Origin of the sequence: Flavisphingomonas formosensis (assembly GCF_009755815.1) — a bacterium.
GTDB classification, from domain to species: Bacteria; Pseudomonadota; Alphaproteobacteria; order Sphingomonadales; family Sphingomonadaceae; genus Flavisphingomonas; species Flavisphingomonas formosensis.
This window is the reverse complement of sequence record NZ_WRPK01000002.1, coordinates 1-54,163: the sequence shown is the minus strand read 5'-3', so window position 1 is coordinate 54,163 and position 54,163 is coordinate 1. Positions and strand designations below refer to the sequence as shown.

The 54,163-nt window shown below is 66.1% G+C and carries 57 protein-coding genes and 2 riboswitches (1 of these 59 cut by a window edge); of the genes, 28 read left to right on the top strand and 29 right to left on the bottom strand.

The window, feature by feature from the left end:
• On the bottom strand, positions 1 to 459 hold the 5' portion of the coding sequence (locus GQY20_RS06400) for a helix-turn-helix domain-containing protein (RefSeq protein WP_157216249.1). Its footprint begins 105 nt before the window's first position; 459 of the gene's 564 nt are visible here — the first part of the coding sequence; it begins with the start codon at positions 457 to 459; its stop codon lies beyond the left edge, outside the window.
• Positions 460 to 867: 408 nt separating this feature from the next.
• On the opposite strand from GQY20_RS06400, the gene GQY20_RS06395 reads away from it, so the two are divergent.
• Positions 868 to 2,493: a glycosyltransferase family 39 protein gene (locus GQY20_RS06395; protein WP_157216248.1), complete on the top strand. Its 1,626-nt coding sequence runs from the start codon at positions 868 to 870 to the stop codon at positions 2,491 to 2,493.
• A gap of 334 nt (positions 2,494 to 2,827) precedes the next feature.
• Positions 2,828 to 3,916, top strand: coding sequence for a potassium channel family protein (locus GQY20_RS06390; RefSeq protein WP_232475918.1), 1,089 nt, complete (start codon positions 2,828 to 2,830; stop codon positions 3,914 to 3,916).
• A gap of 9 nt (positions 3,917 to 3,925) precedes the next feature.
• Here GQY20_RS06390 and GQY20_RS31965 read toward each other — a convergent pair whose 3' ends face one another.
• Positions 3,926 to 4,150, bottom strand: coding sequence for a hypothetical protein (locus tag GQY20_RS31965; protein WP_198350856.1), 225 nt, complete (start codon positions 4,148 to 4,150; stop codon positions 3,926 to 3,928).
• A 328-nt stretch (positions 4,151 to 4,478) separates the two neighbouring features.
• Here GQY20_RS31965 and GQY20_RS06385 point away from each other — a divergent pair, with 328 nt between their 5' ends.
• Positions 4,479 to 5,597, top strand: a complete 1,119-nt coding sequence (locus GQY20_RS06385) for an OmpA family protein (protein WP_157216246.1) — start codon at positions 4,479 to 4,481, stop codon at positions 5,595 to 5,597.
• 303 nt (positions 5,598 to 5,900) lie between these two features.
• Here GQY20_RS06385 and GQY20_RS06380 read toward each other — a convergent pair whose 3' ends face one another.
• Entirely contained in the window at positions 5,901 to 7,184 is a 1,284-nt protein-coding gene (locus GQY20_RS06380; protein ID WP_157216245.1) for a nucleotide sugar dehydrogenase, read from the bottom strand.
• Between the two features lie 167 nt (positions 7,185 to 7,351).
• Between GQY20_RS06380 and GQY20_RS06375 the strand changes: the two genes are divergently transcribed.
• Positions 7,352 to 7,876, top strand: a complete 525-nt coding sequence (locus GQY20_RS06375; RefSeq protein ID WP_157216244.1) for a superoxide dismutase family protein — start codon at positions 7,352 to 7,354, stop codon at positions 7,874 to 7,876.
• Positions 7,873 to 8,355, top strand: a complete 483-nt coding sequence (locus GQY20_RS06370; RefSeq protein WP_157216243.1) for a low molecular weight protein-tyrosine-phosphatase — start codon at positions 7,873 to 7,875, stop codon at positions 8,353 to 8,355. The genes GQY20_RS06375 and GQY20_RS06370 overlap by 4 nt, the downstream gene beginning before the upstream one ends.
• A 10-nt stretch (positions 8,356 to 8,365) precedes the next feature.
• On the opposite strand, the gene thpR is transcribed toward GQY20_RS06370, so the two are convergent.
• A complete protein-coding gene (gene thpR, locus GQY20_RS06365; RefSeq protein WP_157216242.1) occupies positions 8,366 to 8,899 on the bottom strand; it encodes an RNA 2',3'-cyclic phosphodiesterase in 534 nt (177 codons plus the stop codon).
• A 123-nt stretch (positions 8,900 to 9,022) separates the two neighbouring features.
• Here thpR and GQY20_RS06360 point away from each other — a divergent pair, with 123 nt between their 5' ends.
• Positions 9,023 to 9,757, top strand: coding sequence for a Bax inhibitor-1/YccA family protein (locus GQY20_RS06360; protein WP_157216241.1), 735 nt, complete (start codon positions 9,023 to 9,025; stop codon positions 9,755 to 9,757).
• 270 nt (positions 9,758 to 10,027) lie between these two features.
• Here GQY20_RS06360 and GQY20_RS06355 read toward each other — a convergent pair whose 3' ends face one another.
• The 4 genes from GQY20_RS06355 to lipB all read right to left on the bottom strand — a co-directional run bounded on the left by GQY20_RS06355 (position 10,028) and on the right by lipB (position 12,218).
• Positions 10,028 to 10,708, bottom strand: a complete 681-nt coding sequence (locus GQY20_RS06355) for a hypothetical protein (protein WP_157216240.1) — start codon at positions 10,706 to 10,708, stop codon at positions 10,028 to 10,030.
• A 157-nt stretch (positions 10,709 to 10,865) separates the two neighbouring features.
• Positions 10,866 to 11,093 (bottom strand): hypothetical protein, encoded by a 228-nt coding sequence (locus tag GQY20_RS06350; RefSeq protein WP_157216239.1) that lies wholly within the window; start codon positions 11,091 to 11,093, stop codon positions 10,866 to 10,868.
• Between the two features lie 85 nt (positions 11,094 to 11,178).
• Entirely contained in the window at positions 11,179 to 11,337 is a 159-nt protein-coding gene (locus tag GQY20_RS06345; protein WP_157216238.1) for a hypothetical protein, read from the bottom strand.
• A gap of 194 nt (positions 11,338 to 11,531) precedes the next feature.
• Complete coding sequence (gene lipB, locus GQY20_RS06340; protein WP_408641056.1) at positions 11,532 to 12,218, bottom strand: lipoyl(octanoyl) transferase LipB; 687 nt, start codon at positions 12,216 to 12,218, stop codon at positions 11,532 to 11,534.
• A gap of 99 nt (positions 12,219 to 12,317) precedes the next feature.
• Between lipB and GQY20_RS06335 the strand changes: the two genes are divergently transcribed.
• Positions 12,318 to 13,088, top strand: coding sequence for a glycerophosphoryl diester phosphodiesterase membrane domain-containing protein (locus GQY20_RS06335; protein WP_157216237.1), 771 nt, complete (start codon positions 12,318 to 12,320; stop codon positions 13,086 to 13,088).
• On the opposite strand, the gene GQY20_RS06330 is transcribed toward GQY20_RS06335, so the two are convergent.
• From GQY20_RS06330 to GQY20_RS06320, 3 genes are read right to left on the bottom strand one after another with little or no spacing between them, the layout of a single operon-like run.
• Positions 13,058 to 13,651 carry a GNAT family N-acetyltransferase gene (locus GQY20_RS06330; protein WP_157216236.1) on the bottom strand — a complete coding sequence of 198 codons (594 nt, stop codon included), beginning with the start codon at positions 13,649 to 13,651 and terminating at the stop codon, positions 13,058 to 13,060. The two genes, GQY20_RS06335 and GQY20_RS06330, sit on opposite strands and share 31 nt — an antisense overlap.
• Complete coding sequence (hemF, locus tag GQY20_RS06325; RefSeq protein WP_157216235.1) at positions 13,642 to 14,484, bottom strand: oxygen-dependent coproporphyrinogen oxidase; 843 nt, start codon at positions 14,482 to 14,484, stop codon at positions 13,642 to 13,644. The genes GQY20_RS06330 and hemF overlap by 10 nt, the downstream gene beginning before the upstream one ends.
• A complete protein-coding gene (locus tag GQY20_RS06320; protein ID WP_157216234.1) occupies positions 14,481 to 14,930 on the bottom strand; it encodes a tRNA (cytidine(34)-2'-O)-methyltransferase in 450 nt (149 codons plus the stop codon). The genes hemF and GQY20_RS06320 overlap by 4 nt, the downstream gene beginning before the upstream one ends.
• Before the next feature lie 182 nt (positions 14,931 to 15,112).
• Here GQY20_RS06320 and petA point away from each other — a divergent pair, with 182 nt between their 5' ends.
• The 5 genes from petA to GQY20_RS06295 are packed head-to-tail and all read left to right on the top strand — an operon-like array spanning position 15,113 to position 19,238.
• Complete coding sequence (gene petA / locus GQY20_RS06315) at positions 15,113 to 15,673, top strand: ubiquinol-cytochrome c reductase iron-sulfur subunit (protein ID WP_157216233.1); 561 nt, start codon at positions 15,113 to 15,115, stop codon at positions 15,671 to 15,673.
• Positions 15,674 to 15,684: 11 nt separating this feature from the next.
• The gene (locus tag GQY20_RS06310) at positions 15,685 to 16,962 is read left to right on the top strand and encodes a cytochrome b (protein ID WP_157216232.1); all 1,278 of its coding nucleotides are present in this window, start codon (positions 15,685 to 15,687) and stop codon (positions 16,960 to 16,962) included.
• A gap of 20 nt (positions 16,963 to 16,982) precedes the next feature.
• On the top strand, positions 16,983 to 17,822 hold the full coding sequence (locus GQY20_RS06305; protein ID WP_157216231.1) for a cytochrome c1: 840 nt from the start codon (positions 16,983 to 16,985) through the stop codon (positions 17,820 to 17,822).
• Between the two features lie 19 nt (positions 17,823 to 17,841).
• Positions 17,842 to 18,702: an S-methyl-5'-thioadenosine phosphorylase gene (gene mtnP / locus GQY20_RS06300; protein WP_157216230.1), complete on the top strand. Its 861-nt coding sequence runs from the start codon at positions 17,842 to 17,844 to the stop codon at positions 18,700 to 18,702.
• A complete protein-coding gene (locus tag GQY20_RS06295) occupies positions 18,699 to 19,238 on the top strand; it encodes an adenine phosphoribosyltransferase (protein ID WP_157216229.1) in 540 nt (179 codons plus the stop codon). Before mtnP ends, GQY20_RS06295 begins: the two co-directional genes overlap by 4 nt.
• Positions 19,239 to 19,569: 331 nt before the next feature.
• Here the strand turns inward: GQY20_RS06295 and GQY20_RS06290 are convergent, their stop codons facing one another.
• Positions 19,570 to 20,028, bottom strand: a complete 459-nt coding sequence (locus GQY20_RS06290) for a MaoC family dehydratase (RefSeq protein ID WP_232475917.1) — start codon at positions 20,026 to 20,028, stop codon at positions 19,570 to 19,572.
• 102 nt (positions 20,029 to 20,130) lie between these two features.
• Positions 20,131 to 21,231: a redox-regulated ATPase YchF gene (gene ychF / locus GQY20_RS06285; protein ID WP_157216227.1), complete on the bottom strand. Its 1,101-nt coding sequence runs from the start codon at positions 21,229 to 21,231 to the stop codon at positions 20,131 to 20,133.
• 143 nt (positions 21,232 to 21,374) lie between these two features.
• Between ychF and GQY20_RS06280 the strand changes: the two genes are divergently transcribed.
• Positions 21,375 to 21,575, top strand: coding sequence for a hypothetical protein (locus GQY20_RS06280; protein WP_157216226.1), 201 nt, complete (start codon positions 21,375 to 21,377; stop codon positions 21,573 to 21,575).
• A 31-nt stretch (positions 21,576 to 21,606) separates the two neighbouring features.
• On the opposite strand, the gene pth is transcribed toward GQY20_RS06280, so the two are convergent.
• The 3 genes from pth to GQY20_RS06265 form a co-directional block, all read right to left on the bottom strand.
• Positions 21,607 to 22,176: an aminoacyl-tRNA hydrolase gene (pth, locus tag GQY20_RS06275; RefSeq protein ID WP_157216225.1), complete on the bottom strand. Its 570-nt coding sequence runs from the start codon at positions 22,174 to 22,176 to the stop codon at positions 21,607 to 21,609.
• Between the two features lie 36 nt (positions 22,177 to 22,212).
• The gene (locus tag GQY20_RS06270) at positions 22,213 to 22,845 is read right to left on the bottom strand and encodes a 50S ribosomal protein L25/general stress protein Ctc (protein ID WP_157216224.1); all 633 of its coding nucleotides are present in this window, start codon (positions 22,843 to 22,845) and stop codon (positions 22,213 to 22,215) included.
• 123 nt (positions 22,846 to 22,968) lie between these two features.
• The gene (locus GQY20_RS06265; RefSeq protein ID WP_157216223.1) at positions 22,969 to 23,853 is read right to left on the bottom strand and encodes a TraB/GumN family protein; all 885 of its coding nucleotides are present in this window, start codon (positions 23,851 to 23,853) and stop codon (positions 22,969 to 22,971) included.
• A 158-nt stretch (positions 23,854 to 24,011) separates the two neighbouring features.
• Between GQY20_RS06265 and GQY20_RS06260 the strand changes: the two genes are divergently transcribed.
• From GQY20_RS06260 to ppdK, 3 genes are all read left to right on the top strand, one after another.
• Entirely contained in the window at positions 24,012 to 24,905 is an 894-nt protein-coding gene (locus GQY20_RS06260) for a glycine--tRNA ligase subunit alpha (RefSeq protein ID WP_157216222.1), read from the top strand.
• Positions 24,902 to 26,935: a glycine--tRNA ligase subunit beta gene (glyS, locus tag GQY20_RS06255; RefSeq protein WP_157216221.1), complete on the top strand. Its 2,034-nt coding sequence runs from the start codon at positions 24,902 to 24,904 to the stop codon at positions 26,933 to 26,935. Before GQY20_RS06260 ends, glyS begins: the two co-directional genes overlap by 4 nt.
• 141 nt (positions 26,936 to 27,076) lie before the next feature.
• On the top strand, positions 27,077 to 29,758 hold the full coding sequence (ppdK, locus tag GQY20_RS06250; protein WP_157216220.1) for a pyruvate, phosphate dikinase: 2,682 nt from the start codon (positions 27,077 to 27,079) through the stop codon (positions 29,756 to 29,758).
• A 396-nt stretch (positions 29,759 to 30,154) separates the two neighbouring features.
• Here the strand turns inward: ppdK and GQY20_RS06245 are convergent, their stop codons facing one another.
• From GQY20_RS06245 to GQY20_RS06210, 8 genes are all read right to left on the bottom strand, one after another.
• Positions 30,155 to 30,670, bottom strand: coding sequence for a hypothetical protein (locus tag GQY20_RS06245; RefSeq protein WP_157216219.1), 516 nt, complete (start codon positions 30,668 to 30,670; stop codon positions 30,155 to 30,157).
• A gap of 142 nt (positions 30,671 to 30,812) precedes the next feature.
• A complete protein-coding gene (locus GQY20_RS06240) occupies positions 30,813 to 31,814 on the bottom strand; it encodes a type II secretion system F family protein (protein WP_157216218.1) in 1,002 nt (333 codons plus the stop codon).
• A 21-nt stretch (positions 31,815 to 31,835) separates the two neighbouring features.
• Positions 31,836 to 32,813: a type II secretion system F family protein gene (locus GQY20_RS06235; RefSeq protein WP_157216217.1), complete on the bottom strand. Its 978-nt coding sequence runs from the start codon at positions 32,811 to 32,813 to the stop codon at positions 31,836 to 31,838.
• Between the two features lie 51 nt (positions 32,814 to 32,864).
• The gene (locus tag GQY20_RS06230) at positions 32,865 to 34,133 is read right to left on the bottom strand and encodes a pilus assembly protein CpaE (RefSeq protein ID WP_157216216.1); all 1,269 of its coding nucleotides are present in this window, start codon (positions 34,131 to 34,133) and stop codon (positions 32,865 to 32,867) included.
• Positions 34,130 to 34,771 (bottom strand): CpaD family pilus assembly protein, encoded by a 642-nt coding sequence (locus GQY20_RS06225; protein WP_157216215.1) that lies wholly within the window; start codon positions 34,769 to 34,771, stop codon positions 34,130 to 34,132. Before GQY20_RS06225 ends, GQY20_RS06230 begins: the two co-directional genes overlap by 4 nt.
• 23 nt (positions 34,772 to 34,794) lie before the next feature.
• On the bottom strand, positions 34,795 to 36,381 hold the full coding sequence (locus tag GQY20_RS06220; protein ID WP_157216214.1) for a type II and III secretion system protein family protein: 1,587 nt from the start codon (positions 36,379 to 36,381) through the stop codon (positions 34,795 to 34,797).
• A gap of 1 nt (position 36,382) precedes the next feature.
• Positions 36,383 to 37,369 (bottom strand): Flp pilus assembly protein CpaB, encoded by a 987-nt coding sequence (cpaB, locus tag GQY20_RS06215; RefSeq protein WP_157216213.1) that lies wholly within the window; start codon positions 37,367 to 37,369, stop codon positions 36,383 to 36,385.
• A 47-nt stretch (positions 37,370 to 37,416) separates the two neighbouring features.
• Complete coding sequence (locus GQY20_RS06210) at positions 37,417 to 37,887, bottom strand: A24 family peptidase (protein WP_157216212.1); 471 nt, start codon at positions 37,885 to 37,887, stop codon at positions 37,417 to 37,419.
• 59 nt (positions 37,888 to 37,946) lie between these two features.
• Between GQY20_RS06210 and GQY20_RS06205 the strand changes: the two genes are divergently transcribed.
• Positions 37,947 to 39,041, top strand: a complete 1,095-nt coding sequence (locus GQY20_RS06205) for an NAD(P)/FAD-dependent oxidoreductase (protein WP_157216211.1) — start codon at positions 37,947 to 37,949, stop codon at positions 39,039 to 39,041.
• Positions 39,042 to 39,137: 96 nt separating this feature from the next.
• On the opposite strand, the gene GQY20_RS06200 is transcribed toward GQY20_RS06205, so the two are convergent.
• From GQY20_RS06200 to ispH, 5 genes are all read right to left on the bottom strand, one after another.
• Positions 39,138 to 39,614, bottom strand: a complete 477-nt coding sequence (locus tag GQY20_RS06200; RefSeq protein WP_232475971.1) for a LysE family translocator — start codon at positions 39,612 to 39,614, stop codon at positions 39,138 to 39,140.
• Entirely contained in the window at positions 39,611 to 39,766 is a 156-nt protein-coding gene (locus tag GQY20_RS32470) for a hypothetical protein (RefSeq protein ID WP_232475916.1), read from the bottom strand. The genes GQY20_RS06200 and GQY20_RS32470 overlap by 4 nt, the downstream gene beginning before the upstream one ends.
• Positions 39,767 to 39,776: 10 nt before the next feature.
• Entirely contained in the window at positions 39,777 to 40,232 is a 456-nt protein-coding gene (rnhA, locus tag GQY20_RS06195) for a ribonuclease HI (protein ID WP_157216210.1), read from the bottom strand.
• A complete protein-coding gene (gene thrB, locus GQY20_RS06190; protein WP_157216209.1) occupies positions 40,229 to 41,176 on the bottom strand; it encodes a homoserine kinase in 948 nt (315 codons plus the stop codon). The genes rnhA and thrB overlap by 4 nt, the downstream gene beginning before the upstream one ends.
• A 118-nt stretch (positions 41,177 to 41,294) precedes the next feature.
• Complete coding sequence (ispH, locus tag GQY20_RS06185) at positions 41,295 to 42,254, bottom strand: 4-hydroxy-3-methylbut-2-enyl diphosphate reductase (protein WP_157216208.1); 960 nt, start codon at positions 42,252 to 42,254, stop codon at positions 41,295 to 41,297.
• 105 nt (positions 42,255 to 42,359) lie between these two features.
• Between ispH and GQY20_RS06180 the strand changes: the two genes are divergently transcribed.
• The 11 genes from GQY20_RS06180 to GQY20_RS32795 form a co-directional block, all read left to right on the top strand.
• Complete coding sequence (locus tag GQY20_RS06180) at positions 42,360 to 43,001, top strand: hypothetical protein (RefSeq protein WP_157216207.1); 642 nt, start codon at positions 42,360 to 42,362, stop codon at positions 42,999 to 43,001.
• A gap of 148 nt (positions 43,002 to 43,149) precedes the next feature.
• Positions 43,150 to 43,245: riboswitch (glycine riboswitch) on the top strand.
• A riboswitch (glycine riboswitch) is annotated at positions 43,246 to 43,353 on the top strand.
• A gap of 63 nt (positions 43,354 to 43,416) precedes the next feature.
• A complete protein-coding gene (gcvT, locus tag GQY20_RS06175; protein WP_157216206.1) occupies positions 43,417 to 44,544 on the top strand; it encodes a glycine cleavage system aminomethyltransferase GcvT in 1,128 nt (375 codons plus the stop codon).
• A 3-nt stretch (positions 44,545 to 44,547) separates the two neighbouring features.
• Complete coding sequence (gene gcvH / locus GQY20_RS06170) at positions 44,548 to 44,919, top strand: glycine cleavage system protein GcvH (RefSeq protein WP_157216205.1); 372 nt, start codon at positions 44,548 to 44,550, stop codon at positions 44,917 to 44,919.
• 158 nt (positions 44,920 to 45,077) lie between these two features.
• Complete coding sequence (gcvPA, locus tag GQY20_RS06165; protein ID WP_157216204.1) at positions 45,078 to 46,445, top strand: aminomethyl-transferring glycine dehydrogenase subunit GcvPA; 1,368 nt, start codon at positions 45,078 to 45,080, stop codon at positions 46,443 to 46,445.
• Positions 46,442 to 48,010, top strand: coding sequence for an aminomethyl-transferring glycine dehydrogenase subunit GcvPB (gene gcvPB, locus GQY20_RS06160; RefSeq protein WP_157216203.1), 1,569 nt, complete (start codon positions 46,442 to 46,444; stop codon positions 48,008 to 48,010). The genes gcvPA and gcvPB overlap by 4 nt, the downstream gene beginning before the upstream one ends.
• A 282-nt stretch (positions 48,011 to 48,292) precedes the next feature.
• Positions 48,293 to 49,096 (top strand): helix-turn-helix transcriptional regulator, encoded by an 804-nt coding sequence (locus tag GQY20_RS06155; protein WP_157216202.1) that lies wholly within the window; start codon positions 48,293 to 48,295, stop codon positions 49,094 to 49,096.
• Positions 49,097 to 49,284: 188 nt separating this feature from the next.
• Positions 49,285 to 50,988, top strand: coding sequence for an FAD-dependent oxidoreductase (locus GQY20_RS06150; RefSeq protein ID WP_157216201.1), 1,704 nt, complete (start codon positions 49,285 to 49,287; stop codon positions 50,986 to 50,988).
• Positions 50,988 to 52,478, top strand: coding sequence for an FAD-dependent oxidoreductase (locus GQY20_RS06145; protein ID WP_198350855.1), 1,491 nt, complete (start codon positions 50,988 to 50,990; stop codon positions 52,476 to 52,478). Before GQY20_RS06150 ends, GQY20_RS06145 begins: the two co-directional genes overlap by 1 nt.
• A gap of 133 nt (positions 52,479 to 52,611) precedes the next feature.
• Positions 52,612 to 53,163: a nuclear transport factor 2 family protein gene (locus GQY20_RS06140; protein ID WP_157216199.1), complete on the top strand. Its 552-nt coding sequence runs from the start codon at positions 52,612 to 52,614 to the stop codon at positions 53,161 to 53,163.
• Positions 53,160 to 53,900 carry a glutathione S-transferase family protein gene (locus tag GQY20_RS06135; protein ID WP_157216198.1) on the top strand — a complete coding sequence of 247 codons (741 nt, stop codon included), beginning with the start codon at positions 53,160 to 53,162 and terminating at the stop codon, positions 53,898 to 53,900. The genes GQY20_RS06140 and GQY20_RS06135 overlap by 4 nt, the downstream gene beginning before the upstream one ends.
• 127 nt (positions 53,901 to 54,027) lie before the next feature.
• On the top strand, positions 54,028 to 54,163 hold a 136-nt coding region (locus tag GQY20_RS32795; protein WP_157216197.1), incomplete at its 3' end, for a 1-deoxy-D-xylulose-5-phosphate synthase N-terminal domain-containing protein.

The window sequence follows — 54,163 nt, the reverse complement described above, 5'->3', positions numbered from 1 at the left end:
CTCCCGTCCGATCAACCGCCCGAACAGGAATCGGCCGCTCGGCCTGGGCAGCAGCACGTCGCGATTGAGCGCTGTGGCGAACAGGCCCGGTACGATGCGCTCGCACCAGATCTCGTCTCCCGCCCGATAATCGCCGATGCCGGCTTCCACCGATACGGCGACGAGGCCGGGCGAGGCCGATGGCGGGACCACCACGCCTTCGCGCCGAGGCGAATGCGCCCCGTCATGGCCGAGTATTGCGGCGACGGGCAAATCCGCCCGGTCCGGCAGGCGCACCAGATCGGAAGCGTCCACGCCGAGGGCATCGGCAATCCGGTTGAGCCAGCTCACCGAAACCGTGCGCGTGCCGGTTTCGAGTCTCCCGATCGTCTGCGGCGTAGTGGGCGGTACGCAGCGATCGGCAACTTCCTGGAGCGTCAGGCCTTTGGCCCGACGCACTTCCCTTATGCAGGTGATCATCGAGTCCCCACAGGAGATGACAGAGGCGCGCCGAATTGCCCAGGTCCGGCATGCCGCGGTGCAGCACTATCTTCGGTAACTTTTAGTTAACCGATTCGGTTCCCGCGCCTTTCCTACAAGCGCTTGCCGCATGCAAGTCACGAATCTGACATGCGTCTAATCGGGACAGGTGGCGCGGCTTCGCCGGGCAAAAGAATCCCGTGATTTCGTTACCTTATCGGAACAAACGGCCTGTCGTGCCGCGTTGCACAAATATGGCCGCGCCGACCGTCCCAATAGGCGATCCCTTCTCTTTCGCTTTGCTGCCCAAACCCTCGAATTGGTGTTGGCAAGTGTTGCGATGCAATGCATCGCTCATCATGAATCGACTCGTAACCCTTTTTACCGAAACATTATTCCTGGCTGGTGATGGCGAAGAAGCTGCTGCTTGATCCGAAGATCGCCTGGTTTCTGCTCGCGCTCGCCGCTGCATTCGGCATGTGGCTTCGCGCCGACGGGATAGCGAGCCGGCCACTCTGGCTGGACGAAGCCTATTCGGCCTATATCGCCGATCGCGATTTCGCTTTTATCTGGCAGATCGTTCCGAAATTCGAAACGCACCCTCCATTATATTATTCACTGCTTCGTCTTTGGACGCTTGCGTTCGGCGATGCCCTTCTTGCCCGGCGCGTGCTCGGCCTCATTGCCGGCCTTGCCACCTTGCCGGTCGCGGCCCTTTCGATCCGCGAGATCGGCCGCGCGCTGGGCTGGGGCGCGCCGCGGATCCGCGGCGCGATGCTGGCCGCGGTCGCGCTGGTGGCGCTCTCGTCGCTGATGATCGAGATGACGCGGCTGGTGCGGCCCTATTCCGTGCTGATCCTCGTCTACGCCTCGGCCTTGCTCGTGCTGATCCGCATCGGAAGGATCGCGCAGGCCGAACAGCGGCTCGAGACGGGCAGTTTCGCGGTCTACACGCTGCTGCTCGTGCTGACCCTGTGGCTGCACAATCTCGGCGCGCTGTTCGCGGCTGCGCTCGGGATCGGTTCGCTGACGCTGCTGATCGGGCGGGGCCTCCGCCGGCGCGACTGGCTGATATTCTTCGCCGGAACCGTGCTGGCCGTGCTGCTCTACACGCCTGTGCTGCTGATGATCGTCGACCAGATGGCCACCTGGTCGGCAGCGACCTGGCTGCATTTCGATACATCGACGCTGCTGTGGGACGTTTCGCGCCTGCTCGGCGCGCCGGGCAAGGCCGGGTTGTTGCTGACCGTCCTGGTGGCGACGGGTGCGGTCTTCATGCTGGGCCAGCAGCGCGAGGGAGGGCGCATGGCCCTGCTGCTGCTGGTCGCCGCACTGCTGCCGATCGGCGTGTCGATCATCCTTTCGTGGCTGAAATCGCCGGTCTTCTTCCCGCGCACGCTGAGCTCCGCCTCCGTTCCGGCGCAGCTGCTGCTCGCGCTCGGTATCGCGGGTGCACGGGACTGGTGGCGCTGGCCGGCGGTGGCGGCGCTGATCGCGATGCTGATGCTGCTCGTCCGGCTCGACCTGGAGGACCATCGCCGTCGGCCGGCCCAGGACTGGTATGGCGCGGCCGACTGGCTGTCGTCGCAAGTGCGGCCCGGCGACGCCGTCTGGGTCTATCCCAACGATGCGGCGATGCCGCTCCATTATGCCGCGCACGATCGGGGCGAGGAGGGGTTGATCGGGCTGATTCGTGCGATACCCGGCCCCGTTCCGGTGCTGAAGCCGGGACCGGGGGCGGTCTATCCGACGGGCAACCGCGCGGTCGTCACCCTTTCGCCGGCGCGGTTGCGGGAGATTGCCGACGCGCCTCGATCCCGAGCGATTCCGCGCATATGGGTGATACGGATGGCGCCCGACATCTTCGACCAGGGCGATTGGCTTGTCCGCGCCCTGTCGCGAGGCCGCACGCCGATCGCCGGCTGCCTGCACTATCCGATCGATATACGGGGCTTCGCGCGCGTGCCGGCGCCTGTTTCCGCGGCGGCCGACCGGGCTCCGGCGGCCTGTGCAGCGGCGTCCCCGGCCCGATAGGAATTCGCCTTTCCCTCTCGCCAGCGGGCTGCGGCATGCACATGCTTTTATCGGGAGCTCGTTCTTCTTCGTCATCCCGGCTCTTCCACTTCGCCCAGGACGAACTGCGCCTTCGGCGAAAGCCGGGATCGCTCTCCACCGTCACCCGGCTGCCCGTCGTGAGTCATGCAGCTTCCGCTGGCATGACGCGGGAAAGGCCCGCCCCGAACTGTGTGGGAATTCGGCAGAGCTGAGCCGCCGCCGTCGGTTTTCGGATCGTCCGGCCATCGGCGGCTGGACAGAGATGCAGCGGCCACGCACAGTCGCTCCGGGCTTCGCAGGGGAAGGGCGGCAATTGGCGGGATTGTCGGCGGAAAGGGTGCTGCAATCGCCGGTGCGCAACCTGGCGAGCATCATCCTCTTCGTCAGCATCGTCATGGCCATCGCGACCACGGCCTATATGGCGGCGGGCTGGCCCTTCCTCGATGCTCTCTACATGGTGATGCTCACCATCTACACGGTCGGCTATGGCGAGGTGCGGCCGATCGACACGCCGTACCTCCACGTCGTCACGATCGGCACGATGGTGCTCGGCTGCACCGGCATGATCCTGTTGACCGGTGCGCTGGTGCAGGTCTTCACTGCGGTGCAGCTCAAGGAAATGTTCGGGCAGGGGCGAATGAAGAGCAAGGTCGATCATCTCGACGGGCATGTCATCGTCTGCGGCTTCGGACGGATCGGCGCGATGCTGGCCAAGGATCTGGCGACCGCTCGGGTAAAGTTCGTCGTGCTCGAGCGCGGGGCGGCGCGCCTCGCCGAAGCGGAGGCGCTCGGCTATCTCTGCCTGTCGGGCGACGCGACCGACGAGACGGTGCTGCTGTCGGCGGGTGTCGCGCGCGCCAGGACGCTGGCGACGGTGCTGCCCGACGATGCCGCCAACGTCTTCATCACGCTGAGCGCGCGCAGCCTCAATCCGGCGATCGAGATCATTGCGCGCGGCGAGGCGCCGACCACCGAAAGCAAGCTGATCCACGCCGGCGCCAACAAGGTGGTGCTGCCCACGCATATCGGCGCCGAGCGGATCGCGGAGATGATCATCCATCCGCAGGCGATGCGGCTGGTGCGCGAATCCGATCAGATGCAGGCGCTGGAGCGCAGCCTCGGCTCGATCGGACTGGACGTCGGCGTGGTCGCCGTGCCGCCCAATGGCGGCCTGACCGGCGCGACCGTCGGCGAGGCGGAGCGGCGGGGGGCGGGGCGCTTCCTGATCGTGCGGATCGAGCGTGCCGGGGGCGAGGAGGCTGTCGACCAGCCGGCACCGGGCATCCGGATCGAGGCGGGCGACAGTGTCGTCATCGTGCTGCGCGGGAGCAAGGCAGAGGCAAGCGCGCTGTTCGCGCCGCCGCAGGACGGCGTCCGGGCGGGTCGAACGGTCGTGCGATGATCGGACCCATCATGCGGCCGACACCACGGCGAACGCGTGGTGTGTTGCAGTTGAGAGACAAGCCTGTGTCAAAGCGTTGCGCGCAAGCCTGAATGCGTTTTTCCCTGCGCGCCGCACCATCATGGCGCTGCGATGCGGAATATGGCCCAATCCTTGGCGCAAAAGCGGTCCGCCGACGCGCGGAATCCGAGGCAGATCGCGCCTGACGGCGGCCTGGACGCGAACGGCGTTCATCTCATTTTCATCCAAATCGGATCATCGCGGCGCGGCATCGGCAGTTTGTGGCGCCCGACTCTGCCGTCGGCGGCAAGCTGGGCCGAAGCGATCGACAATGGGGGCAATCCCCTCAACCCGAAGGAGTTTTCAAACTTTTTCTGCGATGCACGAAACCGAAATGTGTTCCGGGCGTTCTGCGCGTGCTCGAGGGTTTCTGGGGTGGCGTTTCGCTCAAACAATGAGACATTTCGGCAACAGTTCAGGAATATAAGCGCTTGCGCGGATATTCCGCTTTAGTTAGTGGTTGGACAGTCCCTGTACGGGACAGCGATGAAAGGGGATTGATATGCGGAAGCTCGCCTTAACATTGGCGCTTGCGACCACCGCCCTGGCCACGCCGGCGTTCGCGCGGGACGGTGCCTGGTATGTTGGCGTCGAAGGCGGCGCCATGCTTGTCGAGAACATCAACTACAGCATCCGTGACTCCGGCGGCGCGTCCGTCAAGGTCAAGTCGCACGCTGGTTGGGATGTCGACGGCATCATCGGTTATGACTTCGGTGTGTTCCGCCTCGAGGGTGAAGTCGGCTACAAGCAGGCCGATACCAAGCGGGCGACGCTCTCCGGCGTTGACCTTCCGGGTTATCCGGACGGTGTCTACCGGGGTATGAACGGCAAGACCTCGGCTCTCAGCTTCATGATGAACGGCTTGCTCGACTTTGGTCCTAACGATGGCCTCAGCGGCTATATCGGCGGCGGTGTTGGCGTCGCTCGCGTCAAGGCCGACAAGTACGATCTTTATGGCGGCGGCCCGGAGATCAACGACTCTGATACGCGTTTCGCGTGGCAGGCGATCGCAGGCATCCGTGCCCCGATCACCGACCATGTCGACGTGGGTGTGAAGTATCGCTTCTTCAACGTCGACAACCTGAAGTATGTCGGCTCGCTGCCGGGTCCGTTCGGCGGTCCGTTCGAGACGAAGGACAAGTTCCGCTCGCACACCCTGCTCGCCAGCCTGGTCTACAACTTCGGCGAACCGGCAGCTCCGCCGCCGCCGCCGCCCCCTCCGCCCCCGCCGCCGCCGCCTCCCCCTCCGCCCCCGCCGCCGCCTGCGGTGGAGACCCCGGGTCCGTTCATCGTGTTCTTCGACTGGGATAAGTCGGCGATCACTCCGGAAGCGGCTGCGATCCTCGACAATGCGGCGCAGGCTTATGCCACGACCGGTACCGCCTCGATCATGTTGGCCGGCCACGCCGACCGCTCGGGTTCGGACCAGTACAACATGGGTCTGTCTCAGCGCCGCGCCGATGCGGTGAAGGCCTACCTCGCTGGCAAGGGCGTGCCCGACTCGGCGATGTCGACCGAAGCCTTCGGCGAATCCAAGCCGCTGGTCGAAACCGCCGACGGTGTGCGCGAGCCGCAGAACCGCCGCGTGGAGATCACCTTCGGCCCGGGTTCCGGTCGCTAAGGTGTGAGGGCGCTGCCTTCGGGCAGCGGCCACACGGATACAGGAAGGGGTCCGACCGAAAGGTCGGGCCCTTTTCTTTTATAGTATTTGCGCTGTTCTTGGCGGCGGCGCGCTGCGACTTGGCAATAGCTCGGGTATCGGTGAGAAACGTCGGGCCGGATTTCCGATAAGCGGAATGCTATCACCCGCTCCGGCTGCGCCGCGCCAAAAGCGTGACCCGCCCGAACGCAGGGTCCGGACGGGTCGGTTTCATTCAGGGAACCGCGCGGCGAAAGGCGCGGTTCGCTGTGACGGCAATGCGGATCAGAGCGTCCAGCGATCGACCGTGCCGCTGAAGGCACGATCGCGCCACATGCCCTTGAGATCGGCGATCATGCCGCCCTCATTGGCCAGCGCGGCGATCTCCTCGGCGGCGAGGGTCTTGTAGGCGGCGTGCGGCACCGCCCCGAGCACCACGTCATAGCGGCCCTGCAGCGCATCGGGATCGATCGCCAGACCATATTCGTGGCCGGCCTCGCGATTGTCGGCGAGCGGATCGTGAACGGTCACCTCATGACCGAGCTGCTTCAGCCGCTCGATCACGTCGACCACCCGTGAGTTGCGCAGGTCCGGCACATCCTCCTTGAAGGTGAGGCCGAGCACCAGCACGCTGCCCGCCTTGCCGTCGCGCCGGGCGTGGAGCTGCTCCGCCACCCAGGCGCCCATCGTGTCGTTGATCGAGCGGCCGGAGAGGATCACCTGCGGGTCGTGGCCGAGCTGCTGCGCGCGGTGGCTGAGATAATAGGGGTCGACGCCTATGCAGTGTCCACCGACGAGGCCTGGCTGGAATTTGAGGAAATTCCACTTGGTGCCCGCCGCTTCGAGCACGTCCCAGATCGAGAGATCGAGCTTCGCGAAGATCTGCGTGATCTCGTTCATGAAGGCGATGTTGATGTCGCGCTGCGCGTTCTCGATCACCTTGGCGGCTTCGGCGGTTTTGATCGATGCGGCGGGGAAGGCGCCGGCGCTCGTGATCGCGCCGTAAATCTCGACGAGACGCGCCGTGATGTCGGGGTTCTCGCCCGCCACCACCTTCACGATGCGATCGATCGTATGCTCGCGGTCGCCCGGATTGATGCGTTCGGGGCTGTAGCCCAGGAAGAAGTCGACGCCGCGCTTGAGGCCGGACAGCCGCTCCAGCTCGGGGCCGCACACATCCTCCGTGACGCCCGGATAGACGGTGCTTTCGTAGACGACGATGGTCTGCTTGCCCGCCTGGATCAGGTTTCCCACCGTTCTGGTGCCGGCGAGGAGAGGGCGCAGGTCCGGCTCATTGTCCTCGGTGACCGGCGTCGGCACGGTGACGACGTAGACGTCCGCGCCGCTCGCATCGACCGCGCGGCTGGTGAACAGCAGGCCGGAGGCCTTGAGCCGCTCGCCATCGATCTCGCGGGTGCGGTCGACGCCCTCGCGCAGCTCGTCGATACGCCGACGGTCGATATCGAAGCCCGTGGTCGGAAACTTCTCGGACAGCGCGACGGCGAGCGGCAGTCCCACATAGCCAAGCCCTATCACGACGATGTGGGGTGCATCCCCGGCAGCGGTCATCGATTCAATATCCCTCTTAACCAAAGCGGGCGCCGGCTTGCCGGACGCCCGGATTGCGGCTGTTTCTGCCGTATGCGCCTTGAATATCGATTAACGGCGATCGGATTCGCCTGCGCAACGTGTTTCGCGCTAATGCGTTCACACGGATATCCGAAAGAGAGGAAGCCATGCGCACCATCCTGACAGTTGCGACCGCCATCATGTTCACCGGTGCCGCCGGTACGGCCATCGCCGCCCCGACGCAGAAAGCGGGCGCGGTGCTGTCCGATGCGTCCGGCGCACAGAAGGCGACCGCGACGCTCACCCAGATGCGCAAGGGCATTCGTCTCGTCGTCGATGCGACGGGCCTGCCGGCGGGCGTCCATGGCGTTCATCTCCACACAGTCGGCCAATGCGCGGCGCCCGATTTCGCGAGCGCCGGCGGCCATTGGAACCCGACGCACAAGATGCATGGCAAGGACAATCCGATGGGCGAGCATATGGGCGACCTGCCCAATATCACCATCGGCGCGGACGGTGTCGGCCATCTCGATACGATGATCCCCAATGCGATGCTGAGCGGCGGCGAGATGCCGCTGCTGGATGCCGACGGCGCCGCCGTGGTGATCCACGCGACGGCAGACGATTACAAGACCGATCCGTCGGGCAATAGCGGCGGCCGCATCGCCTGCGGCGTCCTCGCCGCGCGATGAGCGGGTCGCGCGCCTCCGTCCTGTTCGTCTGCCTCGGCAATATCTGCCGCTCGCCGCTGGCCGAGGCGGCGATGCGGGAGGAGGCGGCGCGTGCCGGCCTCGATGTCGAGGTGGATTCGGCCGGCACCGGCGATTGGCATGTCGGCGAACCGCCGGACCGACGCGCGCAGGCGGTTGCGCGGCGTCACGGCATCGACATTTCCGGCTATCGCGCGCGCCAGGTCACCGCGGGGGACTTCGAACGGTTCGATCATATCGTCGCGCTGGATTCGGATAATCTCGCCGGGCTGCGCCGAATCGCGACGGCCGGTTCGCGCGCGGCGCTGTCGCTGCTGCTCGACCATGTGCCCGGACGCGCCGGCCAGCCGGTGGCGGATCCCTATTATGGCGATGCGGACGGCTTCGAGACCACCTGGGCCGACGTCACCGCGGGCGTGCGCGGCTTGGCCGCGGAACTGATGCGCAAAGCGGCGGCATGAGCGCGCGTCCTCAGTCGAGGCGGTAGCGTTCGACGATGGTGTAGATCGAGCCATCGTGGCCCAGATCGCTTTCGTAGAGGCAGAATTCGGTCATCGCGTAGGGATCGCTCGAAACGCCGCCGGCCTCGCTGACCAGCCCGCCGAGCGGTCCCGAGAGGCGGCCGAAACGGGCGATGGTGATATGCGGCAGATAGGCCCGCGTGTCGGGCTCCAGTCCGACACGGACGAGCGCCTGATCGATCTTGTTGTGAAGCTGGCGCGCCGGCTCCGGCGGCGATACGCCGACCCACAGGCTGTCGGCCCGGCCCTTGCGATCGAACTGCCCGACGCCGTCGAGCGCCAGGGCGAAAGCCGGATGATGGACCGTGCCGAGGGCGGCGACGATGTCCTCGGCCCGGTGCCGGTCGACCTCGCCGATGAAGCGGAGGGTGAGATGGAGCTGATCGTCGCGCTGCCAGCGGGCATGGGCGACGCCTCCCATCAGGCCGAGCAGGCGTTCGCGCATCGGGCGCGGTGGGCGGATAGCGACAAAGAGGCGATGCATCGCCGTGCGATTAACTCTCATGCCCTGGCACAGCGCAACCGGTTTCGCTTGAAATAGCCCCGTTTCACCCGATATTATTCACTTGACGGCCGCTTGTGGCCGTAACCACGGAGTTCTTTGACGATGGCAAACTGGTCTGACCCCCGAACGACCGCTGTAGCGCGGCCGGCTGGCGTCGGTGCGGGCGAAGCCGCATTCGATGCGGGGCTGCGGTCCTACATGCTTTCGGTCTACAATTATATGGCGTCCGGCGTGCTGCTGACGGGCGTCGTCGCGATGCTGTTCGCGCGTTCCGGCTATGCCGAGCAGATCATGGGCGGGCCGGGCCTGCTCAAATATCTGATCGTGTTCTCGCCGCTGGCGATCGTGTTCGGCCTCAACTTCGGCGTGAACCGCCTCTCCACCGCGGCGGCGCAGGGACTGTTCTGGGCCTTCGCGACGCTGATGGGCCTCTCGCTGTCGACCATTTTCCTGGTCTACACCGGCACCTCGATCGCGCAGACCTTCTTCGCGACGGCGGTGGCGTTCGGCGGTCTCAGCCTCTACGGCTACACCACGAAGCGGGATCTCGGCCCGATCGGCACCTTCCTGATCATGGGCCTGATCGGCCTGCTGGTCGTGTCGATCATCAACCTGTTCATGCAATCCGAGACGATGAGCTATGTGATCGGTTTCGTCGGCGTGCTGATCTTCGCAGGTCTCACCGCCTATGACACGCAGAAGATCAAGAGCCTCTACTTCCATGTCGCCGGCACGGATTTCGTGGGCAAGTCGGTCGTGATGGGCGCCCTGACGCTGTATCTCGACTTCATCAACATGTTCATGTTCCTGCTGCGGTTCATGGGCGATCGCCGCTAAGCGGCCGATAGCGATCGGACAAAGAAAAGCCCGGCGGAGCGATCCGCCGGGCTTTTTATTGGGTGGAGGCGGAAACTTCCTTCACCCCATTCTGCGGGGCAGGGGCATTCATGTCGTCGGGCTGGAGCGCTTCTTCGTCACACGAACGCAGGCTCGTTGCTTCCGACGGTCGTCCGATTGCCCGTCGAGAGCCATGCCAGCCTCCGCTGGCATGGCGGGAAAACGTAATCGGTCCGATTTGTACACCTCCGCGAGGAGGTGGGTGAAGCTTCAATTGGACGCGTAGGCTCCGAAGGTGACGGCGCATTCCGTCTTGAGCTCGCCCTTCTTCCAGCAGCGATCGTCCATCGCGGGCATCGGCACCGTCGACGGCATCACGCGGAAGGCGAGCAGCCGGTCCGCGGCCGGAACCAGGCTATTGCGAAATTCGCGCATGCGATTCTCGGCCGTGACGTAGAGCTGCCCTCGCGGCCGGCCCAGCGCTTCGCGACCGATCGAGCCAGCCGTGTCGCAGAAGCCGCGCTGGGCGTGCATCGTCGAGAAGCTCTGATAGGTGCGCGTGGTATATTGATCCTGCGCCACCTGCCAGGCCTTGCCCGCCGTGCGTTTGAAATAGCCCGCCATCACCGCATAGGCGTCGGCGAATTCCTTGCCGTGCTGCTTCAGGATCGTGTTGTAATTCGACACGGTCATGAGCGTAGGCGAGAACTGGCATTGCAGCGCCGCGACGTTGAGGCCCGCACGCATGTTCCAGATCAGATTGGCCGTCAGCTCCTTGGACGTGGCGCCAGGCAGCGGTACGCCGAGGCCCGGTTCGTCACCCTTGACGGGCGCCCCCGCGAAATCGGGCGCATTCCAGAACAGAAAAGCGGCGTTGGCCTGCGCTGGCAGGCAGAGAAGCGCTGCGAATCCCGCAACGACGCCCCGGGTTCGGTGCGAACGAATGGCCATATTCTCACTATCCTTCCCCGCTCGCAGCGCCTCGCAGCCATAATCGCGCGCAGCGTCTGCACCGTCGCTGAATGTGGTCGCAACGTCGGAACAAGCCCTTGAATCCGAAGGGCCGCCCGGCAGGCGGCCCTTCGTTCGTTCGCCGTCCCGCGGCGGATCACATTGCGTTTGTACTATTATCCAGCACGATGCTGTTGTCCATCACCATGTTGGTGTCGGCACCCATCGTATCCTCCATTGCGGAGTTGTCCGAGATCGTGCCCATGCCGCTATTGGCATCCACCGAGTTGTCCGCGCTGGTGTCGGCCTTCTTGCCGCATGCCGAAACGGCAAGGGCGGCGGCGATCATGCCGCAGGCGGCCAGTCGCGAAATGGAAACGCGCATCGTAGAACTCCCTCGTCTCAAGCCGATCCGATCGTCGATCGATTGCCGGATCGGCCGTGGAATCTAGCTTCAAACGGAATAGGGCTCAAGATTCCGCGATATGCGGTTCCTCGGCGGCGAGCTGGGCGTAGCGGGCCGCCATGTCGAGGTGGATCCGCCGGATCGACGGCTCTGGCGCGACGCGCGCCATTTGCCGCTCGTCCTGCTCGCGGCGGCGATAATAAGAGATCTGGTCCTGGGGCATTGCGGGCCCTCCAATGGGAAGCGGGAACCAGCCTCGGACTCCCGGCCACCGGCGAGCTTCATGCAGAGAGCCGGTGATGCCGAAACGATAGCATGGCGGGCGGGGCAGGGGATTGACATAAAGCAAAGCCCCGAACCGCGATCGGATCATGACGGAATCGGATGACGGAGAGTTCCCACTTTCCGCACGATGCTCTAGACGACACAGCTCTCTGTGCGGCGATTGGACAGCCCGGAGAGGAAGGCCGGAAAGGCGGCGCGCAATTCTGCGTCGAACTCCGCCATGGAAATGTCGATGCCCAGCCGGGAAAGGCTGGTAACCGGATATTCGGCGATCCCGCACGGAACGATACCTCCGAAATGCCCGAGATCGGGCGCGACGTTCAAGGCGAAGCCATGCAGCGTCACCCAGCGGCGCACGCGAACGCCGATCGCGCCGATCTTCGCCTCGCGGCCGTCATGATCCACCCAGATGCCGATCCGCCCCGGTGCGCGCCGGGCTGCGACGCCGATCCGCGCCAGCGCATCGATCACCCAGCCCTCCAGCGCATGGACGTAGCAGCGCACGTCGCGGCCGCGCTTGTCGAGATCGAGCTGGACATAGCCGACGCGCTGGCCCGGCCCATGATAGGTGTAGCGGCCGCCGCGTCCGGTGGAGAACACCGGGAAGCGATCGGGAGCGAGCAGCTCGCCATCGTCCGCGCTGGTTCCGCGCGTGTACAGCGGGGGATGTTCGATCAGCCAGACGCGCTCGCCCGCTTCGCCCGCGCGGATCGCGGCGGCGCGCGTTTCCATCGATTCCAGGGCTTCGGGATAGGGGGTAAGGCCAGGGGCGACCGTCCATTCGACGTCGCCTGCCATCATGTCTGCCGGATTGTCCATCGGCCATCAGATGCGGTTGACGGCTGGCCTGCGCAAGGCCCGATTGCCCGGGCGCGGCGGCACGCTATAGCGGGCCTCAGTTTGAAGTGGGAGCAGTGCGTGGCCACATTGTCGATCGGGGACGCCTGGGAAGGCGCCTCGGCGTTCCTCAAGCGGGAATGGAAGCTGCTGCTGCCGGTCTCCCTGGCGTTCGTCGGAATGCCGGGGCTGGTGACGGAGCTTCTGGGGCCGAAGATCGATCCCGCCAATCTCGGCACGATGTCCTCGTCGCAGCTGATGCCCTGGCTGTTCGGAATGAGCCTGATCGGCCTGTTCGGCCAGCTCGCGATCAACATATTGGTGCTGGTGCCCGGCGTGAGCGTGGGCGAGGCGCTGTCGCGCGCCATCCATCGCTTTCCGATCCTGCTCGCAGCGGTTCTCGTCGCGATGGGGGCAGGGCTGGCGGCGATGGTGCTGCTCACGACCTTCCTTTCGTTGGGCGGCAAGGCTGGAGCGGCGCTGGGCGTCGGCATGGCGATGGCCGGCGGTTTCGTGCTCGCGCTGCGCCTGATGGTCACCCATGTCGTGGTCGTCGCCGAACCGGTTGGGCCGGTGCAGGCATTGCGGCGCAGCTGGCAGCTGACCGGCGACCATGCCTTGAAGCTGCTCGGCTTCTGCGCGCTCGCCTTTTTCGCGCTGATCGCGATCTCGGTGGTGGTCGCCGCGCTCGGTTCGGTGTTGACGATCTTCGACGCGCTCGGCGGCCCCGGCATCTCCGCGACGGCGAGCGGCGTGCTCGGCGCCTTCGTCAATTCCATCACCACCATGATCTTCACCGTGGTGACGGTATTCCTCTACCGTCAGCTCGCCGGGTCGAACAGCGGCACGTGAGGCGCGGCGTCGCGCGGCAGCAGGCCGGCGATGCGCGGATCGGCGAAGGTCTCGACCGACTGGGCGAACGGCATGAAGCCCGAGCGCCGGTAGAAGCCGAGCGCCCCCGGATGATCGAGCGTGCAGGTATGCACCCAGACGCGCTCGACCCCCTTGCGCCAGGCAAGGCCCAGCGCCTGCGCCATCAGCCAGCGGCCATGGCCCTTGCCGGCCAGTTCCGGCACGAGGCCGAAGAAGCTGAGCTCGCAAGTTGCCTGCGTGCGCAGATCGAGTTCGAGAATGCCGATCTCGATGCCCTGACGGTCGGTGACGGCGAAGATCTCGACGGCGGGATCGTGAATGATCGTGCGCAGCTCGCGATCGTCCATTGCGAGGCGCGAGAACCACAGCCACGGCGTGCCGATACGGCGGAAGAGGGCGCGATATTTGTCCGCGCTCGGCTCGCGCCAGCGCACCAGACGGAAAGGTGAGGGCGGCAGCGGCGCGGCACGCGGGGGTGCCTTCATCTCCAGCGAGGTGACGATCGTCGCGATCTCGCCCTTGGGAACGACGCTCAGCCCCATGTCGCCACCGGCGGCAGGCTCATGAGAATCGCGTCGATATTGCCGCCGGTCTTGAGCCCGAACAGCGTGCCGCGATCGCACACCAGGTTGAATTCGGCGTAGCGGCCACGATAGGCGAGCATCTGCGCGCGATCCTCCTCGCTGGCGGGCGTGCCCATACGGCGGCGGACGATTCGCGGGAAGACTTCGAGAAACGCCTCGCCCACGGCCCGGGTAAAGGCGAAGTTCGGCTCAAAGTCACCTTCGATATGATCGAAGAAGATGCCGCCGACGCCGCGATGCACCTTGCGATGCGGGATCCAGAAATAATCGTCAGCCCAAGCCTTGAAGCGGGGATAGTCGCCGGCTTCGTGCGGTTCGCAGGCCGCCTTCATCGCGGCGTGAAATGCCTCGGTATCCTCGACATAGGGAATGGGCGGATTGAGATCCGCCCCGCCGCCGAACCAGCGCCGCGTCGTCGCCAGGAAGCGCGTGTTCATATGCACGGCGGGCACATGCGGGTTCGCCATGTGGGCGACGAGACTGATGCCGGTCGCAAAAAAGGCCGGATCTTCCCCCGCGCCGTGGATCGATTTGGCGAATTCCGGCGAGAAGCTGCCGCCGACGGTGGAGACGTTGACGCCGACTTTCTCGAACACGCGGCCTTTCATGAGGCCGCGCACGCCGCCGCCGCCCTTACCCTCGGGATCGTCGTCCCGATTCCAGGGTGTGTAGGAGAAGGCTGCGTCGCTGCTCGCCTCGCGCTCGATCGCTTCGAAGGCGGCGCAGATTCGGTCGCGCAGGGATTCGAACCAGTCGCGCGCGCGGCTCTGCTCCTCGTCCAGTTCGATCATGCGGGCCAGCCTCCGGTGTCAGTCAATGCGTGGGCAAGCGCGATGCCAGCGGCGACCGCGACATTCAAGGAGCGCAGCCCCGCCGCCAGCGGAATCCGGACCCGTCCGTCCGCCGCGGCATGGACGTGATCCGGTACGCCTGCGCTTTCGGAACCGAGCAGCAAAATGTCCCCCGGGTGGAATCGGGTCTCCGGAAGGGGCGTCGCGCCGCGGGTGGTGAGCAGGATGATCCGCCCCTGCCGCGCGGCCAGGAAGGCATTCCAGTCCGCATGGCGCACCATCTCGGCGGAAGGCGCATAATCCATGCCCGCACGCTTCAAGGCACGGTCGGAGAAGGCGAATCCGCACGGCTCTATGATATCCACGGGCGTCGCGAGGCACGCCCCCAGCCTCAATATGGTGCCGACATTTCCGGCGATGTCGGGCTGGAACAGCGCGATCCGCATGAAACTCGCATAGGAATGCTGCGATGCCTTCGCAACCGCCGAAAAATCGTGTTGGCAAACGCATAAGTTGAAGTCTATCAGGCGCGGCAACCGCCGGGGGAAAATGGGGTGGCGGTGGCGTGTCAGGAGGGGCGGAAACAAACCTTGCCGGTACGCCCTTAAACCAAGCGCAAGGGTCTGGCATGACGACGCTGGAACAGACGGAAACGACGGGCGAGGGGCATGATGTCCGCCGCCGTGACTTCATCAACATCGCCGCAGTGAGCTTCGCCGGCGTCGGCGCGGTGGCGGTGGTGCTGCCGCTGGTCAACCAGATGAACCCATCGGCCGACGTGCTCGCGCTCGCATCGATCGAGGTGGACATCTCGAAGATCGCGCCGGGCCAGGCGATCAAGACGCTGTGGCGCAAGCAGCCGGTGTTCATCCGGAACCTGACGCCGAAGGAGATCGCGGAAGCGAATGCGGTGCCGCTCTCCGAGCTGCGCGATCCCCAGACGCTCGCCGAGCGGACGACCGCCGGCAAGGAGAATTGGCTGATCACGCTCGGCGTCTGCACCCATCTCGGCTGCGTGCCGCTGGGCGCGGGCGAAGGCGAGAATCGCGGCCCGTTCGGCGGCTATTTCTGCCCCTGCCACGGTTCGGCCTACGATACGGCCGCGCGTATCCGCAAAGGCCCGGCGCCCAAGAACCTGCAGGTGCCGGAGCACAGCTTCAAATCCGACACCGTCGTGCAGATCGGGTGAGGTAGACAGACATGAGCTTTCCCTGGGCAAATCATTACGCGCCGAAGCATCCGCTCATGCGCTGGATGGACGAGAAGCTGCCGCTGCCTCGCCTCGTCTATAACGCCGTCGGCGCCGGTTATCCGGTTCCGCGCAACCTCAATTACATGTGGAATTTCGGCGTGCTCGCCGGCGCTGCGCTGGTGATCCAGATCATCACGGGCGTGGTGATGGCGATGCATTATGCCGCCAATGCGGGCGTCGCCTTCGATTCGATCGAGCATACGGTGCGCGACGTGAACGCGGGCTGGGCGATGCGCTATGCGCACGCCAACGGCGCCAGCATGTTCTTCATCGTCGTCTATCTGCACATTTTCCGCGGCCTCTATTACGGATCCTACAAGGCGCCACGCGAGATGGTCTGGCTGCTCGGCGTCGTGATCTTCCTCCTCATGATGGCCACCGCCTTCATGGGCTATGTGCTTCCCTGGGGTCAGATGAGCTTCTGGGGCGCGCAGGTGATCACCGGCTTCTTCTCGGCCATCCCGGTCGTCGGCGAGCCGATCCGCGAATGGCTGCTCGGCGGCTTCGCGCCGGACAATGCCGCGCTCAACCGCTTCTTCTCGCTTCACTATCTGCTGCCGTTCGTGATCGCGGGTGTCATCATCCTGCACATCTGGGCGCTGCACATTCCGGGTTCCAGCAACCCGACCGGCGTGGAAGTGAAGGGTCCGCAGGATACGGTTCCGTTCCATCCCTATTATACCGCGAAGGACGGCTTCGGCCTTGGCGTGTTCCTGGTGATCTTCTCCATCCTGATGTTCTTCGCGCCGAACGCGCTGGGACATCCGGACAACTATATCCCGGCGAACCCGCTCTCGACGCCTGCGCACATCGTGCCCGAATGGTATTTCTGGCCCTTCTACGCGATCCTGCGCGCCTTCACTTTCAACTTCCTCTGGATCCCGGCAAAGCTGTGGGGCGTGCTGGCTATGTTCGGCGCCATCGCTCTGCTCTTCTTCCTGCCCTGGATCGACCGCTCGCCGGTCCGCTCGGCCCGCTATCGCCCGATGTACAAGTGGTTCTTCTGGGTGCTGGTGCTCGACGTGTTCGTCCTCGGCCTGTGCGGCATGAAGCCGCCGGAAGGGGTCTGGGTGCTCCTGGGGCAGCTTGCCGCGATCTATTACTTCGCGCACTTCCTCATCATCCTGCCGATCGTCTCGGCCATCGAGCGTCCGCTGCCGCTGCCGATGTCGATCACCGCATCCGTCCTCGGCGAAGAGCCGGCGACCACCGGCCAGCCGGCCTGAAGATCAGGAGTCATTGACCGATGGGTCGTCTCGCCGTTCCGTTCGTCGGGTTCATCGTAGGCCTGGGCTTCATCCTGGCGCTGCTCTGTGCGGTATTCTTTACCCCACATGACGCGCCGGAGGTGACGGCAGCCAGCGTGTTCCATAGGGAACCCAAGGAAATCCACTATGCCAGCGACGGTCCCCTGGGCCGCTTCGACCGGCAGCAGCTGCAGCGCGGCTTCCAAGTCTACAAGGAAGTCTGTTCGGCCTGCCATTCTCTCCGCCTCGTCGCGTTCCGCGACCTGGAAGAGATCGGCTTCTCCAAGCCTGAGGTGAAAGCGATCGCCAAGGGTTGGGCAGTCGAGGTCCCGACGGTGGACGACAAGGGTGAGGCGACGACGCGCAAGGCGCTGCCGAGCGACTATATCCCGAGCCCCTACGCCAACGAGACTGCGGCCCGCGCGTCGAACAACAATGCGCTGCCGCCGGATCTCTCGCTGATCGTCAAGGCCCGGGAAGGCGGCGCGCCCTATGTGGACTCGATCCTGACGGGCTTCCAGAACCCGCCTGCCGAGCTGCTGAAGCGCTTTCCGGATTCCGCTCCGCCTCCGGGACTGCACTACAATCCCTATTTCGCGAACCTGAACATCGCGATGCCGCCGCCGCTCGTGGCCGAAGGCCAGGTGTCCTACTCGGACGGTACCAAGGCGACGGTGCCGCAGATGGCCAGCGACGTCTCCGCCTTCCTGATCTGGACGGCCGAGCCCAAGCTGGAAGCCCGCCATCGTGCAGGCGTGGTTGCGGTAATCTTCCTGCTGATCGCGACCGGCCTCGCCTTCGCGGCCTACCGGAACATCTGGTCGGGCATGAAGCATTGATGACGACGAGGCGGCGGCCATGAGCAGCCGCCTCGGCCTCATCGGCGGCAGTGGGCTCTACAAGATGCCCGCTCTCGCCAACGGGGAGTGGATCTCCGTCGAAACCCCCTGGGGGCTGCCCTCCGACCAGCTCCTCATCGGCGCCATCGAAGGACGCGACGTCGCCTTCCTGCCCCGGCATGGCCGCGGCCACCGCATCGCGCCCGACGAAATCAACTACCGCGCCAACATCGCCGCGCTGAAGGCGGCGGGTTGCACAGAAATTCTTGCCATCTCGGCAGTGGGCTCCTTCCGCGAGGAACTGCCGCCCGGCACCTTCGTCGCCGTCGACCAATATGTCGACCGCACGGTCCGTGGCCCGCGCAGTTTCTTCGGCAGCGGCATCGTCGGCCATGTCGCATTCGGACGGCCCGCCTGCGGACGGCTACGCGGGATCGTCGGCGAGGCGCTGTCCGAATTGCATCTGCCGCATCGCATCGGCGGGACGATGGTGGTCACCGAGGGGCCGCAATTCGCCACGCGCGCCGAATCCATCCTCCATCGCGCCTCCGGTTTCGACATTGTCGGCATGACCGGCCTGCCCGAGGCGCGCCTCGCCCGCGAAGCCGAGCTTTGCTACCAGTGCGTCGCGATGGTCACCGATTTCGATGCCTGGGCGGAGCATGACGTCGACGTCGGCGAGATCATCCGGGTGATGAACGCCAACGTCGCCAATGCGCAGGCGCTGGTCGAGAGCGTCGCCCGGCTGTCCGCGCCGGCTGCCCATTGCAGCGAGGGCTGCACGGCCGCGCTGGAAGGATCGGTGATGACCGCGCGCGATACCTGGCCGGAAAAGACGCGGCGGCGGCTCGCCAATCTCGCCCCGAGGATCTTCGCATGACCACGCACAATGCCGATATCGCGGCGCTGATCCGCACCATTCCGGATTTCCCGAAACCCGGCATCCTCTTTCGCGACATCACGACGCTGCTGCTCGACGGGCCGGGCCTCGCCATGACGATCGACCGGCTGGCGGGCTTGCATCCCGGGCCGATCGACCTCGTCGCCGGGATCGAAGCCCGCGGCTTCATCTTCGGCGCGGCCGTGGCGCAGAAACTGGGCGTGGGGCTGCTGCTGATCCGCAAGGACGGCAAGCTGCCGGGCAGGACGGTCGCCGTCGATTATACGCTGGAATATGGCCAGGACCGGATCGAGATGCATGAGGACGCCTTCGTCCCGGGCGCGCGCATCCTGCTGGTCGACGATCTGATCGCCACGGGTGGCACCGCCGCCGCTGCGGTGCGGCTGTTGCGCAAGGCCGGTGCGGTGGTGACCGGCGCCAGCTTCGTCATCGACCTGCCCGACCTCGGCGGCGCGGACCGGCTGCGCGCCGAGGATGTGCCGGTGGGCACGCTGGTGGCGTTCGAAGGGCATTGAAGGATCGGGCAGAAGGGCGGCCGATGATGGTCGCTGCTTTCCCTGCTCAAGGCTCCTTTTGGGGGCATCGTATCCGCCCGATCGCATTCCACTCCGACGATGCCCTCGAACCACCGGATTCTCGCAGGGGTTTGGCCGTTTTTCGCGGCGTCATGCCAGTCCTTCGACTAAGCTCAGGACAAACTCCGCCTGCGGCGGAAGCTGGCATCGCACTCAGCTGACCGCGGGTGACTTTGGCGAGCGACCCCAGCTTCCGCTGGGGTGACGAAGAAGAAAAGCTCCAGATCGACAATGTTTGAAGATCATCGTGCCCCCGATGGGAGGGCAGGCATCATGCGCTTTCGGTCGGCCGCGCGGGGATGAAGACGTTGGCGACCTGCGTCATAACCGGCTCGTCATGGTTGTTGAACGCGGTCGTGCGGAAGGTGACGACTCCTCTATCGGCGCGGCTGGATACGCGTCGGGCGAGCACCTCGGCCTCGGCGCGCAACTCGTCGCCGGGATAGACCGGCTTCAGCCAGCGCAGTTCGTCCACGCCGCTGGCGCCGAGCGTGGTCAGCCCGATCTCCTGCCAATAATCGACCGTCAGCCGCATCACCATCGCTGCGGTGTGCCAGCCGCTCGCCGCCAGCCGGCCGAAGATCGGATTGTCGGCGGCTGCTTCGTCATCGAGGTGGAACGCCTGCGGATCGTAGCGCGAGGCAAATTCGAGTACCTCTTCGCGCGTCACCGGATAGGAGCCGAACGAGAAGGTCTGCCCGACCTCGATGTCTTCGAGGTAAATCGTCACATCACTCTCCGTTCCGAAGGCGTGACCGAGGGGTCGGTTCCTGTCGCAACCCCAGTGATCCATTTCCGTTCCGGATACGCAAGGATCCGAAGCGGAAATATTTCAGGCGCCGGTCCGGAACAGCATGACGTCGCCGTCCTGCACCCGATAATCCTTGCCCTCTGCGCGCAGCCTGCCCGCCTCGCGGGCGCCGGTTTCGCCCTTGAACGCGATATAATCGGCGAAGGCGATGGTTTCGGCACGGATGAAGGCACGTTCGAAGTCGCTGTGGATGACGCCCGCCGCCTGCGGTGCCTTGGCGCCTTTCTCGACAGTCCAGGCGCGGGCCTCCTTCGGGCCGGCGGTGAAGAAGGTGATCAGGTTCAGCAGGTCATAGCCCGCGCGGATGACGCGGGCGAGGCCGGTTTCGGCGAGGCCGAGGTCGGAGAGGAATTCGGCCCGGTCCTCCGGCGCCATGGTCGCGATCTCCGCCTCGATGGCGGCGGAAACGATCACCGCCTTGGCGCCCTCGGCCGCCGCCTTCTCGAACACGCGGGCCGACAGGGCGTTGCCCTCCGCGGCGGCACCCTCGTCGACGTTGCAGACGTAGAGCACGGGCTTTGCGGTCAGCAGTTGCGCCTGGCTGAAGATCCGCTGCTCGTCATCGTCCTTGGGCTGGGTGAGGCGGGCGGGCTTGCCGTCGCGCAGAAGGTCCAGCGCCTGGCCGAGCACGGAGGCCGCGGCCTTGGCTTCCTTGTCGCCCTGCGCCGCCTTCTTGGCGAATGCGGGCACGCGACGCTCCAGGCTCTCGAGATCGGCGAGCATCAGCTCGGTCTCCACCGTCTCGGCATCGGCGACCGGATCGACCTTGCCCTCGACATGGGTGACGTCGCCATCCTCGAAGCAGCGCAGCACATGGACGATCGCATCCACCTCGCGGATATTGCCGAGGAACTGGTTGCCGAGGCCCTCGCCGGTGGAGGCGCCGCGCACGAGGCCGGCGATGTCGACGAAAGCGAGCTGCGTCTCGACGATCTTCGCCGAGCCGGCGATCGCAGCGATTTCGTCGAGCCGCGGATCCGGCACGGCGACCTGGCCGATATTCGGCTCGATCGTGCAGAAGGGATAGTTGGCGGCCTGGGCTGCGGCCGTTTCGGTCAGCGCGTTGAAGAGGGTGGACTTGCCGACGTTCGGTAGGCCGACGATGCCGCAACGGAAACCCATGCAATCACTCCGGGATAGGAAATTGCGGACCCTTTAGGCGTATGCGCGCCACCATTCCACCATGATCCGCGCCGGGCTGCGGAACGGGCGTCGACGCTGCTTCGTTGAGAGGGGCATAGGTCCATCAGACAAGGAGAGTCATCATGGCCGACAAACCGGACACCATCCATGCCAACCCCGACGAGGAAGCCGTCGTCGAGGAGCGCGTGACGGAGGAGAAGGTCGCCCGCATGCGCCATGCCAAGTCGCTCGCCACCGACGATGCCGACGCCAGCCATCAGGGCGGCTTCGGGGCGCAAGGCGGGCAGGTCGATTTCGGCAAGCCCAAGAATTACGGCCAGTGACCTAGCAGGGTCCGCTGTGGCTGGCGCGGCGTCAGTCCGCCAGCCGCAGCGCCACTTCGTTCATGAAACGCGCATCGTCGCCATTGGCGAGCCATGCGGCCTCGGCGGCGATCGCGCCCAGCATGTCGGCAAGCGGATCGATCTCGTTCTTGGCGAAATTGCCGAGCACGTGGCCGGTCACGCGGTCCTTGTGGCCCGGATGGCCGATGCCGATGCGGACGCGGCGAAAATCGTTGCCAATATGCGCGTCGGCCGAGCGCAGGCCATTGTGGCCCGCGGTGCCGCCGCCGGTCTTCACCTTCACCTTGAACGGGGCGAGATCGAGTTCGTCATGGAAGACGGTGACGTCTGCGGCGCCGAGCTTGTAGAAGCGCATCGCCTCGCCGATGGCGCGGCCGCTTTCGTTCATGAAGGTGGCGGGCTTCAGCAGCAGGATCTTGTGGGATCCGATCCGCCCTTCCTGCGTCCAGCCCTGGAACGCCTTCTTTACGGGCGAAAATCCATGGACCTCGGCGATGGCGTCCAGCGCCATGAAGCCCACATTGTGCCGGTGCATCGCATATTGGGCACCGGGATTGCCGAGGCCGACCCAGAGCTGCATGGGCAAACTCCCGATCGGCCCCGACGATAGAGACGATTATTCGCCGGCGGGCTCGGCTTCGTCGCCGGCCTCGGCTTCCGCCTCGCCCTCGCTCGACTTCAGCGCGGACGGCGCGACGATCGTGGCGATGGTGAAGTCCCGCTCCTCGATGCCGGATTCGGCGCCGCGGGGCAGGGTGACGTTGGAGATGTGGATCGAATCGCCGACTTCGAGGCCGTTCAGCGAGATGGTGATCTCACTCGGGATCTCGGCCGCGTCGCAGACCAGATCGAGCTCGTGGCGGACGATGTTCAGCACGCCGCCGCGCTTGATGCCGGGCGACTCTTCCTCGTCGGTGAACACGACCGGCACGTTCACATGCACCTTGGCATGCTCGCTGATGCGCAGGAAATCGACATGCAACGGACGATCGGTGACGGGATGGAACTGCACGTCCTTGGGCAGGGTGCGGGTCTTCTTGCCGCCGATGTCGATCATCACGACGCTGTTCATGAAGTGGCCGGTGTTGAGGATCTTCACCAGCGCGCGCTCCTCGAGATGGATCGCGACCGGATTTTCCTTGTTGCCGTAGATCACGGCGGGAACGCGGCCGTCGCGGCGGTGCTGGCGGGAGGCTCCCTTGCCTGCCCGTTCACGCGCCTCGGCCGACAGGGTGAGCACGTCGCTCATCGTATGTCTCCAATTGGCTGTGCAACATACCCGTCACGCCTCCAGGGATGACCATGACGGGAAGGGCGGGCGCATAGCGGGGAATGGGCCGGAACACAAGGCGGCGGCGTCCTTCGGCCCGTCCTACTGCACCCGTGTGACCTTGAGGCCATGCTTTTCCAGCATCGCACGGACCGAATCGGGGCCGGCAAGGTGCCCTGCGCCGACCGCGACGAAGATCGTGCCCGGGGTGTCGAGCCGCTTGATCAGCCAGTCCGTCCACGCTTCGTTGCGGCGCCTGAGCAGCACCTCCTTCAGCATGGGCGACATTTCCGGATCATTTTCGAAGCTGCGCGCGATCGCCTGCTCGTCGCCGCGCCGCCAGGCGGCGAGCATCGCGTCGAGCTCGGCCTTGCTCCTGGCGGGATCGTCGATCACGCCCTCCAGGAAAATGCGCTGCTCGTCCTCGGAGAGGCTGTCGAGATAGCCGAGTTGCTGCGCGGGCGTCTCCAGACCTGCGATCGGCTTCTTCGCGGCGGCGAAGATGCTGCGCAGCTCGGCCTCGACGCCGGCGTCGGAGCTGATGCCGAGATCCTTCATCACATGGCCGAACAGCAGAATGCCGGCCGTCCATGTCTTCATCTTGTCCAGCGTCGCGGGCGGCATGCCGCTCCTCTTCACCAGCGCCTCCAGCTCTGCGCGCTTCGTCGGAGCCACGCGTTCGGCCAGCGGCGGCAGGCCGGGCTTCACGCCGATCGCATAGAGCTGCCGCGCGGTCGCGAGCGGATCGTCGCCGAACACCGCCTCCAGCACCAGCTCGCGCGAGGCGGCGAGCGCCGTGTCTATCCGCTTGTCCCGCCAATGGGTGCCGGTGGGCAGGGCGTGGATCGTGCCGAACAGATAGATGGTCGTATCCGCGTCGGAGAGTTTCCACAGCGCCGGCCTGGTCTCGCGCACCGGCGCCCTGGCGGGGAGGGGGGCGGCAAAAACGAGAGCAAGAAAGGAAGCGAGGAGGGTGGAGCGTTTCATGGGAGGCTCGTAGCGGGGAAACGCTGGCTCGTCATTCCTGCTTGTTCATCCTTCTCCCCGGTCCGGGAGGATGAAGAAGGCGGCGTGGGAAACTTGACCGCACAGCCCCCTTGCGCCAAAGCCCCGGCACCATTTGCCGCAAGACCAAAGGCCGAAAAGTGGGCGACGCCAAGCCGCTCAGCTTCCAGAAGCTGATCCTTACCCTGCACGATTATTGGAGCGCGCAAGGCTGCGTGATCCTGCAGCCCTATGACGTCGAAATGGGGGCGGGCACCTTCCATCCCGCGACGACGCTGCGTGCGCTCGGCCCCAGGCCGTGGAAGGCAGCCTATGTCCAGCCTTCGCGCCGCCCGACCGACGGCCGCTATGGCGAGAACCCGAACCGGCTCGGCCATTATTACCAGTATCAGGTGATATTGAAGCCGTCTCCGCCCGACCTGCAGGCGCTGTATCTGGGCAGCCTGGCGGCGATCGGGGTCGATCCGCTGCTGCACGACATCCGCTTCGTCGAGGATGATTGGGAGAGCCCGACGCTCGGCGCCTGGGGCCTCGGCTGGGAAGTGTGGTGCGACGGCATGGAGGTGAGCCAGTTCACCTATTTCCAGCAGGTCGGCGGCTTCGACTGCAAGCCGGTGGCGGGCGAGCTCACCTACGGGCTCGAACGGCTGGCGATGTACATCCAGGGCGTCGACAACGTCTATGATCTCGCCTTCAACGACGTTCCCAAGGATCAGGGGGGCGTGACCTATGGCGACGTCTTCCTGGAGAATGAGCGCCAGTTCAGCGCCTATAATTTCGAGGCGGCGAACACCGAGACCTTGTTCCGCTGGTTCCGCGATGCGGCCGAGGAGTGCAAGGCGCTGCTGGAGCGAACGCCCGCGCTGCCGCTGCCGGCTTATGACCAGGCGATCAAGGCGAGCCATATCTTCAACACGCTGCAGGCGCGCGGCGTGATCTCGGTGGCTGAGCGCCAGGCCTATATCGGCCGCGTGCGCGAGCTGGCGAAGGGCGCCTGCAAGGCGTGGATGGATCATAACGGGTGGGACGCGTGACCGATTTCCTTCTCGAGCTGCTCTCCGAGGAAATCCCGGCGCGGATGCAGGAGAAGGCGGCAGCCGATCTCGCGCGCCTGTTCAAGGAGGAGATCGGCAAGGCGGGCCTTGCGGCCGAGGCGATCGAAAGCTTCGTGACGCCGCGCCGCCTGGCCCTCATCGCCCGAGGGCTGCCGGGCGAGACGGAAGCGGTGCGGGAGGAGACCAAGGGGCCGCGTGCCTCGGCGCCGCCGCAGGCGCTGGAGGGCTTCCTGCGCAAGACCGGCCTCGCGCGCGAGGATCTGGTCGAGCGTGACGGCGTGCTGTTCGCCATTGTCGAGAAGCCGGGCCGCGCCACCACCGACGTGCTCGCCCAGGCGATCCCGGCGATCGTCCGCGCCTTTCCCTGGCCCAAGTCGATGCGTTGGGGCGTCGCCTCGGGGTCGACCGCCTCGCTGCGCTGGGTGCGCCCGCTGCAGGGCATCGTCGCGCTGTTCGGCGACGATGTCGTGCCGTTCGAGATCGACGGGATCGCGAGCGGCGCCGCCACGGTCGGCCATCGCTTCCACCATCCCGGCGCGATCACGATCGGCAGCGCGCAGGACTATGCCGCAAAGCTGCGCGCCTGCCATGTGATCGTCGATGCCGCGGAACGCCGCGCGATCGTGCGTGACCGTGCCGCCGCGCTGGCGGCGGAGGCGGGCTTCAGCGTGGTGCCCGACGAGGGGCTGGTGGCGGAGAATGCCGGCCTTACCGAATGGCCGGTGCCGCTGCTCGGTCGCTTCGATCCGGCCTTCCTGGAGGTGCCGCGCGAGGTGATCCAACTCACCTTGCGGACCAACCAGAAATATTTCGTGCTGAACGATGCCGAGGGCCGGCTCGCCCCCGCCTTCATCTGCACCGCCAATATCGAGGCGAGCGATGGCGGCGCGGCGATCGTCGCCGGCAACGGCAAGGTGCTGGCGGCGCGGCTCTCCGACGCGCGCTTCTTCTGGGAGCAGGACCTCAAGGTTCCGCTGGAGGAGCAGGCGAAGAAGCTCGACCAGATCGTCTTTCATGAGAAGCTCGGCACCGTCGCCGACAAGGTCGATCGTGTCGTCGCTCTCGCGCGGTGGTTGGTCGATACAAAGGTCGTGAAGCCTGGAGAGGATGTAGCGCAACCAGAAACTGCCCTTTTTAATAATGTCAGTAACGCTGCTCGCCTTGCCAAGGCGGATCTCGTCACCGGCATGGTCGGGGAGTTCCCCGAATTGCAGGGCGTCATGGGCGGCTATTATGCACGGGCGCAGGGGCTGCCCGATGCCGTCGCCGATGCGATCCGCGATCATTACAAGCCGGCGGGGCAGGGCGACGACGTGCCGACCGCGCCGGTGACGGTGGCAGTAAGCCTGGCGGACAAGCTCGATACATTGCGCGCTTTCTTCGGCATCGACGAAAAGCCGACCGGATCGCGCGATCCGTTCGCGCTGCGCCGTGCCGCGCTCGGCGTGATCCAGCTCATCACGGCCAACGATCTGCGATTTGCGGTCGCACGAGGCGAATTGCTCGATTTCTTCGCCGATCGTCTCAAGGTGCAGCAGCGCGAAGCCGGCGTGCGCCACGATCTGATCGACGCGGTGTTCGCGCTCGGCGGTGAGGACGATCTCGTCCGGTTGCTCGCCCGCGTGAAGGCGCTGCAGGCGTTCGTGGCGACCGAAGACGGCGCCAACCTGCTTGCCGGTTACAAGCGTGCAGCGAACATCCTCAAGAAGGAGGGGATCGAGGCTGGCGCCGCTGCGCCGGCGGGCGATTATGCCCTCGAACCCGCCGAGGCGGCGCTGATCGCCGCGCTCGACCGGGCGGAGCCGGCGGCGGCACAGGCGGTCGAGACGGAAGATTTCGAAGGGGCGATGGCGGCACTGGCGCCGCTGCGCGGGCCGATCGACGCTTTCTTCACCGACGTGACCGTGAACGACTCGGATCCGGACAAGCGCGCCGCGCGTCTAGCGCTGCTCGATCGGATCCGTGCGGCGGTGCATAAGGTGGCGGATTTCGGGCGGATCGAAGGCTGAGCCAGAGACGCCGAAGCCTCGCTTGCAAGAGTTTTCGGATACGGACAATTTAGAAAAGCAGGACATATTGACGCGCGTGCTGCGGCGCACAATAGACTCTGCCGGTGCGTATCATGACACGCGCATCACGGGGATGGACGTATGACGACCACGACTTCGCGCTTTGTGTATCGCTTCGGTGGCGGTGTTTCGGACGGCGGCAAGGGCGACAAGTTCCTGCTCGGCGGCAAGGGCGCAAATCTTGCCGAGATGGCGTCGATCGGCCTGCCGGTGCCTCCGGGCTTCACCATCTCCACCGAGATGTGCACGCGCTATTATGAAGAGGGTGAAAGCTTCCCCGACAGCCTTCGTGCCGAAGTCGCCGAGGGCATCGCCCACATCGAGCGGGTGACCGGCAAGAGGTTCGGCGATGCGTCCGATCCGCTGCTCGTCTCGGTCCGTTCGGGCGCGCGAGTGTCGATGCCGGGCATGATGGACACCGTGCTGAACCTCGGCCTCAACGACCAGACGGTCGAGGGGCTGGCGAGCGCGTCGGGCGACGAGCGGTTCGCGTGGGACAGCTATCGCCGCTTCATCCAGATGTATTCGGACGTCGTCCTCGAGCTGGATCATGGCGCCTTCGAGGAAGCGCTGGAGATCGCCAAGGAGGACAAGGGTTATTCGCTCGATACCGAGCTGACCGCGGCCGACTGGCGCGCCCTCGTCAAGCAGTACAAGGCGATCGTCGAGGAGCAGTGGAACAAGCCTTTTCCGCAGGACGTGCATGATCAGCTCTGGGGTGCGATCGGCGCGGTGTTCGGATCCTGGCAGTCCGAGCGGGCGAAGGTCTATCGCCGGCTAAACGACATTCCGGGCGACTGGGGCACGGCAGTGAACGTCCAGGCGATGGTGTTCGGCAATATGGGCGACACCTCGGCGACCGGCGTCGCCTTCACGCGCGATCCGTCGAAGGGCGACCATGCCTATTATGGCGAGTTCCTGATCAACGCGCAGGGCGAGGACGTCGTCGCCGGCATCCGCACGCCGCAATATCTCACCAAGGCGGCGCGCGAGGCCGCGGGCGCCAAGCCGGCCTCGATGGAAGAGGCGATGCCGGAGGTCTATGGCCAGCTCGCCAAGGTGTTCGACCTGCTCGAGACGCATTATCGCGATATGCAGGACATCGAGTTCACCGTGGAGCAGTCCAAGCTGTGGATGCTGCAGACCCGGTCGGGCAAGCGCACCGCGAAGGCGGCGCTGAAGATCGCGGTGGACATGGCCGACGAGGGGCTGATCACGCGCGAGGAGGCGGTGCTGCGCGTCGACCCGGCCGCGCTCGACCAGCTGCTCCATCCGACGCTCGATCCGAAGGCGCCGCGCGACGTGATCGCGAAGGGCCTGCCTGCCTCGCCGGGCGCGGCCTCGGGCATCGTCGTGTTCGATGCCGACACGGCCGAGAAGCGGGCGGAGATGGGCGATGCGGTGATCCTCGTCCGTGTCGAGACGAGCCCGGAGGATATTCACGGCATGCACGCCGCAAAGGGCATCCTCACCGCGCGGGGCGGCATGACCAGCCACGCCGCGGTGGTGGCGCGCGGCATGGGCCGCCCTTGCGTGTCGGGCGTCGGCAGCCTGGCGATCGACGCCAAGGCCAAGCTGTTCCGCACCGCCGGGCGCGAGGTGCGCGAGGGCGACGTAATCACCATCGACGGATCGACCGGCGAGGTGATGATGGGGCCGGTGCCGACCGTGCAGCCGGGACTGGCGGGCGATTTCGGCACGCTGATGGGTTGGGCGGACGAGGTGCGGCGCCTGAAGGTGCGCGCCAATGCCGAGACGCCGCTCGACTGCAAGGTGGCGCGGACCTTCGGCGCCGAGGGTGTCGGCCTCTGCCGTACCGAGCATATGTTCTTCGACGCGGCCCGCATCACCGCGGTGCGCCAGATGATCCTGGCGGAGGACGAGAAGGGCCGCCGTGTCGCGCTTGACAAGCTGCTGCCCGAGCAGCGCGGCGATTTCGCGCAGATCTTCGAGATCATGGCCGGCCTGCCGGTGACGATCCGCCTGCTCGATCCGCCGCTGCACGAGTTCCTGCCTCATGCCGAGGAGGAGTTCGCCGAGGTGGCCGAGGCGGCCGGTGTCGGCGTCGAGGCGCTGAAGCGCCGCGCGGCGGAGCTGCACGAGTTCAATCCGATGCTCGGCCATCGCGGCTGCCGCCTGGGCGTGACCTATCCCGAAATCTACGAGATGCAGGCCCGCGCCATCTTCGAGGCGGCGGTCGACGTCGCGGAGAAGACCGGCGCCGCGCCGATCCCCGAAGTGATGGTGCCGCTCGTCGCCACCCGGCGCGAGCTGGAGCTGATGAAGGCGGTGATCGACAAGGCGGCCGAGGCGGTGTTCGCCGAGAAGGGCCGGCGGGTCGACTATCTGGTCGGCACGATGATCGAGCTGCCGCGCGCCGCGCTGAAGGCGGGCGAGATCGCCGAAGTAGGCGAATTCTTCTCCTTCGGCACCAACGATCTCACCCAGACTACGCTGGGCGTTTCACGAGATGACGCCGGCCGTTTCCTCGGCACCTATGTCGACAAGGGCATTTACGCCAAGGATCCGTTCGTGAGCCTCGACGTGGAAGGTGTCGGCGAGCTGATCGAGCTGGCGGCCGAACGGGGGCGCAAGACCCGCGAGAAGATCAAGCTCGGCATCTGCGGCGAGCATGGCGGCGATCCGGCCTCGATCGCCTTCTGCGAAAAGACCGGCCTCGATTACGTCTCGGCTTCGCCCTATCGGGTGCCGATCGCCCGGCTGGCGGCGGCACAGGCGGCGCTCAACAAGAAGCAGGGCTGATATAGCGGTATGTTCAGGTCTTCATCCTCCCCGGACGGGGAGGGTGACTGCTGCCGCGGTTCGCCTGGGTGTCATGTCCGGTGTCTGCGCTGTGGAGAGCTGAACCCCTCCACCACCTTCGGTGGTTCCTCCCCCTGCGGGGCAGGGCAATCGCATATGGCGAAATCGCTGCATGCGGGCCTCCTCATCCTCCCCAGCTCTGCTGGGGAGGGGGACCAGCCGAAGGCTGGTGGAGGGGAAATACCGTGCATTTGCAAAGTGCGAGCCGTTAGCCGGCCGCGCATTTCCCCTCCACCGCGCTGCGCGCGGTCCCCCTCCCCATCTGCGATGGGGAGGATGAAGAACTCTGCCGTTCATATGCGATAGCCCTCCCCTGCGGGGGAGGATTCATCGCTCTCAAGCGGCGGCGACTCCGCTCGGGGTGCCGTAGATGCGGGCATGCTCCTCGGTCTTGCCGGCGGCCAGCAGGGCGGCCTGCTCGCGCCATTCTTCCTGCGCGATATAGCCAGGCTCGGCGCCGATACGTCCTTCGAGCTCCGCTTCCTCGGTCTCGCTGAGACCCGTGATGTCCCTGTAGCGCGTGACGCCGCATTCGTTGAGCCGGGTCTCGCCGGCACGGCCGATGCCGCGGATCAACGCCAGATCGTCTCGCTTGCCCGAAGCCGCCGCAGCGATGGCCGCGCCCGTGCCGGCCCCGACAGGGGGCTGCGATTTCTCCAGTTCCGCGATCCGGGCATTGGCGGCCTTGATGCGTGCTTCGAACCGTTCCTGCGCGGCGAGGCGCAGTTGCTGCTCCTCCTCCGCCTGCTTGCGCCATTTTCCTGCACCCGCCCGGGACAGCAGACCAAGCAGCCAGCCGAGGACGAGCACGAGCCCGAGGATCGCCCATTGGTTGGTCGTGAACTGAAGCATGTAGACACCTCCCCTAGCGGGAGGTGCAAACGCACGACGGCCCCGTCCGGTTCCGTTCGTTACAGATATGTTGCGCCGCCCGCCGCCGCACCCTAGCGCGACAGGTCACGGCAGCGAAACAAAAAGCGGCAGGTGCTGCGAATCATCCGTTGCGATGCAGGAACTGGTCCGAGATCGCGCAGGCCGCGGGTCCGAGGATCACGATGAACAGCACCGGCAGGATGAAAAGGATCAGCGGCACCGTCATGATCGCGGGCAGGCGCGCGGCCTTTTCCTCCGCACGCATCATGCGCTCGTTGCGAAATTCGGCCGAGAGCACGCGCAGCGCCGAGGCCAGCGGAGTGCCATATTTCTCGGTCTGGATCATCGTGGTGACGACGCCGCGGATCGCCTCGAGATCGATCCGCTGGGCGAGGTTTTCAAATGCCGCGCGCCGATCGGTGAGGAAGCCGAGTTCGATCGCGGTGAGGGCGAATTCGTCCCCGAGCTCCGGATAACCCTTGCCGAGCTCGCGCGCGACGCGATGGAAGGCGGCATCGACGGTAAGGCCCGCCTCGGCGCAGATCACCAGCAGATCGAGCCCGTCGGGCAGCGCCTTGCGGATCGCGGTGCTGCGCTTGGTGACCATGTTCTGAACATAAAGGTCGGGCGCCTTGTAGCTCAGGATCAGCGCGCCGGCAGCCAGCAGGAATTTCTTGAAGGGTGACCAGTCCGGAAACCAGTGGAGCAGATAGACGCCCACCACGACGGTACCGCCGATCACGATCGGGAGCACCAGCCGGCCGAAGATCACCGCCACGGCGGCATCCTTGGAGCGGATGCCGGCCTGCATCAGCTTGATCTGTGCCTGCTTGAGCTGTTCGTCCTGAAGCACCTTCAGCGACTGCAGCAGCGATCGCATGCGATCGGTCGTCTGGTTGGTGGGATTGAGGCGGCTGCGCTTCTTCGACGGCGCCGCGGATATGCCGGCCTTGAGTTCCTCGCGTCTTTCGTTGAGCGCCTTGACCCGCTTGGACATCGGATCGCGCACGGTGAATGCAGCCCATAGCGCGAGCAGCAAGGCACCTGTCGCCACCGCGATCAGCATCGTCGCGACAGTCGTGACGCTCATTCCCATGACGGTCGGGCCGGCAACCTCACCCATGATCCGCTCTCCGTCCCCCTCTCAAATCTCGAAATTGACCATCTTGGCCATGATGAAGCCGCCGATCGACATCCAGATCATGCCGCCTATGCCGGCGATGATCAGCCGGGGATCGGAGAAGAAGCCGCTGAGATAGGCGGGGTTCATCCAGAAGACCAAGCCGAACACGATGAAGGGCAGGGCGCCGACGATATAGGCCGAGGCCTTGGATTCCGACGACATCGCCTTGATCTTCAGCTTCATCTGCGCACGCTTGCGCAGTACGTCCGACAGGTTCGACAAGGTCTCGGCGAGATTGCCGCCGGTCTCGCGCTGGATGGCGAGCGTGATCACGAAGAACTGGAACTCCGGCGTGCCGATCCGATCGGCGGTATCCTGCAGCGCCGCCTCCATCGTGCGGCCGATCTTCATCTTGTCCGCTACCGCCCGGAATTCGACGCCCACCGGCCCGGGCACCTCGCTGGCGACGACCCCCAGCGTCTCGGAGATGGGCAGGCCGGAGCGCAGACCGCGCACGAGCAGATCGATGGCATCCGGAAAGCGCGCGTTGAACGCCGCGATCCGCCGCTTGATGAGGATGCCCACCACGAAATAGGGCAGGCCGGCGCCGAGAAAGATGCCGCTGAGCAGCGCCATCGCGATCGGCATGCCCTTCAGCCAGACCAGAGCTGCGACGACGACCGTGATCGCCAGCGAAACAAGGCCATATTGGGTAAGCGACCAGTCGCGCCCCGTCATCGCGATGCGCTTGCGCATCAGCGTGGGGTTCGGAATGAACCGTGCCACTGCGCTGTCGAGCTTGGTGGTCTCCCGCTGGGCAAGGATGCGCCGCATCTGCGCCTGCACGGCGGCGCTGCTGGAGGTGCTGTAACGTTCCTTCAGGATCTCCAGCCGGCGCGATTGTGCCTTGCCGGTCGACGGCCCCGAGAAGGCCATCACCAGCATGACGAGCACGAGCATCATGCCACCTGCAAGGATCAGGATCGGCATCAGCGGCATGGCAGCCTGTCAACCTTCTGGAAGAACCTGCTCATGTGCAGCGCCTTCGCCTCACTTCACCTTCTTCGCGGGCAGCAGCGACTTGAGCTCGCCGAGCTTGCCGAGCAGCGATTTGCCGGGCCCTTTCTGCTCCGTCGCGCCCGCGTCGATCACCGCAATCAGCTCTTCGGCTAGGGTGGACAGCGTCTTGCCGGGCACTCCGCCCTTGGCCACCTCGGCCAGCGGTTTGCCGAGCTTGGCAGCCTGGGCGGCGGATTTCACGTCGAGAGGGACGAGGAAGTCGATCTTCCGTTCGATCGACTGTTCGAAATCCTTGCGGCTGATCTCCGGCGCGCCGGATGCGGGAACCTTGCTGGCCACCACCACCACCTTGGACTGCGGCGCATTGGCCTTCATCCAGGAGAGGATGCGGATTGCATCGCGCGTCGCGGCCAAGGTCAGCTCGGTGACGACCACGGTGGCCTGCACGTCGTGCATGAGATGCGGATGCTGCACGAGCATGGTGCGCGGCAGATCGATCACGGTGCATTCGAAGGCGGCCTTCATTTCCTCCTGCAGCTGGAAGAAGGCGCTGCCGTCGCTCATCAGCGGCTGATGGATCGGGGCCTCGGCCGAGAGCACCGCGAGCTTGTCGCTGGCCTTCACCATGGCGCGCTCGATGAACAGGCCGTCGATGCGGCTCGGATTCTCGATCGCGTCGGTCAGGCCACGGCCCGGCTCGAGATCGAGGGCGAGGGCGCCCGTGCCGAAATGCACGTCGAGATCGAGCAGTGCGGTCGACCGGCCAGCCTTGTCGCCGAACAGCCAGGCGATCGAAGCCGCGATGGTCGACGCGCCGACGCCGCCGCGCACGCCCACGATCGCGGTCATCAGATGCGGCCGGTCATTGGCATGGTCGGTCGGCTTGGGGCCGGCGAGGGTGAGCTGCGCATGGGCGATCGCGTCGCGCATCTGATCGGCGCTGAACGGCTTCAGCAGATAATCCTGGATGCCGCTGGCGACGAGATCGCGATAGAGGCGCACGTCGTTCACCTGGCCGGCGGCGATCACGACGGTGCCGGGCTCGCAGACTTCGGCAAGGGCGTTGATGTCATGCAGCGGATCGCCCGATTCCGACATGTCGACGAAGAGAATGCTCGGGCTGGCCGATACGGACAGGGATTGCACCGCGTTGCGCAGGCCGCCTCGGTAGATCCGCTCCTGCTGCCAGCCCATCTCGGTGAGGATGGGCTTCAGCAGATCCGCGGTCATGTCGTCGCACACGAAGGCGCTGAAAGGTTCGCGCACGCCCGCGCGACCATGGTTGAACGGCGCGTTCATTGGCCACCTCCACTCGTGGTCGATTCCTTCTTGATTTCTTTCACCGCGGTCGGGATCGCGTCGCGATACACTCTGAGAGCGCGGTTCACGGTGCGGCCGTCGCTCGTCCCGCCACCATTCTGACCGTGGACGAGATCCTCGGGATTGGCGACCATTGCCGCGAGGTTCGAATTCACTGCGCAGCCATAGTTGGACATCGCGGATCCGGCGAATTCCGGCTGGGAGACGCGATCCCAGTCGGGGCAGCGCGGGACGCCCGCCGCAGCACGGCTGACAACGATCCGCAATGCCCCGGTGGGCACGCCGGGCGTGGCGGCCGGTGGCAGCGTATCGACCAGGAGCCCGTAGCGGGCGGCGATCTGCGCCACCTGGTTGCGGGCGGCATAGCCGCGCGACATGCCGGTTGCGTCGATCGCGACGCGATCTCCATAGCCGAGGCGGATCGAATCGAACCAGCCGCCGAGCCGCCGGTCCTCGCCGGGGGCCAGTGCGCCGCCGCTGTCGACGACCACGTCGAACATATAATCGTTGCGGCTCACGATCGGCTGATGCACCGAATCCATGCTGCGATTGACCGGACCGCAGGCGCCGAGGCTGGCGCCCAGCGACAGGAGCGAAACGAGGGTGATGCGACGCATGACTGATTCTCCCCTGCGCAGGCTCAGTTGATCGAGAAACCGGGATTGGCCGAAGCCTGTTCCCTGGCCGTCTTCTTGCGCCGATCCGCGGGATCGGCATTGGCGCCAGGCGGTGCGAAACCGGGAGCGGGCGGCAGGACGCCTGCCGGCGGCGGCGCCATCGTCGGAACGGGGCGCCTGTCGCCCGTCTTGCCATCGAAGCTCTGCGCGCCGAGCACGCCCTGCACGTCGGTCGGCTGGCGATAGCCATCGGTCGGCGAGGCCATCTGGCTCGCCGACACAGGCTTCACCAGATAGGGCGTCACGATGATCACCAGCTCCGTTTCCTGGCGTTGATAGCTGCGCGAACGGAACAGCGCGCCGAGGATCGGCAGGTCGCCGAGGCCCGGCGCCTTGTCGATCGTGTTGTTCGTGGTCTGGCTCAGCAGGCCGCCGATCATGAAGCTCTGGCCCGAACCGAGCTCCACCGTCGTCTCGGCACGGCGGGTGGTGAGGCCGGGAATGGTATAGCCCTGGATCGTCACCGAGCTGGTGGTGAGCTGCGACACCTCAGGGCGGACGCGCATCGAGATCCGGCCGTTGGAGAGCACGGTAGGCGTGAAGGCGAGGCTGACGCCATATTGCTTATATTCGATCGTGGTGACGCCCTGATATTGCGGCACGGGGATCGGAATCTCGCCACCGGCGAGGAAGCTCGCGGTTTCGCCGGACAGCGCCGTCAGATTGGGCTCGGCCAGGACGTTGGCCATGCCGTCATTTTCGGCGAGATCCAGCGTGGAGAGAATGTCGAGCCCGAGCAGGTGGCCGGCCATGCCGATCGTAGTCGCGCTGGTGGCGGCGTTGAAGGCATAGGAGGTCGCCCCCTTCGGCAGGCCGGTGCTCGAATTGGAGTCGGTGATCGTGCCGATCGTGCCGGCGTTGCCGCGGCTCACGCCGAACAGGAAGCCGCCGCTGCGGTCGCGCGTCAGCAGGTTCACGCCGATTGACTTCACGAAATCGCGATTCACCTCGGCGATACGCACCTGGAGATTGACCTGCATCGGCGTGGTCGAGCGGATCTGGTTGACGATCTCGAACTGCTTGCCGACCAGCGCCTGGGTCAGCCGTTGCGCCTGTTCGACATCGTCGGGCGCGGACACCGTGCCGGTGAGCAGGACGAGGCCGTTCATCACCGTGGCCTTGATGCCGCTGTCGGGCATGGCCATGTTCAGCATCTGCTGGACGCTGCCGATATTCTGCCCGACGCGGACATTTGCCGAATAGACGACGCCGCCTGCCTTGTTCGTGGCGTAGACGGTCGTCTCGCCGGCATCCTTGCCGAACACGTAGATCTGACGGGAGGAGCGGACCTGGACGTCGGCGATCTTGTCGCTGGCGACGAACAGGTCCGAGATCGGCCCGGGCAGGTTGATGAGCTGGCCCCGTCCGGTCGAAAGCGTGATCGTCTCGCGGGGCGGTGCGGTACGGGACGGGCCGCTGGCCGGGCGGGCCTTGGCGCGATAGGGCACGGCGCCGATCGGGCTCGACGCGCCCACTACCAGTCCGATGGCGAGGCCTGCGGCGATCAGCGTGCCGAGCGTGCCATTTTTGAGCGTGGATTTCGCCAGCATCTTATTTGCCTTTCAGCGGAACCATGGTGACGGCGTCACCGCGCACGACGCGGACGGCCGGGCCGCTCACTTCGGCCACGGGGCCGGGGCCGGAGCCGGCAGGGGCCTTGGTCGGGACGGTGCTGCGCTGGAAGCGCGAGACATCGGCGCCAACCGTGTAGGTCGTGCCGGTGTCACTCGGCCGTGCGGCCACTTCGAGCAGCATGGACTTTTCGGCCTTGGGATCGGTGCCTTCAGGAACCTTCACCTCGCCGGCGGCGATCGCACGCTCCAGTTCGGCGGTGTTATCGGCGATCGAGCGCAGCGAGAGCGAGAGCTGGCCGATCGTCTGGGCGACGGCGATTTTCTCGGCGATCTTCGGCGTGGCTTCCAGCGTGACGGTGGAGAAGGTCTTGACGTCGGTCTTGCCCTCCGCGTCCTCCTTGGTCGTCCGCTGGTCGGTCGCCAGCACGCGCAGGTTGCGAATCACCGTCTCGGACACCTTGAGCGGCGGGCCATCGCCACCCCCGGTCACGTCCTGGGTGAGGACGAGATCGACGCGATCGCCGGGGAAGACGAAGCCGGCCACGCCGCTCTGCGCGGATACCGGCACCGTGACGGCACGCATGCCAGGACCGAGCGCTGCGGCGAGGAAGCCGCGGTCGCCAGGCGCGACGAGCGCGCCCTGGGTGAGAGGCTGGCCCGCGGTGACGGCATAGCGCACCACCGTGCCGGCAAGCTTCTGCGGATCCTGATTGCCGCGCAGATAATAAGCGTCCTGGATCAAATCCTTGGGCCACGGCTGGAACCGGAACGACTCCGGCCCGATGATCGTGCCGACCGGCAGGGTACGGGTAGCGACCAGCACTTCCGGCCCCGTCGGCACGGATTGCGGCACCGCGCTGGCCAGCGGCGCGGAGGCACCGCTGAACAGGTTCCGGGCCGTGACGGCCGAAATCAGGGCCACCACCAAAGCCCCGACGAGGAGCGCTATTCTTTTGACATCCATGACGCGGACCGTCCCCCTGACGACCTAATTGCTCTGATCGTGCTTAATCAGGCGAAGTGGTTAAGATATCGTTCGGCTATTATGAGCAGCCCCGCGAAGGCGATCGCCACACCGTAGGGAACCTCCGGTTCTTCCTTCGATTGCCGGACCAGCCTGGCGATCAGCATGACGAGGGTGATCGCGCCGCCAGCCAACGCCATCACGGTGAGCAGCAGCATCAGCTGCGCCGGCAGCAGCCAGAGGCTGAGCGCGGTGAGCAGCTTCACGTCGCCTCCGCCCATCCAGCCGAACATGAAGAAGATCGAGAAGACCACGAATATGCCGCCAGCGATCGCCAGTTCGATCGGCACGCCCGGCCAGAGCGAGATATCGGTCGCCCACCACCAGGGCACCGCCAGCAACGCGATGGTTGCGTTCAGCGCATTTGGGATTGTGCGGCTGCGGATATCGCCCCATGCGGCAACCAGCAGCAGCAAGCCGAGCAGCAACGGCAACAGGGCGACGGCGAGATCTTTCATGGACGTGACGGTAAGCATTACCAATTTAGAAACCGTAACCATGGCGGTAGCGATTACCCATGCGCCATGACGTCGCGATCGTCGGCGCAGGCATGGCGGGTGCCAGCCTCGCCGCGGCTCTGGCGCCGCATCTGCGCGTCGTTCTGATCGAGGCGGAGGAGCGGCCAGGTTATCACGCCACGGGCCGATCGGCAGCTTTCTGGCAGGAAACCTATGGTGGGCCGGACGTCCAGCCGCTCACCGCCGCATCGGGCGCCTGGCTCGAGCGGGAAGGTTTTCTCTCGCCGCGCGGCGCGCTCTACATCGCCCGATTCGGCGAGGAGGCGCGGCTCGACGCGCTGCGGGAGGAGTTTGCAGCGAACGGCGTGCTGCTGGAGGAACGGGATCGCGCCGAGCTCGACGCGGCGGTGCCGGGCCTGCGGGGCCATTGGGTGGCGGGGCTTGCCGAGCCGAGCTGCCGGGACATCGACGTTGCCGGTCTCCACGCCTTGTACCTGCGCGCGGCGGCGAGGGACGGAGCCGAGCTGCGCTGCGATTCGCTCCTTCTCTCGGCGAGGCGGGACGGCGGTGTCTGGCGGATCGAGACGCGCTCCGGCCCGATCGAAGCGGACAGGCTGGTCAACGCGGCCGGCGCCTGGGCGGACGAGGTCGCGTCGCTGGCCGGCGTGCGCCCGATCGGCATCGCGCCGCTGCGCCGGACGATGGTTCCGCTGCTGGTCGATCCGCCTGCGGCGGCGACCATGCCGCTGGTCGAGGAAATTGGCGGCAGCTTCTACTTCAAGCCGGAAGCAGGCGGCCGCATCTGGCTGTCGCCGCACGACGAATCGCCGAGCCCGCCCTGCGATGCCGCGCCGGAAGAGCTGGATGTGGCAATTGCGATCGACCGGCTGGAGCAGGCGGTCGACTGGCGAATCGTCCGGCACGAACGGCCTTGGGCGGGGCTGCGCAGCTTCGCGCCGGACCGGATCCCGGTCTATGGCCCGGATCCCGTGGTGCCAGGCTTCTTCTGGTTTGCCGGCCAGGGCGGCTTCGGCATCCAGACCGCCCCGGCGGCAGCCCAGATCGGTGCTGCGCTGCTGTTGGGCGGCACGCTGCCGGAAAGCGTGCGCAGCATCGATGCGGCGCGCTACGCGCCCGATCGATTCGGCGGATAGGCTGCGCGCGGGGCCGCAGTATCGGACGACGTCCGCGCTATTTGCTCCGCTAGGGAGTCGATTTTCGTGCCTGACCTGATGGGCGGCCGGCGATCTTCAATGCCGCTTGGCCAGCGCCAGGCGGATGCCGAAGCCGATGAAGAAGATGCCGGTCAGCCGGTCCAGCGCGCGGATCACCGGTGGGCGGGCGAGGAAGCGGCCGAGCGGGATGGTCGCAGCGATCAGCAGGGCGAACCACAGCATGCCGAGCAGGACATGGATGCAGGCGAGCAGGAAGGAGAAGCCCGCGACGTTCACCCCGGCCGGCACGAACTGCGGCAGGAAGGTCACGTAGAAGATACCGACCTTGGGATTGAGGATGTTGGACAGATAGCCTCGAATGAGGTCTCCGCGCGTGCCGCTTCCCGTGGCCGGCGCCGAATTGAGGGTCAGCCGGTCCCGCGGCTTCAGCACGAGATGGACGCCCAGCCAGAGGAGATAGGCCGCGCCGGCCCATTTCAGCAGCGTGAAGGCATATTCGGAGGCGGCGAGCAGGGCGCCGAGCCCCAGCGACACTGCCGCGCCCCAGCTCAGGCAGCCGAGTGCGATGCCGATCGCAGCAAGAAAGCGCGGCGCGCGCCGCCGGCTGCCGCGGTGCGCAGCACCAGCGCGGTATCGACGCCGGGAGTGATCGACAGCAGCATTGCCGCTGCCGCAAAGGCGACGACGGACTGAAGGATCGTCATCCTGCCCTGGCTAGCGGCGCCCGACGGCGAGCGCAGCGTCGCTGGCCAGCCGGTCGGCGCGTTCATTGTCCGGATGGCCGGCATGGCCTTTCACCCATGTCCACTCGACGCGATGGGGCGCAGCGGCGGCGAGCAGTTCCTGCCAGAGATCGGCATTCTTCACCGGCTTGCGGTCGGCTGTCTTCCAGCCATTCTTGCGCCAGCCATGAATCCATTTGGTGAGGCCGTCCATCACATAGCGGCTGTCGGTGGAAAGCTGCACGCGGCAGGGCTTCTTCAGCGCCTCGAGCGCACGGATCGCGGCCATCAGTTCCATGCGATTGTTGGTCGTGGGGGTCTCGCCGCCGGAAAGTTCCTTCTCGTGCGTGCCCGACCGGATGACCGCGCCCCAACCGCCGGGGCCGGGATTGCCTTTGCAGGCGCCATCGGTCGCGATCTCGACAAGGGTAAGCTCGGCATCGCTCACAGCGTAAATCCTTCCGCATAGAAATCCAGCCGACGGAGGAAGGCGAGCGGATCCTTGCGCGTTACCAGTGCATCGGCCGGCGTGTTGAGCCAGTCCCAGGCACGGGTGAGCAGGAAACGCAGGCTGGCGCCCCGCGCAAGGATCGGGAAAGCGGCACGCTCGGCATCGCTCAGCCCGAAGCTCTCCTCATAGCCAGCGATCAGCGCGGCGGAGAGATCGTCATGGAAGCCGGTGCCGTCATTCTCGAAGGTCCAGGCTGCATGGGTGACGGCCACGTCCCAGGCGCGGATCTCTGTGCAGGCGAAATAGAAGTCGATCAGCCCACCGACCTCTTCGCCCAGCATCAGCACATTGTCGGTGAACAGATCGGCATGGATCGCCGCTTGCGGCAGGCCCGCCGGCCAATGGGCGGAGAGGAAGGCCAGTTCCGCATCGACGCGCGCCTTGAGCCCATGCGAAATAGCATCGAGATCGTCGCCGCAGCGCGCCGCGAGCGTATGCCAGCCGTCGAGGCCGAGCGTATTGGGACGCGTCCCGGTGAAATCGGTGAGCGCCGCATGCATGCGGCCCAGCGCCGCGCCGGTCGAACGGGCCTGGGCAGGGGTTGGGTGGCTCACCGAGACGCCGGGCAGGAATTCGATCAGGCAGGCGGGGCGGCCGCACAGCTGCTGGATCTGCACGCCTTCGCGATCCCGCAGCGCGCGCGGCACCGCGACGCCCTTGTCCGCGAGATGATCGAGCAGCGCCATGAAGAAAGGCAGGTCCGCCGCGTCGACGCGCTTTTCGTACAGCGTCAGGATGAAGCGCGCGTTGCTCGTGTCCACCAGATAGTTGCTGTTTTCGACCCCCTCCGCGATGCCCTTGGCGGAAACGAGCGTGCCAACATCGTAGCGCGCGAGCAACGCCTCCATCTCCTCGGCTGAAACATGCGTGTAGACGGCCAAGTTAGTCCCCCAGTCTGATCGCGCGGCGCCTATGGCGCGCCGTATCGGCGCGGCGCCTATGCGTCAGAATCGAGGTGGTGGCAAACCGCAGGCCGACGGATCAGGCCGGTGGCGCGGGTCAGGCGGCTTCGACCATGCGGGGCAGCTTGAACACCATGTTCTCGACGGTGGTTTCGACCTCGTCCTCGACGATCCGGTATCGGGTAGCGAGCGCGTCGACGACCTCGCGCACCAATATCTCGGGCGCTGACGCACCTGCGGTGATGCCGAGCACGGAAACGCCGTCCAGCCAGTCGAAATCGATCTCGCTGGCGCGCTGGATCAGCGTGGCCCGCACGCCATTGCGTTCGGCCACCTCGACGAGACGCAGCGAGTTGGACGAATTGGGCGCCCCGATTACCAGCATCGCATCGCAATGCGCGGCGATCGCCTTCACCGCCTTCTGCCGATTGGAGGTCGCATAGCAGATGTCTTCGCCGCGAGGACCCTGGATGCTGGGAAAGCGGCGTTTCAGCGTCGCGACGATTTCCGCGGTATCGTCGACGGAGAGGGTCGTTTGCGTCAGGAAGGCCAGGGCAGCGACGTCGTCGGGCTGGATCGATTCCGCATCGGCGGCGGTTTCGACCAGTGTCATGCGCCCTTCGGGTACCTGACCGAACGTGCCGATCACCTCCGGGTGATTCTGATGGCCAATGAACAATATGTGCTTTCCGGCCTCCACCAGCCGTTCCGCCTGGCGATGGACCTTCGAAACGAGCGGGCAGGTGGCATCGACATAGGAAAGGCCCCGCTCGGCAGCCTTGTTCGGCACGGCCTTGGGCACGCCGTGCGCGGAGAAGACGACCGGTGCGCCGTCCGGAACTTCGTCCAGCTCCTCCACGAAGATCGCGCCCTTGTCGCGGAGGCTGTCGACCACGTAGCGATTGTGCACGATCTCGTGGCGAACATAGACGGGGGCGCCGAATTTCTCGATCGCCAGCTCGACGATGCGGATCGCGCGATCGACGCCGGCGCAGAAGCCACGCGGCGCGGCGATCTTCAGCCGGAGCGGTGGCAGGGCGGTGGAGGTTTCGGCCATATGCCCTCGCTCTACGCGATTGCTTGCCTGCACGAAAGGCGCTTCCTATGATCCCGGCCGTTTCGGGACGGCGGCCGCCGTTCTGTGCCATTTTGAGGATGCCCCGTGCCCAATCCCAGACTGCTCGCTCTTTCCCTCGGCCTCCTCGCCCTCGCCGGGTGCAAGAGTGACAATATGTTCGACGAGACGGGGGGGCTGAAGATCACACGGTCGGCCTGCCCAGCGCTCGCGGTGCCGGCCTATACCGGGGACATCACGCTCTTCGATCCGCCCTCCAGCCGCGATGCGCGGTCGATCGACGTGGTGGCGCAGATCACGGATCTGCGCGGTAATTGCGTCGAGGGCGATACCCATCTCAACACCGCCGCCACCTTCCAGGTGCAGGCACGCCGGGCGAACGGCAGCGGTGCGCGCGACGTGGTGCTGCCCTATTTCGCGACCGTGATGCGTGCCGGCACCGTCGTCGTTTCCAAGCAGGTCGGGCAGATCCGCCTGCACTTCAACGATGGCGAACTACGGACAACGGTGACCGGTCAGGCCACCGCGGACGTTTCGCGCGCCGCTGCCACGCTGCCCGACGAGGTGGAGCGCAAGATCACGCGCAAGCGCAAGGCCGGCGATGCCGATGCCGCGATCGATCCGATGTCGGATCCTGCCGTCCGGGCGATCGTGAGCCGCGCGAGCTTCGAGCTGCTGGTCGGTTTCCAGCTCACCCAGGATCAGCTCGCCTACAACGCCACGCGCTGAGACCAGCGGCTTTCTCCCATCGTGGCCGATAGGGGGATCATGTCTCATTCTTCGGGGCAACGGCCTTATCCACCGGAATCTTTCCCGCGAGGTTGACTCGACTCGTTCGCCGGGCCAAGCGTGGAGGCGTCGCCGGCGGGGAACCGCCGATGGCCGCGCGGGAGAGCGTTCCGGATCCAGATCCGGAGCCGCCGAAGGAGCAACCGCCCCGGAATCTCTCAGGTCGAAGGACCGCGTGGGCATGATGCGACACTCTGGAAAGCGTTCCGGCCGATGGCCGGGACCACCGAAGGGGTAAGCGCGGGCCTGCGTCCGCGCGAAAGCTCTCAGGTTCCGTGACAGAGGGGGCGATGGAAGAGGGTGGGCCATATCGGCCCCGGACCTCCGCCGTCGTCGACCGTCATGGAGGAACCGCGTGAGCGAAGAGCAGGACATTCCGATTCAGACGCTGCCGCTGGACGGCTGGCATCGGGCGCAGGGCGCGCGCATGGTTCCGTTCGCGGGCTATTCGATGCCGATCCAATATGAAGGCATCATCGCCGAGCATCTCTGGACGCGCAGTTCCGCGGGCCTGTTCGACGTCAGCCATATGGGCCAGCTGCTGCTTTCGGGCGAGGGCGTGGACGAGGCGCTGGAGGCGCTGCTGCCGGCCGACGTGAAAGGCATCGGCCTCGGTCGAATGCGCTATTCATTGCTGCTCGACGAGGAGGGCGGCATCCTCGACGATCTCATGCTCAGCCGCTGGCTTGGCGGCATCTACATCGTCGTCAACGGCGCGGTGAAATATGACGATATCGCGCATTTCCACGAGCATCTGCCGGAGACGGTGACGCTCAATCACATGGACGACCGCGCGCTCCTGGCGCTGCAGGGGCCGAAGGCCTTCGACGCGCTGGTGCGGCACGTCACGGGGGATCATCCGCTTGCGGCGCTGGGCTTCATGACCGGCGGCCGCTTCGCGATCGGTGGTGTCGACGCCTGGATCAGCCGCTCCGGTTATACCGGCGAGGATGGCTTCGAGATCTCGATCCCCGCCGAATCGGCGGAGCGAATCGCCACGCTGCTGTGTGGCGAGCCGGAAGTGAAGCCGATCGGCCTCGGCGCCCGTGATTCCCTGCGCCTGGAGGCGGGCCTGCCGCTCTATGGCCATGATCTGGATCCCGGAACAACCCCGGTGGCGGCGGATCTCGGCTTCGCCTTGTCCAAGCGGCGGCGCGAGGAGGGCGGTTTCCCCGGCCATGCCCGCATCATGCGGGAGCGGGCGGACGGCCCGGCGACGAAGCGGGTCGGCCTCGCCGTCGAGGGGCGCCAGCCCGTGCGCGAGGGCGCTGTGGTGCTGGATGCGGACGGCGGCGAAGTCGGAAAGGTCACTTCGGGCGGCTTCTCGCCCAGCCTGCAGCAGCCGATCGCCATGGCCTATGTGCCTGCCGCGATGGCAGCGCCCGGCACCGCGATCCGCCTCGGCCAGCGTGGCAAGATCTTTACTGGCACGGTCACGCCGATGCCGTTCGTCCCCCATAATTATGTGCGCAAGGGAGCCTGACTGATGACGCTCTATTTCACCAAGGAGCATGAGTGGATCGCCGTCGATGGCGGCAGCGCGACCGTCGGCATCACCGATTATGCCCAGGCCCAGCTCGGGGACATCGTGTTCGTCGAGGTGCCGGTGGCCGGCACCGCCGTCGAGAAAGGCAAGGAAGCCGCGGTCGTCGAATCGGTAAAGGCCGCTTCGGACGTCTATGCGCCGGTGAGCGGGACGGTGACCGAATCCAACGGCGCGCTGTCCGACGATCCGGCGCTGGTGAACACCGCGCCCGAAAGCGACGGCTGGTTCTTCAAGCTGGCCCTCGCCGATCCGTCCGAGCTCGACGGGTTGATGGACGCCGACGGCTACAAGGCGTTCTGCGAGAGTCTGTGATGTCATGACTCCCCTCCCGCAAAGGAGGGGATGGGGGTAGGTGGCGAGCGCAGCGCGCCTCCGGCCTCCGAAGCGAAGAGCGTCCTCGCGGGCACCGAGCCCGCTCGGCCGCGACCCACCCCAAGCCCCTCCCTTGCAGGGAGGGGGGAGACGTGCCGATGCGATATCTTCCTCTTCAGCCTTCCGACCGCCAGGCGATGCTCGGCGCGATCGGTGCCGCGTCGATCGACGATCTGTTCCGCGACGTGCCCGAGGCGGCGCGGCTTTCCGGGCCGATCGAAGGATTGCCGCTGCACGCCTCCGAGATGGCGGTGGAACGGCAGCTCAAGGCGCTGGCCAATCGCAATCTTGCGGCCGGCGATGCGCCCTTCTTCCTCGGTGCCGGTGCCTATCGCCACCATGTGCCGGCGAGCGTCGATCATCTGATCCAGCGCGGTGAGTTCCTGACTGCCTACACGCCCTATCAGCCGGAAATCGCGCAGGGCACGCTGCAGGTGCTGTTCGAGTTCCAGACCCAGGTCGCGCGGCTCACGGGATGCGAGGTGGCCAACGCCTCCATGTACGACGGCTCGACCGCCTGTTGGGAGGCGATCGGCATGGCGCGCCGGATCACGCGGCGCGGCAAGGCGCTGCTCTCGGCCGGCCTCCATCCGCATTATGTGTCGGTCGCGAAGACGATGGCGAAGTTCACCGGCGACGCGTTGGAAACCGCGCTGCCCGATCTGACGCCGGGCGCGCCGGGGGACGATATCGAACGGCTGATCGCGGCGATCGACGGCGACACCAGCTGCGTCGTCGTGCAGAATCCGAACATCTTCGGCCATGTCGCCGACCTGTCCGAGCTCGCCGCGCGGGCGCACGAGAAGGGTGCGTTGCTGATCGCGGTGGTGACGGAACCGGTGTCGCTCGGCGCGATCCGTTCCCCCGGCGAGATGGGGGCGGACATCGTTGTGGGCGAGGGCCAGTCGCTCGGCGTCGGCCTGCAGTTCGGCGGGCCCTATGTCGGCCTGTTCGCGACGCGCGAGAAGTTTGTGCGGCAGATGCCGGGCCGGCTTGCAGGCGAGACGGTGGATGCGGACGGCAAGCGCGGTTTCGTGCTCACCTTGTCGACGCGCGAGCAGCATATCCGGCGCGAGAAGGCGACGTCTAACATCTGCACCAATTCGGGGCTGTGCGCGCTCGCCTTCACCATCCATCTCAGCATGCTCGGCGAGGTCGGCCTGCGCCGCCTGGCCGAGGCCAATCATCTGAAGGCGGTCGCAGCGGCCGATCGGCTGGCCGCGGTTCCCGGCGTCGAGCTGGTCAACGGCCCCTTCTTCAACGAGTTCGTGTTGCGGCTGGATCGTGAGGCGCGGCCGCTGGTGCGGGCGCTGGCCGATCGCGGCATCCTCGGAGGCGTGGCGCTGGGGCGGCTCTATCCCGGTTCCGAGAGCCTTGCGAACGGCATGGTGGTGGCCGTCACCGAGACGGCGAGCGACGAGGATGTGGCGGCCCTGGCCGGTGCACTGGCGGAGGAACTGGCATGAGCGTGAATGCGAGCGGCTGGCGGCCGGAAATGGGCGACGCCTCGGGCGGTGGCGCGGTGGAGACCTTCACCGGAAATCGCGCGCTGATGCTGGAGGAGCCGCTGATCTTCGAGATTGGCGGAACGGCGCGTACCGGCGTCGATATCGACGTGCCGGCGGGCGGCGCGTCGCGGCTTGGCGGGCTGGAGCGTAGCCGGCCGATCGGTCTGCCGGGCCTCACCGAGCCTGAGGCCGTGCGCCATTATACCCGCCTCAGCCGGCAGAATTACGCGATCGACCTCGGGCTCTTTCCGCTCGGCTCCTGCACGATGAAGCATAATCCGCGGCTCAACGAGCGCATGGCGCGGCTGCCGGGCTTCGCCGACATCCATCCGCTCCAGCCGGTCGATACGGTGCAGGGCGGGTTGGCGCTGATCCATCTGGTCGGCGAATGGCTGGTCAAGCTCACCGGCATGACCGCCGTCGCGATGAGCCCCAAGGCGGGCGCGCATGGCGAACTGTGCGGCCTGCTCGCCATCCGTTCGGCGCTGGAGGCGCGGGGCGATGCACGGCGCGTGATCCTTGTTCCCGAAAGCGCGCATGGCACCAATCCGGCGACCGCCGCCTTCTGCGGCTATGCGGTGGAGAATATTCCCGCAACGGCAGAAGGCCGCGTCGATCTCGCGGCGCTCCAGGCGCGGCTCGGGCCGGACGTGGCGGCGGTGATGATCACCAATCCCAACACCTGCGGCCTGTTCGAGCGCGACATGAAGGCGATCTCGGACGCGGTTCACGCAGCCGGCGCGCTGGTCTATTGCGACGGCGCCAATTTCAACGCGATCGTCGGCCGGGTGCGCCCCGGCGACCTCGGCGTCGATGCGATGCATATCAACCTGCACAAGACCTTTTCCACCCCGCATGGCGGGGGCGGCCCCGGCGCGGGGCCGGTGGTGCTCTCCGCCGCGCTCGCCCCCTATGCGCCGCTGCCCTTCATCGAGCGGCAGGGCGATCGCTTCGTGCTGATCGAGGAGGAGACCGCGGAAGACCATCATGGCGACAGCTTCGGCCGCATGGTCGCCTTCCACGGCCAGATGGGCATGTTCGTGCGCGCGGCTGCCTATATGCTGAGCCATGGCGCCGACGGGCTGCGCCAGGTTGCCGAAGACGCGGTACTCAACGCCAATTACGTGCTGCGCAGCCTCGAGGACGTGCTGGATGCGCCCTTCGCCGCGAGCGGGCCGTGCATGCACGAGGCGCTCTTCTCCGACGAGGGCATGGCCGAAGGCTTCACCACGCTCGACATCGCCAAGGGGCTGATCGACGAGGGTTTTCACCCGATGACCATGTATTTCCCGCTGGTCGTCCACGGCGCCATGCTGGTCGAGCCGACCGAGACGGAGAGCAAGGCCGCGCTCGATCAGTTCATCGGCGCGCTGCGATCGGTGGCGAACCGGGCGCGGCAGGGCGATCCCGCGCTCAAGGGCGCGCCGCATCTCGCGCCGCGTCGCCGGCTCGACGAAACGGCCGCCGCGCGCAAGCCCGTGCTGGTCTGGCGCGAGCCGGAGGTCGCCGAAGCGGCCGAATAGGCCGCCATCGCGAATCGGGCCATTCCGCCGAAACAACCCGGGCGGGATGGCGTTTGCGTTGATGGCAATCTCGTTCTCATCCGACATGGCCCACAGCCGGCCGTTTCGGAAGCGTATCTCCTTGTGAGCATCTTGACGTCTTCGGCCCGGAATGAAAAGCTGTCCCAAAAAGCGCAAAGGGGCAGAGGAGCTGGGATGGACGTCTCGTTCAAGTCGAGAACCGTCAGGGTTGCTACGCAAACGGCAGTTGCAGACCTGACATCGCAATTCGTTCGGGAGACGGTGGATACCGTCTACAAGATGCCGCTGCATACCATCTCACTGCAGCAGCTTCCGCTGCCGCGGATGGCTTTGGCGCGCTATCGGCTGCCGCATTTCAAGCAGGATTTTCAGCAGATCGGCCGAATGATGCTGCTGCCCGCCGAAGTGCCGCTGGAAGTCCAGCATTCGAGCGGCCCCAACGAAATCGTCAGCTGCCAATTCTCGCAGGAGACGTTTCGCACCTATGCGGCAGACATCGACATTTATGATCGCCGCCTGCTCGAAGGCTATATCGACCTCAAGCAGACCAACGTCGCCAATGCGCTGATCCGGCTTGGCCAGGAGCTGCGCACGCCCGGCCTCGGGCATCGCACGATGATCGATATCCTCACCAGCATGGTGATCATCGAGCTGGCGCGTTTCCTCAACGAGCAGCCGACGCAGGCGACGCTGTACAGCGGCGGCCTGTCCCGCCGGCAGCTCCGCCTGATCACCGATTTCGTCGAGGGCCAGGAAAACAGCCCCTCGCTGCAGGAACTGAGCGAAATCGCCGGGATCAGCCGCCGCCATCTCACCCGCGCCTTCAAGCAGACCACCGGCAAGACGGTGTACAGCTATATCGAGGACGTAAGGCTCAAGAAGGCGCAGGCGCTGCTCGCCGATACCGAATGGCTGATGAAGGACATCGCCTATCGGCTGGGCTTCTCCAGCTCGAGCAGCTTCTCGCTCGCCTTCCGCAAGCTTTCGGGCGAGACCCCGCAGGATTATCGCCGCCGCACCCGCCAGCATCGCGCATCCGACGCAGGCCGCGAGACCCGGCACTGACGGGCCGGCGGCTTCCGCCCAAGCGGAGCGGCCAAAGGAAGATTTCCGGACAAGGAACGCCGCGCGCATCATCGCGCGGTGGGCGGCGGCCTTGCTGCCCCTCCGGAATCCCGGCACATCCCCGGCGAGGGAGAGGCGCCTAGACATGCCGGAACAGGCATGAGGCGGCGCGCGGACGGGAAAGCCGGATGGTGGCTGCAAGCGCGGAAACGGTCTTCGATGTCGTGGTGGTGGGCTCCGGCGCGGGCGGCATGACGGCGGCGATCCGCGCCGCCGATCTCGGCGCGTCGGTGCTCGTGGTCGAGAAGGCGGACGTCTATGGCGGCACCTCCGCCACGTCGGGCGGCGGACTCTGGATCCCGTGCAATCATCTGATGCCCGGCGTCGGCATACCGGACGACCGCGAATCCGCCATGGCCTATATGCGCGCGCTTGCCGGCAACGACGTGCCCGAGGCGAACATCGCCGCCTTCGTCGATACCGGCCACCACATGTTGCGCTGGCTGCACGAGGCGACCGAGGTCCGCTACATCGCCATGCAGCATTATGCGGACTATTATCAGGAGCAGCCCGGATCGCGAACCGGCGGCCGCTCGATCGATCCGCTTTCCTACGATGCGCGCCGGCTGGGGCGCGATTTCGATCGGTTGCAGGCGCAGCACCGCCAGGTCCGCGTCATGGGGCTCATGGGCTATACCAACAGCGAGGGTGCGATCCTGCTGAGCAAGGCGCCGGGCTGGCGCAAGGTCATTGCGGGGCTGGTCTGGCGCTATGCCAGCGACGTGCCCGGGCGCCTGCGTTCTATGCGCTCGCGCCGGCTGACGATGGGCAACGCCCTGGTCGGCGGGCTGCGCCGCGCGATGCTCGACCGCGACATTCCGCTATGGCTGGGCAGCCCGGCCGGCGCCCTCGCCATCGAGGATGGCCGCGTGACGGGGCTCACCGTGATGCGCGGCGGCAAGCCGGTGCAGGTCGTCGCGCGCAAGGGCGTGATCCTCGCCTCGGGCGGGTTCGAGCATGATCAGGCGCTGCGCGAGGCGCATCTGCCACGGCCTACCGACGAGCGCTGGTCCGCCGCATCGCCGGGCAATCGCGGCGACATGCTGCGCGCGGCGGAGGCGATCGGCGCCGGCACGCATCTGCTCGACGAGGCCTGGTGGAGCCCGACCATCACCCTGCCGGGCGAGGACCGCGCCCGCGCGTTGTTCACCGAACGCTCGATGCCGGGCGCGATCGTGGTAAATCGTGCGGGGCAGCGCTTCTTCAACGAATCGACCGCCTATACCGCGGCTGCGCAGGCGATGTTCGCCCCCGGCAACCTGCCGGCCTGGCTGCTGTTCGACGCGCGCTATCGGCGCGAATATCCGTTCGGACCGTTGCTGCCGGGTGGCATGCATCTCGACTGGATGCAGAAGCGCTCGGTACGCCGCGACCTGCTGACCCAGGCGCCGAGCCTCGGCGAGTTGGCGGGCAAGCTCGGCGTGGATCCGGCGGCGCTGGAGGCGACGGTGGCACGCTTCAACGGCTTTGCCAGGGCCGGCAAGGACGAGGATTTCCAGCGCGGCGAGAACAGCTACGACCTGATCTACGGCGATGTCCGGATCGGCCCCAATCCCTGCCTTGCGCCGCTCGTCGAGCCGCCTTTCTACGGCATCGAGATCCATGCCGGCGACATCGGCACCAAGGGCGGGGTCGCCTGCGATGCGAATGCGCAGGTGCTGGACAAGGCGGGCCGGCCGATCGCCGGCCTCTATGCGGTCGGCAACGTCTCGGCCTCGGTGACCGGGCGCTATTATCCCGGCGCGGGGGCGACGCTCGGGCCGGCGATGACATTCGGCTATCGCGCCGCCGGGCATGTGTGCGGCGTGCCGATGGAAACGGGAGGACTATGATGAGCCTGATCCGGCGCCTGGCGGACATAGATGGGTTCGATCTTTCCACCGAGGTGGCGATCGTCGGCCTCGGCGGTGCGGGCGCCTGCGCGGCGATAGAGGCCCGCCGCGCAGGCCGCGAGGTGATGCTGTTCGAGCGGTCGAGCGGCGGCGGCGGATCGACCATGCTCTCGGCCTGCGAAATGTATCTCGGCGGCAGCGGCGGGACGACGATCCACAAGGCGCTCGGCATCGAGGATACGAGCGAGAATTTTCGGGCCTATTTGATGGAATGCTTCGGCGACAATTGCGATCCCGCGCGGATCGACATGTTCGTCGAGGGCGCGGCCGCCCATTTCGATTGGATGGAGGCGAACGGCGTCCCTTACAACCGCCGCCTGTTCGACGGGCGTGACGTTGTCGCGATGACCGGCGATTCGCTGCAATATTCGGGAAACGAGCGGGTCTATCCCTTCTCCGCGGTCGCCAAGCCCGTGCCGCGCGCGCATCTGCCCGCCGATGCCGACCATAATGGCGGCCAGGTGCTGATGGGCGCGCTGATCAAGGAGGTGCATCGCATCGGCACCGACGTGCGCTATGACGCACGCGCCACTGCGCTGATCCAGGACGATGACGGGAGGGTTCGCGGCCTGGTCGTCCGCATGGACAATCGCGACGTCTTCGTCGAGGCGACGCGCGGCGTGATCCTGTGCGCCGGCGGCTTCGTGATGAACGAGCAGATGACCGCGCAGCATATTCCGGCCTATGCCAAGGTCGGCCTGCGCCACGGCAATCCGGGCGACATGGGTGACGGCATATTGATGGGCGTCGCGGCCGGCGGCCAGGCGATCAACATGGGCGAGGCGTTCATCTGCGTCGCGAGCTATCCGCCCGCGGACCTCACCTACGGCATCTTCGTCAACAATAGCGGCCAGCGCTTCGTCGCCGAGGACAGCTATATCGGCCGCATCGGTGCCGCGATCCTGAAGCAGGACAGGGCCGAGGCCTATATGTTCATCGACAACCGCAATTTCGCGCGGCCGGAATATATGAATGGCACCGAGATCGTGGCGGTCGGCGAGACGGTGGAGGAGGTAGAGCGCGAGAGCCCGCTGCCGCCTGGCATGCTCCAGCACACCGTAGCCTATTACAATGCGCATGCGGCGAAGGGCGAGGACCCGCTGTTCCGCAAGGCGCCGCGCTGGCTGCAGCCCTTCGATACGGCGCCCTATGCGCTGATCAGCTATCATCTGCGCGACATCAGCCCGCATATCTTCACGCTCGGCGGGCTCGACGTGCTGGCGACCGGCGAGGTGGTGACGCCGAACACGCGCAAACCCATTCCCGGCCTCTATGCCGCCGGCCGCACCGTGGCGGGCATCCCGCGCACCTCGGCGGGCTATGCCAGCGGAATGTCCGTGGCGGACGTGACCTTCTTCGGCCGGGCGGCGGGGCGCCAGGCCGCCGCGGCCGAGCCGGTGGCGTCCGAGGGGGTGCTGGCCAAGGCGTGACGCAGATTCCGTTTCACCGTTGGGGCTGAGCCTGTCGAAGCCCTCCCTTTCTCTTCAGGCCACTGAAAGAAAGAAGGAAAGGGCTTCGACAGGCTCAGCCCGAACGGGGAGGGGAAGCATGAGAGGAGTGGATATGTCGCAGACCGAAGATCTCGCCGCCCTCGTCGCCCGCCTGTCGGATCGGGTGCGCGAGTTGGAGGATGCCGAGCGGATCCGCGAGCTGCAGCAGGGCTATTGGCGCGCGATCGACCTGAAGCAGCCGGAAGTGCTGCGCGATCTGTTCGCGCCCGGCGAGATCCATATCGAGTTCGAGGACATGCCGGTCTGGCGCGATCGCGACGCCTTCGTGCAGTTCTTCATCGACCTCGGCATGGATCCGGCGCGGCAGGAAAATCATTTCGGGCTCAATCCGATCATCCGTTTCGAAGGACCGGACGCGGCGACCGCGACCTGGCGGCTCCACATGTTCGCCTATAATTATGACACGCGCACGGTGATCCGCATCTCCGGTCTCTATGACGCACGCTATGCGCGAAGCGACGGACGCTGGTGGATCACCGGCCTCTTCTTCAAGCGCCATTCCATCCTGAGCGAGCAGGTCGGCGGCGACGGCGCGATCTCGGCGCCGGATTTCGGCGTCGTCTCGGCGGAGGCCGCGGCGCATCTGTTCGGGGAGCCGGCATGATCGATCTCTACGGGGTGGTCAGCCCGAATGTGCAGAAGGTCGCGATCATGTTGGAGGAGACGGGCCTTGCCTATCGCCTGCGCCACGTCGCGATCTTTTCCGGCGCGCAGTTCGAGCCCGCGTTCGAGGCACTGAGCCCCAATCACAAGGTTCCGGTGATCGTCGACCAGGACGGCCCCGGCGGTACGCCGGCGACGGTGTTCGAGAGCGGCGCGATCCTGATCTATCTCGCCGAGAAAGCGAGATGGGGGTTGTCCGCGGATCCGATCGCGCGCTCCACCGAGTTGCAATGGTTGATGCTGCAGATGAGTTCGTTCGGGCCGATGATCGGGCAATATGTCCACTTCCTGCGCTATGCGCCGCCGGGCAGCGATTATGCGCTCGATCGCTATACGAGCCAGGTTCGCGATCTGTTTGCGGTGATCGATCGCCGGCTGGGAGCGGCGCCCTATCTCGGCGGCGATGCCTATTCGATCGCCGACATCTCCGTGCTGCCCTGCGTGCGCGGGGCGATCCTCTTCTTCCCCTGGTTCGCGGACGGCGGTGAAGCGGCGCTGGCGGCGGCGCACCCGTCGATCGGCCGCTGGTATCGCGAGCTTTCGGCACGGCCTGCCTTCGATCGCGCGGTCGCTTCGCTGGATGCGTTGCGTGCGCAGGACGAGGCGGTTCTGGCCGCTTGTGGCGAGGAGGATTGGGATCGATTTCTCAAGCGCGGCCGCTATGCGGTGGCCGGTTGAACGATCACGCGCGAACCGCAATCTACCCCAATGATTGCAGGCGCTGCACGAAATCTCGATGGCCATTTCACCCATCTGCGACCCGCTTTCGTTCGACAGCACGGGGTGTCTGGTCTAAGGCCGCGCGATGACCGATCGTCTCGAAACGCCGCTTCTTGATACCGTTGACACGCCGGAGGATCTGCGGGGGCTGGAGCCTGGGCAGTTGCGGCAGCTTGCGGACGAGCTTCGCAGCGAGATGATTTCTGCGGTGGGAGTGACGG

Excerpts from the sequence above, each read along its gene's own strand:
- GQY20_RS06140 (WP_157216199.1), top strand. The coding sequence starts at position 52,612 with ATGTCGCAGACCGAAGATCTCGCCGCCCTCGTCGCCCGCCTGTCGGAT.
- GQY20_RS06265 (WP_157216223.1), bottom strand. The coding sequence starts at position 23,853 with ATGAAACGCTCCACCCTCCTCGCTTCCTTTCTTGCTCTCGTTTTTGCC.
- GQY20_RS06370 (WP_157216243.1), top strand. The coding sequence starts at position 7,873 with ATGAGCGGGTCGCGCGCCTCCGTCCTGTTCGTCTGCCTCGGCAATATC.
- GQY20_RS06280 (WP_157216226.1), top strand. The coding sequence starts at position 21,375 with ATGGCCGACAAACCGGACACCATCCATGCCAACCCCGACGAGGAAGCC.
- GQY20_RS06380 (WP_157216245.1), bottom strand. The coding sequence starts at position 7,184 with ATGACCGCTGCCGGGGATGCACCCCACATCGTCGTGATAGGGCTTGGC.
- petA (WP_157216233.1), top strand. The coding sequence starts at position 15,113 with ATGACGACGCTGGAACAGACGGAAACGACGGGCGAGGGGCATGATGTC.
- GQY20_RS06375 (WP_157216244.1), top strand. The coding sequence starts at position 7,352 with ATGCGCACCATCCTGACAGTTGCGACCGCCATCATGTTCACCGGTGCC.
- GQY20_RS06235 (WP_157216217.1), bottom strand. The coding sequence starts at position 32,813 with ATGCCGCTGATGCCGATCCTGATCCTTGCAGGTGGCATGATGCTCGTG.
- GQY20_RS06395 (WP_157216248.1), top strand. The coding sequence starts at position 868 with ATGGCGAAGAAGCTGCTGCTTGATCCGAAGATCGCCTGGTTTCTGCTC.
- GQY20_RS06270 (WP_157216224.1), bottom strand. The coding sequence starts at position 22,845 with ATGAGCGACGTGCTCACCCTGTCGGCCGAGGCGCGTGAACGGGCAGGC.
- thpR (WP_157216242.1), bottom strand. The coding sequence starts at position 8,899 with ATGCATCGCCTCTTTGTCGCTATCCGCCCACCGCGCCCGATGCGCGAA.
- GQY20_RS06330 (WP_157216236.1), bottom strand. The coding sequence starts at position 13,651 with ATGGGGCTGAGCGTCGTTCCCAAGGGCGAGATCGCGACGATCGTCACC.
- GQY20_RS32470 (WP_232475916.1), bottom strand. The coding sequence starts at position 39,766 with ATGACGATCCTTCAGTCCGTCGTCGCCTTTGCGGCAGCGGCAATGCTG.
- GQY20_RS06240 (WP_157216218.1), bottom strand. The coding sequence starts at position 31,814 with ATGGGTGAGGTTGCCGGCCCGACCGTCATGGGAATGAGCGTCACGACT.
- GQY20_RS06320 (WP_157216234.1), bottom strand. The coding sequence starts at position 14,930 with ATGCGGATCGCGCTGTTCCAGCCCGACATCGCCGGAAATGTCGGCACC.
- GQY20_RS06135 (WP_157216198.1), top strand. The coding sequence starts at position 53,160 with ATGATCGATCTCTACGGGGTGGTCAGCCCGAATGTGCAGAAGGTCGCG.
- GQY20_RS06345 (WP_157216238.1), bottom strand. The coding sequence starts at position 11,337 with ATGCCCCAGGACCAGATCTCTTATTATCGCCGCCGCGAGCAGGACGAG.
- gcvPA (WP_157216204.1), top strand. The coding sequence starts at position 45,078 with ATGCGATATCTTCCTCTTCAGCCTTCCGACCGCCAGGCGATGCTCGGC.
- GQY20_RS06205 (WP_157216211.1), top strand. The coding sequence starts at position 37,947 with ATGCGCCATGACGTCGCGATCGTCGGCGCAGGCATGGCGGGTGCCAGC.
- ppdK (WP_157216220.1), top strand. The coding sequence starts at position 27,077 with ATGACGACCACGACTTCGCGCTTTGTGTATCGCTTCGGTGGCGGTGTT.
- GQY20_RS06245 (WP_157216219.1), bottom strand. The coding sequence starts at position 30,670 with ATGCTTCAGTTCACGACCAACCAATGGGCGATCCTCGGGCTCGTGCTC.
- cpaB (WP_157216213.1), bottom strand. The coding sequence starts at position 37,369 with ATGGATGTCAAAAGAATAGCGCTCCTCGTCGGGGCTTTGGTGGTGGCC.
- ychF (WP_157216227.1), bottom strand. The coding sequence starts at position 21,231 with ATGGGTTTCCGTTGCGGCATCGTCGGCCTACCGAACGTCGGCAAGTCC.
- pth (WP_157216225.1), bottom strand. The coding sequence starts at position 22,176 with ATGCAGCTCTGGGTCGGCCTCGGCAATCCCGGTGCCCAATATGCGATG.
- ispH (WP_157216208.1), bottom strand. The coding sequence starts at position 42,254 with ATGGCCGAAACCTCCACCGCCCTGCCACCGCTCCGGCTGAAGATCGCC.
- GQY20_RS06220 (WP_157216214.1), bottom strand. The coding sequence starts at position 36,381 with ATGCTGGCGAAATCCACGCTCAAAAATGGCACGCTCGGCACGCTGATC.
- gcvH (WP_157216205.1), top strand. The coding sequence starts at position 44,548 with ATGACGCTCTATTTCACCAAGGAGCATGAGTGGATCGCCGTCGATGGC.
- GQY20_RS06230 (WP_157216216.1), bottom strand. The coding sequence starts at position 34,133 with ATGAACGCGCCGTTCAACCATGGTCGCGCGGGCGTGCGCGAACCTTTC.
- GQY20_RS06350 (WP_157216239.1), bottom strand. The coding sequence starts at position 11,093 with ATGCGCGTTTCCATTTCGCGACTGGCCGCCTGCGGCATGATCGCCGCC.
- GQY20_RS06305 (WP_157216231.1), top strand. The coding sequence starts at position 16,983 with ATGGGTCGTCTCGCCGTTCCGTTCGTCGGGTTCATCGTAGGCCTGGGC.
- gcvPB (WP_157216203.1), top strand. The coding sequence starts at position 46,442 with ATGAGCGTGAATGCGAGCGGCTGGCGGCCGGAAATGGGCGACGCCTCG.
- GQY20_RS06225 (WP_157216215.1), bottom strand. The coding sequence starts at position 34,771 with ATGCGTCGCATCACCCTCGTTTCGCTCCTGTCGCTGGGCGCCAGCCTC.
- lipB (WP_408641056.1), bottom strand. The coding sequence starts at position 12,218 with ATGGACAATCCGGCAGACATGATGGCAGGCGACGTCGAATGGACGGTC.
- GQY20_RS06355 (WP_157216240.1), bottom strand. The coding sequence starts at position 10,708 with ATGGCCATTCGTTCGCACCGAACCCGGGGCGTCGTTGCGGGATTCGCA.
- GQY20_RS06145 (WP_198350855.1), top strand. The coding sequence starts at position 50,988 with ATGAGCCTGATCCGGCGCCTGGCGGACATAGATGGGTTCGATCTTTCC.
- GQY20_RS06385 (WP_157216246.1), top strand. The coding sequence starts at position 4,479 with ATGCGGAAGCTCGCCTTAACATTGGCGCTTGCGACCACCGCCCTGGCC.
- GQY20_RS06310 (WP_157216232.1), top strand. The coding sequence starts at position 15,685 with ATGAGCTTTCCCTGGGCAAATCATTACGCGCCGAAGCATCCGCTCATG.
- GQY20_RS06360 (WP_157216241.1), top strand. The coding sequence starts at position 9,023 with ATGGCAAACTGGTCTGACCCCCGAACGACCGCTGTAGCGCGGCCGGCT.
- mtnP (WP_157216230.1), top strand. The coding sequence starts at position 17,842 with ATGAGCAGCCGCCTCGGCCTCATCGGCGGCAGTGGGCTCTACAAGATG.
- GQY20_RS31965 (WP_198350856.1), bottom strand. The coding sequence starts at position 4,150 with ATGAACGCCGTTCGCGTCCAGGCCGCCGTCAGGCGCGATCTGCCTCGG.
- GQY20_RS06150 (WP_157216201.1), top strand. The coding sequence starts at position 49,285 with ATGGTGGCTGCAAGCGCGGAAACGGTCTTCGATGTCGTGGTGGTGGGC.
- hemF (WP_157216235.1), bottom strand. The coding sequence starts at position 14,484 with ATGATCGAACTGGACGAGGAGCAGAGCCGCGCGCGCGACTGGTTCGAA.
- GQY20_RS06295 (WP_157216229.1), top strand. The coding sequence starts at position 18,699 with ATGACCACGCACAATGCCGATATCGCGGCGCTGATCCGCACCATTCCG.
- GQY20_RS06210 (WP_157216212.1), bottom strand. The coding sequence starts at position 37,887 with ATGAAAGATCTCGCCGTCGCCCTGTTGCCGTTGCTGCTCGGCTTGCTG.